The sequence below is a fragment of the Metallosphaera yellowstonensis MK1 genome (assembly GCF_000243315.1).
In the GTDB taxonomy this organism is placed as follows: domain Archaea; phylum Thermoproteota; class Thermoprotei_A; order Sulfolobales; family Sulfolobaceae; genus Metallosphaera; species Metallosphaera yellowstonensis.
The window spans coordinates 258,971-315,232 of the sequence record NZ_JH597768.1 but is presented as its reverse complement, the minus strand read 5'-3'; the positions used below and the strand labels follow the sequence as shown (position 1 = coordinate 315,232).

Sequence of the window (56,262 nt, the reverse complement as noted above, 5' to 3'; positions counted from 1 at the left end):
CGAGAGTAAGCATTGGAAACTCGAAGTCGTGGGTTGAAGTTTCCCCGAATCTTCACACCCTAAACTTGGGTAATGTGACCCCTCTCTGTCCCTGGTATTTGCCTTGATAGGGCTTCTCAACTGGGCTTAAGGTCTTGGCAAAGATAAGGTGGAGGAACCTCGTGCCCCTCTTTATCTTGACCGGAAAAGCCGAACCCATGACCTCTATGGTCAATTGCCCCTCGAACCCAGCGTCCACTATTGTAGGTGGCACGAACAGGCCCAACCTCGCGAAAGACGACCTCAGGTTGACGAACGCCATTATGTCACTAGGAAGTCGTAGATATTCCTCAGTGACCAGGAGCACATGTTCATTGGGCTTTATCACGAACTCTTCCCCTATCTCCTTCTGGAAGAACTCTGAGAGATCCTTTCCCTCCTCGAATAGCTCTTCTGTTCTCTTGAACCTGGCTATCTCTCCTCCCACCCTCATGTCAACCCCGTTCTCCCTTATGCTGTCCTCCGTGAGTGGGTCTATGACTATCCAACCCTTCTCCAGGTAATACTTAAGATCCCTATCACCTAGGATCATTGTATCTCGTTGGACTCTTATACTGGAGCGTTCAAAAGTCATAGGGCACATGGGAGGTAAAGTAGTAGGGGTTAAGTCGGTCAGATAACTTCTCAGCGTAACTCTGATACGTCACTGCTCGGAATCAACTCTCTCATCATCAAGCCTATTTAGCTCTGAAGTGTAACTAATGTTATGGAGTTTAAACTTATTGCGGAATATTTTGATAGGCTGGAGAAGATATCGTCAAGGCTTCAGCTAACTTCTCTCCTTTCAGACCTCTTTCATAAGACCGACCCCTCCCTCATGGATAAGGTAGTGTACTTAATCCAAGGTAGGCTATGGCCCGACTTCACTGGAATGCCTGAGCTCGGTTTAGGTGAGAAGTTCCTGATCAAGGCCATAAGCATGGCCTCAGGAGTGAAGGAGGAGGAGGTAGAGAAAACCTACAAGAGCGTGGGTGACTTGGGAGAGGTAGCCATGAGACTTAAGTCGAGCAGTAAAACCTCAAGTATACTTACATTTTTAGGCGGCTCACAGACTTTCGGCTCACTGGACGTTCTGGAGGTATATAATGAATTGGTAAAGATAGCTGAGAGCTCTGGGGAGGGAAGTAGAGACATAAAGATTAGGATCTTCGCTGGACTCCTCAAGAAGGCCTCTCCCCTTGAAGCTAAATACTTGGTAAGGTTTGTGGAGGGCAGGTTAAGACTAGGGATTGGAGACGCGACAGTTCTAGACGCCTTGGCGTTAACCTTTGGAGGTTCATCCGATTATAGGCCAATAGTGGAAAGGGCCTACAACCTCAGGGCTGACTTGGGCGAGATAGCCAGGGTAATAGCCAAGGAAGGTATAGAGAAACTCAAGAGTGTGATTCCCACGCCAGGCATCCCCATCAGACCCATGCTGGCCGAGAGATTATCCGATCCAGCAGAGATTCTAGATAAGGTTGGAGGTAAGGCTCTAGTCGACTACAAGTATGATGGGGAGAGGGCCCAGATTCACAGGAACAAAGATAAGGTATTCATTTTCTCAAGGAGGATGGAAAACATAACCGATCAGTACGTGGACGTGGTAGAGTACGTAACTCGTTACCTGAAAGGAGACGATTTCATCGTGGAGGGGGAAATAGTTCCTGTAGATCCAGAGAGCGGTGAGATGAGACCCTTCCAGGAGCTCATGCATAGGAGGAGGAAGAACGACATCCACGAGGCTATAAGGGAATACCCGGTCAATTTGTATCTCTTTGATCTAATATACTACGGCGGTAAGGACTACACTGTGGAACCTCTGCCAGCTAGGAGGCAGAAGCTCGAGGAGATAATTGCTGAGAACGATAAGGTGAAAATAGCGGAACATATGCTCACCGATAGTGTAGACAAATTAACTGAATATTTCCACCAGGCAATCTCCGAGGGAGCCGAGGGAGTCATGGTAAAGTCGGTGGGACCTAATTCTGTATATCAAGCTGGCTCCAGAGGATGGCTATGGATCAAGCTAAAGAAGGACTATCAGAGTGAGATGGCGGATACAGTGGACTTAGTCATAGTTGGTGCATTCTACGGTAAGGGCAAGAGAGGAGGAAAGTTCAGTTCCCTCCTCATGGCAGCTTACAATCCAGACAAGGACGTATTTGAAACCGTATGCAAGGTTGCGTCAGGTTTCAGTGACCAAGAACTGGACGAGATGCAGAGTAAAATAAGTGAGCTAAAGAGGTCGGAGAGGCATCCCAGGGTAGTGTCTGAGATGGTGCCTGATGTGTGGGTTACTCCAGCTTTAGTTGCAGAAATAATAGGTGCGGAGATAACTATATCTCCTCTCCACACGTGTTGCAGGGAGACAGGTAAGGGCGGGCTCTCTATAAGGTTCCCAAGGTTCATAAGATGGAGACCGGATAAGAGCCCGGAGGACGCAACTACCACTAAGGAGATAATGGAAATGTACTCCAAGCAGTACAAGAAGGTTGAGGAAAAACAGATAGATGAAAATATCTAGTGTAGCGACAAACCCTAAATCTAATGGAGGTTCACATCGATAGCAGGGGTGCTATCCTAGTAGGAGAGAACTTCACCATAGACGGTCATTGGAAGAAGAACTTTAGAGTGGTGACCCATTTCCACTCGGATCACACATTACAGCTGGAGAGGAGCGTTGAAGTCTGCTATGGGATAATATCTACGCCGGCCACTCACGATGTTCTGAAGGTTTTAGGTTATAAGGTTCCACTGAGGAAGGAATTTCGATTGAACTATGGAATGAGAGCAGATATAGATAACGAGTTCATTACACTACATCCTTCCGATCACGTGTTTGGCTCGGCGCAGGTTGAGATCCTAACCTCAAAGGGAACTAAGGTTGTGTATACTGGGGACTTCAAGAGCCCAGGGACGGGAACCCCCATACTTGATGCAGATGTATTGATAATTGAGTCAACTTACGGGAGGCCGGACTTTGTGAGACCGTTCAAGGACGATGTTCCTCAACTGTTCGCTGATTACGTAAATGACGCTGTCACGAAAGGGCCCGTCAGGGTCTTTGCCTATCATGGAAAGGTTCAAGAGGCAATGAGGGTTTTAAGGTCATCTGGCGTGATAGCTCCATTCGTAGCTGACGGAAAAGTGAGGCAGATTACCGAGGTGGCGATGAAGCACGGGATGAAGCTCAAAGACGTATTTAGCATTCAGGAGGCCAAGGATCAAGGAATAATCAGGACTGGCTGGTACGTCGAGTTCAAGCATTTCAATGAGTTCTGGAAGAGGGACGGATCGCACTTCAACTTCCTATTATCTGGTTGGGAATTCGTAGAACCTATAAAGAAGGTCGACAAGAATTCCTTCTCTGTGGCCTTCAGTGATCACGCTGATTTTGAGGATCTCATTTACTATATCGATAACTCCAGGGCAGGCTTAATAGTTGCCGAGGGAGGTAGGAGAGGATACTCAAAGGAATTGGCCTCCTACGTCTCTGAAGTATTGAAAAGAAGATCCATAAGCTTACCTTCTAAATGACCATCCTCTCATCTATGAGTTTATTCTCCTCGAACCTTTGCGGACTGAAAATCTTGGTAAATTTGTTCTTGACTCCGTCAGCTATTAGATCAGCCATTATCTTTCCAGAATAGGGAGAGAACATCATTCCGTGTCCACTATATCCGGCATCTACGTAAAGTCCATCAGGCCAAGAGTCGCTAAAGCCCATAATATGTGAGTGATCTGGAGTCATCTCGTAATAACCACTCCACCCTCTCAGGATCCTTATCCCCTCAGCCCCCTTAACCAGGGATCTCAATGTTCTGGTAAATGAGAGAGATCTTTCCACTGAAATGTCTAGTTCACCGAATCCACGAGGAACTTCATCTTCCACTCCACCTATTATTTCACCCTTCAAGGTATGAGAGAAATAGATTCTCTTACTAATGGTGAGGGGCTTGACCCTAAATTTTAAGTCTTCTGTTACAAATATTTCCTTTTTCTCAGGTTCTACTGGAACTTCTATTCCATTTCTCTTCATGAAATGGCCAGTCCAAGCCCCTAAAGTCACGGCTACGACGTCAGCTGGTATTATACTCCCGTTAACCTCAACACCCACGATCTTGCCTCCAGAAACCTTCAGTCTCATGGCCTCGCCAATTATTACCTTTACGTGATCTTTAATCGCCTCATACATCCCAAGGGAGAGGTAGTCGTGATGAAAAGACCCATCTTGAGGGGCCAAATAGCATTCTTCCTCTATTTTCAGGAAGTCGAAGTCATTACAAGGGAGAAACTTTCCGCCTACTCCCTCAGAACTCCACAGGGAGTGGGCTCTCGAGATCACGTCCTTGGATTTCTCGTCATCTAAAATCCACAAGTAGCCAGTCTTCATGCATAATGGGTTGAGGGGAAGGTCCTTACATAACTTCAAGAGGTACGGGATCCCCTCTTTAGCAAACTCTACGTTCTCTTTTGTGTAGAAATGATACCTGTATCTCCCGGCGTTTCTTCCGCTGGACCCATAGTTTATTCTCTTAGCCTCTACCATGCTTATATCATTGATTCCTTTTTTAACTAAGTGATAGGCTAAGCTTAGCCCGTGACCTCCCGCACCTAATATAACCACTCTCAACTTGATCACTTACATTGTGAGTAGAGGAGACCTGAAGGTGATTAGGCTATTGCTTCGAGTCACACTTCCTGCTATGTAAGAGCAGGCTTTTCCTTGACACATTCCTGTAGCCAATCCAGTTGTTCTCTTTATGGCCTCAACGTCTACATAACCTTTCCTCACCACTTCCATTATGTCCTCATAAGTCACGTCTTCACAGAGGCACATGTAACCCCCCTCTCCGTATAGATATGGACTCTTCACCGTAATGAAGTCATTCGTATAGTACTGCCTGAGCGTCGTCTCCTTAAGGCCTTCCTTTAATTGCTGTACGGCTTCAGGATCGAACGGAGTCGTTCCGCTCAAGGCCGAGAGTTCCTCCCACCATATTCCTCTACCGCCTCCCGTAACATAGTGGTTGCACTCCTTCATGTACCCGTCCATGTCGTGTTCTGGCAGATAGATCCCCATATTCGGATAGAACTTGTAGGCACAACCTGAATTGGCAATTGGTTCAACCCTCGGTTGCTTCACAGGACTGAAGACTATGGCATCGAACTTCCCTTGTCCTTTATCCCATGTAGCCTCAAGAGACTCACTCTTAGCCTTCACCCTAAGCCACTTAACTTCCTCTACCTCCACTCCATGTTCCTCTATCAGCTCTAGTCCACGTCTTGAGAATAGCTTAACTCCCTCAGGTGTCAGGACTTTGCCTTTAGCCACAATAGCGGTCCTCACAGCGTCGTCGGATGAACCTAGGACGAGAACCTTGTTGTATCTTTTCCTCCTCCTCAGATAGAGTCTTCTTGAAATGACGTGAGGGAGATCGTTACCTTCGAATATGGGTGGGAGATATCTGCCACCGGTAGCGAAAATGATCTTAGACGGATTTACTAGTATCAGTCTCCTTTCTACCCTTAGTAAGTAGCCCTCAGAGAACTTTCCAAGGAAGTCACCTTTCAGAATCCTTGAGCTTTCAGACTTGAGAGTTTGTTTTACGGTGTTGGCCAGATCTGAAGTCTCAGTCATCGGGTCCAATAGGACATCCGTCTCAAGGTCATTGGCTATGAGCAAACCCTTTGTTCTCCTTAACGCAAAGATGCCTGAGGTTCCCCCACCCACAATGAGGGTGTCTACATTCATCTTGTCTAGAGTGTAGTCCTCCGCAGTGTATGAGGAGGGGATGTTCAACCTCGTGGAAATTTCCTGCAGAAGCCAAGGTGTGTATCTGACTAATTTTAACTTATGAAGAAGGAGACCGCTTATCTTAAGCCCTGTATCCTTTGGTCTGGGCCAATCCTCACCACACATATCGACCCTTATGCCTTTTACGATGGCTTCCGTGTGAGGCATTCCCTTCTCACAGTCAAAGGGAACCCTCACCCTCCCGTGCCTTTTACTCCTTACCTCCAAGGTTGAGGACCTCTGTTAAGATCCTTCCCTCCATTTTCCACCCAGATATTCCTAGAATCTTAAGTACTGTTGGGGCAACGTCTATGATCCTCGCCTTTACCTTCTTTCCCTTAGCTATGGTGGGACCATCCATTAATATTACGCCGTACATATCCTCCTTTCTATAGTAGCCGTGATCTGCAGTGGCAGTCACGTAAGGTTTAACGTCCTCTATTTCAGCGATATGATCCGTACTACTGCTCATGGAGTAGTACTCTCTCACACTGAGCTCAATGTCCCCCTGTCTGTCACCAGCTGGCTCATCCCTCATATGAATCCCCGTGAACACCACCTCTCCCCTCTCGTCCGTTAATCCTTCCAAATGTTTTACTATGTATCTCACTAATTTAGGGTATTCCCTCTTGCTAACTATCCCCGCCTCCTCCCTATCCCTCAAGTTCACCCTGATGATACCTCCACCTCCATAATATGCCTTGGTTCTCCTCCAATCTACCCTATTTTTATCGTCCATCTTTAGCACGTTAATCCTCTCAAGGATTTTGTTGATGTAAACTCTCTTCTTGATCTTAGTTATTCCATGATCAGAACAGACTATCAGAGTTTCGGCTAACCCCTCATGGAGGCTGACGAATTTGTCGGCCAATCTGTAAGCGTAATGGATGTAGTCATAGGACTTTTCGTCATCTATTCCGTAGAGTAGGTGTTGAAAGTTATCCACCAAGGGAAGATAGGTTATTCCTACATCCCAGTCCCCTTTTTTGAGGAGATAAAGGGAGTACTCTGAGAAGAAGTTAAATGAGAGTTCGGCCGTCTTCACGTACTCGTCAAAGGAGATAATGCCCTTATTTAAGGACTTGTAATCGCCATCTAGCATCATTCCAGTCTTCTTGACTACGTTCTCCCATACATCCTTTATTAAACCCTCCCGATTCCCCCACTTATAGTTTAAGAAGCTGGGAGGACTTATGTACACTCCGTCTTCCCTGGCGTGGAGGAAAAATACTGCCTCTGATTTATCCTCTCCACATTCGAGCTCCGAAATCACTGGTCCTGACCACCTTCCCACATCTAGCCATAGACTCTGGCCTTCCAGATCTATCTCGTAACCGCTCTCCCCTTTCTTCACAATCCACTTTTTCCCCCACCCCTCATTTTCTCCTTCCTTTATTACAGTTCCCTCAGAGCACTTCTTGGGCTTCGCTTTGTAGGGATCGAAGAGAATAGTATTATCTAGTTTCCAGATATCTGGGAGGGATTGAGGGGCTGAGGTCACCAAAGTCTTAAACCCCCTCTTTCCCAAGATTGCCCAAAGGGGGTCAGCTAACAATGAGGAACTTGAGAACGCCGAGAGGCTGGACTGTATTTTTCTTCCTTTAACGAACACTTTGGGAGCAACGACTCCGTGAACCTTCGGACTAACTCCGGTGAAGAGAGAGGCCAGCGCTATGGGGGTTATTGACGGGTATGAGCTCTCCAGCGATCCATAAGCGCCTTTTTCAGCTATTTTTTGTAACGTAGGGAGGGTGTAGAGGAATCTTTCAGTCAGATGGTAAGCTAACCCGTCAATAACTATTAACAATAATTTCAATTAATCACCTTTATCGTATAGTTTCTTCTCTAATTCTTCCCTTATTTTATGCGGAGCTATCATATTAACGTGGTCCCTCTTTATGTTACCCTTCTCATCAAAACTAACGGCAAATTCGTACAAACCTATCCCGTTTGCGAATTGTCCAAATACATCGTATCTGTCTTTGAAGTTCTGGACGTACTTTATGGTTACGCTATCTTCTCGGATCGTGGGATCCAGCTTCTTCAAAACCTTGATGAGTGTTTCCCTTATGTCATCCATCTTACTCGCCTCTCCTTAACTTCACGATAACCTTAACCGTTCCCTCGATGTCTGACTCTTCGCTCTCGACGAATTCAAGGTCTGGCCTTAGTGAGGATAGAGAAGCCGAAGTCATCGGGCCTATGGTAATTATTGTGTGACAATCCCTTAAGAAATTAGCTATGGCTCTGGCTATGGACGAGCTCGTGAGAACCACTGCGTCGACCTTACACTCTTTAAGGATCGACCGAGCCTCAATCAGGGACGATTCGTTGAGCTCTAGCGTATAATTATAGATTTCAATATAATTGAAATTTTGTAGTATTTCCCTCATTTTCTCACTTGCTTCAGTACTTCTGAATGAGGCCAGCTTGTGAAGACCGGTCTCTGCCATCAGGTATGCCAGATTGACGGTAGTGTACTTCTTGGGATAGATCGCGCGGATTCCTTGCTTCTCCAGCTCCCTAGCGGTGGTGGGACCTACGGCGAAGACTTTCTTGTCCCTAAGCTCAGGGAAGTGTCTGAAGCAACGTACAGCGTTAATGCTAGTGAACGCTATTCCTTCAGCATCTCTCCAGGAGTCGTCGTATTGTAGACACCGAGGGGAGAAGAGGCTTATGTTGATTACCTCAACTCCTTCCAGTTTAGGTACGTTACTACCCTCAGGTCTAAGGTATAATACCTTCATTTTTCATCTCCTTCAATAACTTTCTGGCAAGTGCCTCGCCCACAACCTCCGGAACCCCAGAGTCCGAGTGTGTCACAGTGACTTTCTTAGAGCCATCTGAGTACGTGGCTATCCCTTCCAACTTCGATCCTTCCTTCTTGAAAAGGACTCCTAGAGGTGAATGACACCCACCCCCCACAAGTTTTACTACAGCTCTTTCAGCCCTAGCTTCTTCCATCGTCTCCTTATGGTTTAACTCCTTCAATATTTCTCTTAATCGAGTATTATCCTTGTGACCAACTATTGCGATTATACCTTGATTGGGTTCTGGAGTGAAGTCCAACGGGCTCAAGGTGAACCTACTCGCGGTTATGCCCAACCTCCTGAGCCCAGCTTCAGCCAGGATCAGTGCGTCATATTGTCCGGAGTTCAGTTTGCTCAGCCTAGTGTCTACGTTTCCTCTTATGTCCACGACGTTGAGGTCTGGCCTCAGGAACTTAAGTAGGTTCTTTCTCCTTATGCTACCAGTACCGACCTTAGAACCTGGTTCCAACCTTTCAAGTTCATACTTGCCCACGAGGGAGTCTAAGGGTACCTCTCTCTTAGGCATCGCGAGGATCTCCAACTCGTTCGCCATCTCTGAGGAGAGGTCCTTCATACTATGCACCGCCAAGTCAGCCCCTCCCCTCAACACTACTTCATTGACCTCCTTTTCAAATACCCCCTTCCCTAGCTTATGTAAGGGGGCGGTGCTGAAGAGGTCAGCCCTGGTCTTCACCTCAACTAACTGAGTCTCTATACCTTGTGAATTGAGGTAATCAGTTACAACCTTAACTTGGGCGAGGCTCAGTTTGCTTCCTCTCGCCGCAACTCTGATCTTCAATTTATATCCACCAGAACTCTCTTGAAGGCTTCAATGGACCGACTGACAACTTCCGAGTCATGTGCCTCAGACGTAAAGAGAGTCTCGAATTGACTTGGAGGTATGAAGACCTTTTCCTTGAGTAATCTCTCGTGAATCTTGACGTATAGCTCTCTCCTTGATTCCCTGGCCTCCTTCGCAGTGCTCACTGATGTAACTCCTAAGAAAAATTGGAAGAAATTATATACCCTGTTTACTACGTGGGGTATCCTAATTGATTCGTCGATCTCCTCCGATAACTCCTTAGCAGCTCTCTCGGATGTGGTATATGCCTTACCCTTCTCTAGTTCTTCAATGGTAGCCAATCCTCCTACCATGGATATTGGGTTTGCGTTGAATGTGCCTGCGTTGAATACCTTGCCAGACGGTGTCAGTTGGTCCATGATCTCCCTCTTTCCGCAGACAGCACCTATGGGGAAACCACCACCTATTATTTTCCCGAGAGTCGTGAGGTCTGGAACCACTCGGTAATGACCTTGAGCTCCGCTCAACCCTAACCTGAATCCAGTTATCACTTCATCGAATATCAGAACGGACCCATAAGTTCTGGTCAGTTCTCTCAGTCCGCTAAGGAATCCATCCTCAGGAGGTATCACCCCCATGTTCCCCATAACAGGTTCAAGGATTACTGCAGCTACGTCTTCCTTAGAGAGGACCTTCTCTGGACATGTGAGATCGTTATAGGAACACACCGAGACTAAATTGGACACTTCCTCAGGTATACCCTTTGAAGTGGCTACCCCAAACTCACTGGCGGCACTCCCTGCGTCCACCAAGAGCCAGTCATGGGCTCCGTGGTAGTTCCCATCAAATTTCAATATCCTTTTCCTCCCAGTAAAGCCTCTGGCCAACCTTATTGCGGTCATCGTAGCTTCAGTCCCGCTATTAACGAATCTCACTTTCTGTGCAGAGGGCACATGCCTTACTATCTTCCTGGCCAGCTCCACTTCTGCCCTACTGGGTGTACCGTATAACCACCCTCTTTCCAACTGCTCTTTAACCCGTCTCACCACGTTCTGGTGGGCATGACCTAGGATCAGGGGACCATATCCTAGGACGTAATCTATGAGTTCCTCAGAGTCTTCGGTTATTAGGTAGGCACCACGTCCTCCCTTGACGTAAAACGGATATGGTCTCACCGCTGCCCTAACTGGGCTGTTCACTCCTCCCGCGAAGTAATTCTGTGCCTCCCTCCACAAATCCTGGCTCAAAACGGATCCTCCTCCCTAAGCCATTCAGCTATTTTTGGTGCAAAATAAGTTAGAATTAAGTTGGCTCCTGCTCTTCTAATAGCATAGGTTATTTCCATTACCGCCATCCTCTCGTTCAGCCATCCTCTTTGTACTGCCGCCTTTATCATTGAGTACTCCCCGCTGACGTGATAGGCAGCTAATGGGTATTCTGGGAAAGTTGTCTTGATTAGCCTTATGACGTCAAGGTAAGTGTGGGCTGGCTTGACCATGAGGATGTCTGCTCCTTCCTGGATGTCCATTCTCGCCTCCTTTATCGCCTCGGACGAGTTTCTGGGATCCATCTGATAGCCTCTCCTATCCCCGAAGGCAGGCGCTGACGACGCCGCTTCCCTAAATGGAGAATAAAAGACCGAAGCGTACTTTACACTATAAGACATGATCAGAGTGTCCTTATATCCATTCTTGTCCAACTCTTCCCTTATGGCTCCAACAACTCCATCCATCATGCTCGAGGGAGCAACGACGTCTGCCCCGGCCTCTGCTTGTGAGAGGGCTATCCTAGCGTGAACCTTTAGGCTCTCGTCGTTATCGACGTAATAACTGCTTCCTGACGTCTTGACGATACCACAATGCCCGTGGCTGGCATACTCATCAGTGCACTCATCAGCCATGACTACTAGTTTTTCTCCGAAGACTTCTTTCAGTAACCTTATTGCCCTCTGGGCGACTCCGTCAGACTGATAGGCGGAACTGGCTATATTGTCCTTAAAACTAGGTATCCCAAACAGTATGACGTTCCTTATTCCCAATTCTACGTTACTTTCGACGAATTTGATTAGTTTGTCACCTATAGGGTATCGGAAGACCTCAGGCATTGAGGATATCTCTTCTGGTTCGGAGATACCTTCCTTCACGAATATAGGCAGGACGAGATTAGTGACCCTCAGCTGAGTCTCCGCCACTGTATCCCTTATGATCTTGTTTCGCCTTAGCCTCCTCGGCCTCGTTCTCGGGAATTCCTCCATGGTTAAATAGTCTGATAGTGAAGTTAATGTAATTTGTCTCGTTCCTCTCGAGGGCCCCCTTCAGGTTTTCAAAGACCGGAGAGAGCATCTTCTTGAGCATAGACCTAGTCATGGCGTCAAGGACTTCCTTCACTTTAGGATCATTCTCCTTCTTGAGGACCTTTAACGCTCTCTCTACCTCTGCTTTTCTGATCTCCTCAAATCTGGACGAGAAGGAGGAAACTAGCTCGTCGTATATAAGGTTAGAGAGGTCTCTCTCGAATTCCGTGATGCCCTCTTCCACAATGCTCCTAGCCTTCGTGATTTCCCTCTGCCTCTCCTCGAGTTGCTGAAGTGATATGGACTCCAGGTCTCTCAGCGAATACACGTTATCTCCCTCAAATACTTGAGGCGATCCTAGATCTATTACGAGGCTTTTCTGCGGGGCTCTAATCTTCTCAGGGTAAAAGATGGCGGAGAATATCACGTCGTAGTGTTCCAACCTCTTAAAGTCCAAGGGAAAGTAGCTGAATCCATATTTTATTGCCAATTTCCTTCCCCTCTCGAAGGTTCTGTTGAATATTGTTACATTACGTATACCTTCGTTGTAGAGGATCAATGCGAGTTTCTCAGCTACCTCTCCTGCCCCAACTATGGCTATCATCTTGTCCTTGAGGTCAGGAACTTTCCCTTTAGCGAACTCTACACCGAGGGAGTAAACACCTACTTTCCCCCTTGAGATGGATGTCTCGATCCTAACTCTCCTTCCGACCTTGAGTGCTCTCTCAAGTAATATCCTCATGTGCCTGGATCCTATCCCTAGCTTTATTGAACTCATCATTGCCTCCTTTATCTGACTCAAAATCTCGTACTCGCCAACGGAGAGGGAGTCTATCCCAGCTGCAACTTCGAATATGTGACGAACTACATCTACCCCCCTCAAGATCGTGGCATCTGTGGAAATGTCCCTTCCGTGCACACTATTGAGGTAATCCAGAAAGGTGTCTAGTTTTGGCCTATCGTCGGAGTAGAGGTAGATTTCAATCCTATTGCATGTCTGGAGAACTGCCATCTCCCCTGAAAAATATTTAGCCAGTTCCAGGATTTCATGTTCGCCCAAGTAGTGGGATGCCAACTTGTCTGTACCAATAGTCTTGTACGTATACACCACTGCTGCGTAGTTGTCCATTAGGTCGCTAACTGACCTCATTCATTATCTCCTCCGCCCTCCTTATTGCACTATCAATCTCGCCGTTATTAATATGCCGTTCAAACTCTTCATCCTCAAAGATCTTATGATAGAGGGTATATCTCAAAGAAGGATCAGAAACCCTAGCCTTGAGTATCTCCTTCACTTTTGCCATGGCCTTGAGTGACAACATTATGCTTTCATTACTCCTCAACATATTCAACGCCTGATCGAGGATCAGTTTTGACACTATGCTAGACTTCCCCATGGTACTCACTGCGATGGCTATGTCCCCATCTTCATAGAAGATGGGCACAATGAAGTTGGAGTCCTTCGGGTTGGTCGGATTATTGCATAATTTCCGCATCTCAATAGCTCTCCTACAAATCATCGAGTTCAGTTCCCTATCGTTAGTGGCAGTTACAATGATGTCGTACTTAGAGATATCATCAACGAGGCTCCTGGCGTCATTTATGATTAGCTCTATCCCAGACCTTTGAAGTTCCTCGGAAACCTGTAGGGTTACTACTGTCACCTTCGCCCCGTAATCCTTGAATCTTAGAGCCCTCTTAGTACCTACCTTACCTCCTCCAATCACTAGAACCCTGAAGTTGCTCAGATCAAGAAAGATGGGGAAGTACCTAGAGGAAAGCGTCACAGTAAAAGTCACGTGACAGTGAATTTAAACACTCCTTATGAATCGTTCAAAACCACTGATCCAACCCTGTTTGCCTACCGAGAGACTTAACCTCCCTGATAGCTTTCTCCAATCTCGCTAGGGCGTTCTTAACTCTCTCCTCATTGAAATCATACTCCCCAACCAACATGTCCGTTACCTTCTCTTTGTCAGGATCTCTGAGCTCCAAACTCTCGCTAGGCTCCACGACCTCAGGCTTAAGGAAGATTTCCCTTATTTTTTTGTAGTCGAAGTAGATTAGTTCTGGATTGAGCTCTCTCCTGTCTATCGCCTCTATCGACTTGTAAGTCCTTATTAGTTTATAGGCAGTCTTAGGTCCTATTCCCTTTATTCCATCTGGGTTGTAGTCAGTCCCTATTAGTATTGCCACGTCAATTAACTGTTCCCTTGTCAGGCCTAGTTTCCGGAGCAATTCGTCTAATTCTATCATTTCAGGCTTGATCTCTACATAAACGTCTTTATTAGGCAGTTTCCTTTTCCCCGTGATAGTCAGGTTCCTGATTAGTCTCTTGGCTCCAAAGAGGAGCGAATCGTAATCTTGGCTCGCTGCTGCGAAGGTAATATTCTTGTAATTAAGGTAAGCTGCCTCAGCTTCGCCCTCCGATGGGGCGTTAACTATGGGAACCCCCATCCTACTCAGGAGCTCTTTGCTCTCCTCAGCCATCCCCTTTGTTAATCTGGACGACATCTGGGAGTACTTTCTCATCTCCTCGAGCTTACCCAGCTCCTTGGCCTTGACTAACTTCCTTTCAGCCTCCTCCTTTAATCTCCTCCTGTTCTCTAATTCCTCCATTTTGAGCTCTGGGGGTTTTCCGTCAAAAACATATACAGGGATCACACCCTCCTCAATCAGGTTCACAGTCCTATAGAAAACTCCATTGAGGTGACTGGTAACTCTTCCCTTTCTGTCCATGAGAGGAGTTCCATCAGGTTGTCTTATGGCAGCAAGGAACTGGTAGAGGGCATTGTATGCGTCAATACTTATCTTCTTTCCTCTTAGTTCAGAGGGATTAACCTCCCTCTTAACCTCCGACGTTAAGTCAGAGAGGTCTACTCCTATTCCTTTTCACCCAGGTACGTTATCATTCTTGTGTTTTCCCTTATTAAAGATACGCTGATGTATCCCCGTATCTCCAGCGACATCAAAGCCCTGAGGAAATCACCATACGGTATTTCGTACTTGGTGCTCTTTCCTATTTCCTTATAGAGATCCTCGTCCCTGATGCTTCCGTTAACTTTACGTAGTTTCTCAAGTATTAAGAAAGAGAGCGGTACATCTCTCCACATCAGCTCTCACGTGAAAGTACTGGGTTTTACGGTCTGTCTTGGTAGTTGTTGTCTTGCCTTGTCAACCCAACTCTGATAGAATTGTATCATGTCCTGAGTAACTGAAGGTTTTACCTTCCTAAGAGCTTCCTCAAAGTGCTTGTTCTCTATCTTAATGGACGCCCCTTTCATACAGTCCCTCATCTTAGAATCTCTACAGTCCTTATCCCCTGGGGGACACATTTCACTGACCTTATTCACACAATCTCTCATGCCCTCCCTGATGGCCCTCATGGCTGCTTCCCTGACCAGTGCTGCCAAGTCGGCCCCTGTATACCCTTCAGTTCTTTCAGCTAGCTCTTCTAGATTCACCTCGTCCGATAGGGCGACCTTCTTGGTGTGTACCCTAAGTATCTCATACCTGGCAATCTTGTCTGGAGGAGGAACATACATTAACTTCTCAAACCTACCTGGTCTCAGTAGTGCCGGATCCAATATGTCAGGCCTGTTAGTGGCGGCCACGATAACCACGTTATCAAGGTTCTCTATTCCGTCCATTTCCGCTAGTAGCTGGTTTACAAGTCTCTCTGTCACACCGGAGTCTGGCGAGAGACCTCTTATTGGGGCTATGGCATCTATCTCATCGAAGAATATCACTGATGGGGCATACATTCTGGCCTTCCTGAATATCTCCCTTATGGCCTTCTCACTCTCCCCGACCCACTTGGAGAGAACCTCAGGTCCTCTAACTGCTATGAAGTTTGCCCCGCTCTCCGTCGCCACCGCCTTAGCCAGCATGGTCTTTCCTGTCCCAGGAGGGCCGAACAAGAGAATTCCTCTAGGAGGTTCTACTCCTGCCATTTCGTAATAGTCTGGGAACTTGAGAGGATATTCGGCCACCTCCCTCAGCTCTTCTTTTATTTCGTTGAGTCCTCCTATGTCATCCCATTTAACCTCAGGTACCTCTATGTATATTTCTCTCATACCGCTGGGAACAATCTCCTTGAATGCGTTCATGAAGTCCTCCATCTTGACCTCCATACGCTCTAGGATCTCTGGTGGTATCTTGTCCTGGCTTATGTCGATCATGGGGAGATATCTCCTCAACGCATTCATTGCGGCTTCTCTAACTAAGGCGGAGAGGTCTGCCCCAGTATACCCGTGGCTTATTTCGGCCAACTTCTCCAGCTCCACGTCCTTAGCCAAGGGCATGTTCCTGGTGTGAATTTGTAAGATTTCCAATCTGCCTTGTTTATCAGGTAGGGGTATTTCTATTTCACGATCAAATCTTCCAGGCCTCCTTAGGGCAGGGTCTACAGCGTTAGGTCTGTTAGTGGCCGCGATGACTATCACGTTTCCCCTGCTCTCAAGTCCATCCATCAAAGTGAGAAGTTGTGCCACAACCCTCCTCTCGACTTCTCCTATAACTTCATCTCTCTTTGGAGCAATTGCGTCAACCTCATCGATGAAGATTATCGCTGGTGCGTGTTTCTTGGCATCTTCAAATATTTCCCTTAACCGCTGTTCGCTTTCGCCGTAGAACTTACTCATTATCTCCGGTCCATTTATGGAAGTGAAGTAAGATTCAGTCTCGTTAGCTACAGCCTTAGCCAAGAGCGTCTTACCGACGCCCGGTGGACCATAAAGTAGGATTCCTTTCGGGGGCTCTATTCCCAATCTCTTGAACAGTTCTGGGTGTCTTAAAGGCAGTTCGACCAATTCCCTTATTTTCTGAATAACGTTTTTCATTCCACCTATGTCTTCATATGTGACCCTAGGGTATCTGGTCTGTTCGATAGGCTTATCTGATATGGATATACTGGTCTCGTCTACAACCATGACTATTCCTGCTGGTCTCACTTGTATTACTGTAAAAGGAATAGCCTGGCCTAGAACAGGTATGAGGACAGTATCTCCCTCTACCAGAGGGAACTCCTTAAGCTTCTTCTTAACGTAAGCTACGAAGCCTGGATCAACGGTAATGGAAAAGTTGGATGGGGCCAGCTTTATTGAGGCTGCTTGTCTTACCGCGGCCTTTCTGACGGCCACCTTGTCCCCTATGGAAACACCGGCGTTTTTCCTTGTTATTCCATCCATTCTTATTATGTCCCTCTCTCCAGTGGTATCGTCTGGCGACAGAGGCCATGCAATGGCAGCGGTCTTCCTAGTTCCTTCTATCTCTACAACATCACCAGGGCTAACATCGATCTGGGCTAACATTTCCACATCTATCCTTACCTTTCCCCTGCCCACGTCCTTTTGTCTCGCCTCCATCACCTTCAATACAAGCTCCTTCCTAGGAGTCCTTTGCTCTGGGCTAGAACCAGCACTCAAACCTTCTCCACATGTAACTTAGGAACCTCTAGATAAAAGAGATTAACTTATACACTCATTTAAAACCCGAGCCTCGTTATGCCTACAACCTCGGCGTGGCTCACTCCCTCTATTGAGGATGCTAACTCTTCTAAAGTGTCAGTACCACCTTCAGTCCTTTCAGGCATTGAGATGTAAAGCACCAACGCATTAAGACCGAAGGCTATGGGCTCCGTTTCCTTTCTCACTAACTTATACCCCTCGGGCAACTTATCTAGGAGCTTCTTTGATACGACGTCTAGATCTGTCTCGTCTCCCTCGGGAAACACTTTAAGTACAACCATCACGTCTGCCATTTTCCCACCTAAGGACCTACGAAACCACACTTGGGGCACACGTACTCAACGCCCTGCAATCTGCAGTACATGTCTCTGTATATGGTAACCTCACCACAGTTGGGACAGTTGAAGATTGCCCCCTTCTCTCTGGGATGCATAATTTTCCCGCAACTAGAGCATAGAGGGGGCTCTACTTCCTCCCTTAAGCTCAGCCTCATGGACATTAATATTCTACCCGATGTAAACGGCGAATTGGGCAATATTAAATCTGATTAGTTACCTCAATGAGTGATTTTCCCTGGAGGAGGCAGGTGTTATCTCAGATGTTCTACACCTTCATGTGGACTCAGTATGATTACATCATGGGATTAAGTCATCAGCCTATGCTCCTAACATGGCAAGGTCTCTTCTGTAAGAGAGTATCGTTCACTTCCCACGGAGGAGATCTAAAGCCCTCCTTGAACCCCAATTAAAATAAATTTAAGACGTGTGAGATGTCTCCGAGACCACTGTGAAGATGGTCATTATTGTGAGGAACGATCTAGAGATGGGGAAGGGTAAGATAGCAGCACAGGTCGCTCACGCTGCCGTATCTCTGGTCCTCGATTCCTTAAATGACGGGAGGACTTGGAGGGAATGGCTAGAACGATGGTTAGAAGTTGGTCAACCTAAAGTTGTGGTCAAGACCAATTCCCTAGATGACCTCCTGGCTAGGATAGAGAAGGCCAGGATTGAGGGACTCCCTACACACGTGATACAGGACGCTGGAAAAACACAGATCGAACCAGGGACGATAACTTGTGGGGGCATAGGTCCCGCTCCTTCCGAACTCATAGATAGGATAACTGGGGATCTGAAGTTACTGTAGGCTGAACAAGTTGTACCGAGCCCAGAACCTTTTGGACGTCGCGTTAGGTATAGAAGTTAGATTTCATAATTGGAGTCCGCTAGATGTGAACGTCCCAAGGCCTCACGGCTTCAGGGTCATTGAGGAAGTTGACGGAAAACCCTGCACAGAGTGGAGAGGAGATACATCAGGAAAGTTAGCTGTTTACTTGCTCCGTAAGATTGGATTAGACTTTTTTTCCATGATCCGCAAACTGACCTCAATACTTGGGGAAAGGCCTTCTCATTTAGGCATAAAGGACGCAAATGCGGTCACTTCACAGTTGATCTACACTAGAAAGAAATCCCTGGATGAGTACCAGGAGGACAACTTCTCCCTGAGGTTCCTGGGCTATACACAGGGTAAACTTAACCATACAGGGAATATGTTCGAGATAGATCTCATTGGAGCTAACCAGGAAGAACTCAGGAAGAGGGTTGAGACAATCGTGAGGGAAGGTGTACTACCAGCGTACATAGGTTACCAACGATTTGGAACTAGGAGACCAACTACTCACGTGGTGGGGAAGATGCTTGTCAAGGGAGAGTGGTGCAATGCGGTATACTTCATTCTGGGCTTTCCCTATATATGGGAAAACGAGAACATAAGACGATTCAGAGCTCACTTCATGGATGAGGGGAACGGACCGTGTCACATTCCCATGCAGGAGAGGCGAGTGCTACTGGAGCTACGGAAGAGCGGTAGTTGTGTACGAGCTCTCAAGGCATCACTTGTACCTCTGAAGTTCTTCGTTGAGTCTTACCAAAGTTACCTCTTCAATAGGTTACTGTCCAAGAAGTTACTGGAAGGTTCCGTAAACTACGGAGACAAATTGACCGTCACCGTAAGGAGGGAGAGGTGCGACAAGGATTGTAGGGAACTCTTCGACGAGGAAGGTGTTGAGACGCTCTCTGTTCCTCAACTTGGCCTAAACCTCAAAGACCTCACTAGAGAGGCATATATGAGAGTTAGAGGACTGAGCTTGAGGGAAAACACCTTAGTCTTTTCGCTAGATAGGGGGATGTATGCCACTATCCTGCTGTCAGAGATCTTGGGGGGAGACGCAAGAAATTATACGTGAGGCGAACTCCAAGTGAGTGATTAGTTCAGAACTAAAAGCAACATGAATAATTTGCTAAAAACGATTTCCTTTAGGGCACGAGTCTCTTCTTATCTCTTGGGAACAGGGACACTTCTTTGACGCTTTGTTGACCTGTTAGCATTAACATGAACCTCTGAAGTCCCATTCCGAACCCAGCGTGAGGAGGCATACCGTAGTCAAACCACTTGAGGAAGAACTCAAAGCTCTTGGGATTAAGACCTCTTGAGGATAGCTCCCGCTCTAGCACATCCCTTGTATTGTTCCTACTACTTCCAGACACCAACTCCAACCACCTGTACACTAAGTCGAAGCTCTCGCTAAGCTCTGGGTTGTCTTCTCTCCTCTTGGTATAGAAGGGCCTAGCTGCGGCGGGCCAGTCGGTTATGAAATACAGATCCTGCTCTAAGACCTTGTTAAGTACCCTGGACTCAGGAGTACCTATATCGTCACCGAATTTGATTTGTATCCCTTGAGATTTAAGTATTTCTATTGCCTCAGAGTAAGTGACTCTCTTAATGGGCCTAATGACCGAGGGTAGCCTGTGGTTCAGGATTTCTAATTCAACTTGGTGATTCTTTGCCACGTAGTCCAGTACGTTGACAACAATTTCCTCCACTATTTTCATGACGTCATTATAGTCAGCAAACGCCATTTCGACATCCATGCTCACGAACTCAGCCAAGTGATATGGCGTGTCTGACTCCTCCGCTCTCCAAGCTGGAGCTACCTCAAATACCCTCTCTACTGCACCTGCCAGGAGTTCCTTGTAAAGCTGTGGGCTCTGGGCTAAGAAAGCCTCTTTTCCAAAATAAAGAACTGGAAAGAGCTGTGCGCCCCCTTCCGTACCTGTAGCTATTATCTTAGGGGTGAATACCTCGAGAAAGTCGTTCTTATAGAGGGTTTCCCTGAACACCTTTACAGCGGAGGACTGGATCTTGATCACTGCTTGCATCTCCTGTCTTCTCAAGTCCAGGAGCCTCTCCTTCAGCCTGACCTCAATGTCTGCCTTCACTTTGTCAGCTACGTCCAGAGGCAGAGGTGCCTTTGCATAACTTAATACCTTTATCTCCTCTGAGGCTACCTCTACCCCTCTAGGGGCCCTCTTGTCTGCCCTCACTCTGCCCTTTACTTGGATTACCGACTCTAGGCTCAGGCTCTTTGTTATTTCGAAGGAGGGCGAGTTCTTGTCCACTACGATTTGGCCTATTCCGCTCTTATCCCTCAAGAGAATGAACTTCTTTCCCCCCAGATCCCTCAGGTTGTGAACCCATCCTGCCAAAGTCACTTCCTTGCCTTCCAATTCTGGGGAGAGTTGTACCACGAAGTGTGTCCTCAGCATCATTCAACCCTTATCTTAACTTTAGTGTCATGAATCTTTGATAGAGCGTTCTCTAACTCATCCGCTCCGGCTGGCAGGAGCCTTTTCTCGTTCTTAGCTACCCTTATCACATATTGAACGGAGCCATCTGGAAGCCACACCGTGTTCACACCAAGGACTCTCGCTGGGGACAGAAGCTGAACTGCACTGTTCTTTATACTACTGCTCTTCTCTACTATCCTCACCTTAACCCTGAGCTTATCCTGCAGGGCCTTAGCTATCTTAATCCACTTGGAAGAATCGATGGACGGAGGACTTTCCACTAGTAAAATTAACAAGTTACCAGACCTAATGGCCTTGTAATAAGTTGCGTCCTTCAGTTCCTTGAACTGACCTTCCTCCAGATCCAAGAGAGCCTCCATGACCTTAATTTCGTATTGCTCCACTTGTCCAGAGTCGACTAGGCCCTGACAACGATCGCAAAGAAGACCGCTCCGAACACAAAGATAATCAAGGGGAATTTTCATATCAAGTCCACACTCCCTTTACCGCAATACTTTTGAATCTAGTCCAATATATAAGTACTGGGTAGATAGATGCCTCTAACAGATCCTGTAAAATTACAAATAGTTCAACAGAGAGTATTCATAAAGAAGGTATGTAGGAACTGTGGGGCTTTGAACCCCATCAGGGCCACAAAGTGCAGGAGATGTCACAGCACTAACCTGAGACCGAAGAAGAAGGAGCTACCGACTAAGAAAGCTTAAAACCTATGGAAGCCAACCTCTCCCTCACGCTCTTGGAGTTTTCTTCAAAGAGTTCTGCATTTCTGTTGAGGGTATCGAGGTCTATTTTCAATTTTCTTTCCCCTACTAGCTGAACTATTCTCTTCAGCTCCTCCTCGTCCTCCTCTCTGAAGGCGTTAGCCTTGAGCAATATGTAGTCCTCAAGCTTCACAACCTTAAACTCCCATTTACCTATCTTCCTTGTTTCTGCCTCTTCTAGTATCTTAGTAGGCACGAAGAAGTCCTGGATGTTCTCATAGAGGTCCACCTGTAGCTGTTCGTCATTCAATGGTATCACCAACCTTGGGGTGTCTATGGGAGTGGATCCCAAGTCCCAGCCCTGTCTCTCCACGAACTGGGTTAGTCTATCGTATTCAGCAATTACGCTGAAACCGAGCGGGAACAAGTCGACGTCACTATCGGTTGACTTTCGATTTAGAGACAGCTCCACTACTGTGTCCCCTATCACCACGAAGTCCGTTAGTTCCTGTATTTGTCTTAATATATCTCCTATCTTTTCAAAAGAGATCAACTAGCTCACAAGTGAACAACTGCAATTACTTTATAATTTTTTATGATGATGATCTTATGCCGGGGTGGCCGAGCGGTCTAAGGCGGCACTATCCCATCGATAGCGCTAGGGGCCGCAGTGGGGTTCCTGCTGGGAACCCGTTATTTCGCGGGTTCGAATCCCGCCCCCGGCTCGTAAGTTTATATAATTCCGAAAGGTTATGATCACGGATGTGTCTTGAGCCAGCCTAAGAGGAAGGAAGAGACTGTGGGCAGGGAGATGAGCGGGGATGAAGCAGTAGCATACGTTCTGAAAGAGTTAGGCGTCAAGAGGATATTCTCCACTCACTCTCTTCCAGATGTATTGCGAGAGAGATTAAAGCAATACGAAGTTCAGGTCGACCTCACGTTAAACGGAAGGGACGCCCTCATTCTAGCAGACTCTTACGCCAGGGACGTTGGGGACGCAGGTGTAGTACTTTTAGTCCCCGGAACTCTGGCTCTGGAGGGGATGAGCGTAGTCGCCCAATCCTACGCTGACTCAGTTCCCCTTCTCATAATCTCTACGGTTAGATCCCATAAGGACGTGGGGAGGGCTAGAGTTGGGGAACTGAGAACACCTGACGATGTATCCCAATCACTTCTTCCCGTCACTAAGTTCAGGGAGAGAGCCGTGAGCATTGAAGAGATTACGGTCACTGTGGAGAAGGGATATAAAGAGGCCCTTAGTAATAGAGCTAGACCCGCACTAGTAGAGATTGCGGAAGACCTCTTCAAGCTAAAGGCGTATCCTCTATCTACGGCTGAACAGAAACCAGAGAGGAAGACTCCAGATAAGAATACAGTTGCCAAAGTGGCTGAGGTTTTGGTTAGCTCCAAGCTTCCAGTGATAGTTGCGGGATATGGCGTGAAGGCAGCCAATGCTCACAAGGATCTATTAGAATTGGCTGAGCTGCTGGATGCGCCAGTGATAACCACGATAAGAGGAAAGGGCGTCTTCCCTGCCTCACATCCCCTCTTCGCTGGAGAGGGACTTGGAGCCTTCGCTACGGACGTCGCCTCGAAATTATTCCTGGAGGCCGACTCCATACTAGTATTAGGTTCAAGACTCCCTCAGTTATCTACGGCTGGCTGGTCCATGAAGTTCAAGGGTTTCGTGATGCAAAACAACGTAGATGGCGAGGATATAGGGAAGGTAGTCATGCCTCAGGTTCCCATAGTGGCAGACACTGGGCTGTTCCTGAAGGAACTCCTTAACGCGTTGAAACAGAAGATAAAAGAGAAACAGGACAGGGGAATAAGGTCTACCGTAAGTGCGTCCAGGAGAGTGTTCACCATGAAACCTCACACAGGTTTATGGCCTTACGATGTGACCAGGTTACTACAACAATTCCAGTTTTCTAAATACTTCGTTGACCTTTCCTCGGCAACCTTCGATATAATTAGGCTACCTATTGAAGCCCCAGTCTGGCACACGAGTGAGAGTATATTAGAGAAGGGATTGGGAGTGGCGGGAATAGCGGTGTCAGGAGACGAGAGGGCCTTGGGGATAACAGATCTGGCAGGGGTACAGAAGAACCTCAGCCTGTTTCTCTCCGGGAGATCATTAAGGGGAACCCTCCTAATCCTTAACGACGGTGGAGCGACCTATCTGGACACGAGCAAGGCTGACATACCTACGTTGGGTAAGTCAGGAAGGTATGTGGAAATAGATAAGCAACTTGAAGACTCCTTAGGGGCTATAACCGTTGAGACTTACGGTCAATTGAAAGACATCATGGCTGAGGAGAACAAGGGGGCAAAGATAGTTAATGTGAAGATAGATCCTGAGTTCGAATCTATCGTACTGATGAAGGCGTAATACTTTCTTAAGTTGACGTTGGTACTCCAGGGGAGTTTAAACTTTCACTCGAACTCTATAGTAGCTGGGGGTTTCGTTGTGACGTCATACACCACTTCCCCTACACCGTCTATGTTCATCAGTAGCTTCGCTACCTCTGTAAGGAGCTTGGGATCCATCTCAGTTATGTCTGCAGTCATGAAGTCCTCAGTCTGTACTGACCTCACTGCGATGGTATACTTTCCCTGACCCTCCGCAACTCTCATCAGGGCTCTCGTGAAGTCCCCGCTCGTGATCTTCTTGGCCATCTCCCTGGCTACTACATAATCCCTTGCAAAACTGAACGATGCCATTCTTCCGTAACTCCTGACGTCACCTTTAACTCCGGTAGCCCTATTCGTGTAGACAAATATTCTATCCCCCAGTGATCTCGAGAGTCCTTCCTCCACGTCCCCTTGTTTCTCGAATACCGCCGCGAAGTATTGGGATGGTCTCAGCGGTCTTAGCATTCTCTCCACGATCTCGTTAGCTCTCCTACACACCAACAGCTTCTCCCTAGATACCCTTCCCACAACCCTGACCAGGAGTCCTGGACCTGGAAATGGTTGCCTCTCTGAGATCTCCTCAGGGAGTCCTAGGTATCGGGCCAACTCCCTCACTTCATTCTTATAGAGGTCAGCTAAGGGTTCCACAACAGTGAATCCCCATAAGCTCTCCGTGTTTATGCCCAGCTGGACTAGGACATTGTGCTGTGTCTTTATTCCGCCCTGCGTCTCCACCCAGTCGGCAGCTATGGTTCCTTGAACTAAGAATTTGGCTCCCTCCCTCTTGAGTATGGAGGAGATGGTAGTGTAGAAGAGATCTCTGAACTTCTTCCTCTTCTCCTCGGCGTCAGAGAGGCCCTCTAAGGAACCTATGAACTCTTCGCTTCTATCCTCTACCCTCAGGGGCATTAAGTCCCTGAGCATTTCTTGAACCCTCGCGGACTCTCTTTCCCTCAGGAACCCAGTATCTATCATTACTGGTACTACTCTGTCTCCCAGCACCTTGTACATCAACGCAGCTGCAGTGGTGCTGTCGACCCCTCCGCTGACAGCTGCTACAACTTTTTCTTGACCCACTATTTGCCTTATTTGGGGTTCCATCTCCCTAATGAAGGCTTCTGGAGAGAACATTATTGTTCTACTCCCTTATCCTGCTTTCTGTATAAATATTCCATATGGTCTCCGTATCAATCTTAGATCTAACTATCTCCGCGATTAGGTTCACTTGTTCCCTCACCTCTTCTTCCAGTGATTTGCCATAAAATTTCAAACCGATTTCCTCCAAAAGTTTCCGGCCTCCCTGGGAGTACAGGGAACCGTGTAGGCTGAGACCAAAGAAGTCTCCGTCCTCGGCTCCATCAGGCACACTGACAAGATTTCCATTCCTTTCTGTGATCGTCAAGAGTGGCCTTCCCTCTGAGTAGATTATCTCCCCTCTCCTGATTTCATAACCCTCAAATGTTCCAAGGTCGGACACCGCCTTGCTGTTCGCTACCACCTTTGTCTTCCTGAATTTGACTTCTATGGGCAGGATCCCTAGACCTTGGTAGTCACTGGGAACTCCCGCCTCTAGTCCGTAAGGATCAATGAGTCTTCTACCCATGATCTGGAAACCACCGCAGATGCCGAGGACCCTCTTATTCTTAAGGATGCCCACAAAACCGGACTCAACTAGCCAGGACAGGGCAGCCTTAGTGTTCCTAGTTCCAGGGAGTATAACTAAGTCTGCCTTACTAAGTTGGGAGGGTCTCCTGACGAACCTAACGTGAGCGTTAGACTTCTGGAAGGCTTGGAACTCATTGAAGTTACTCATGTAAGGTACCGCTATTACGTCCACTTCCATCTCTCCTTCCCCTAGGTCTCTCACGTTCATGGAGTCTTCCGCTATGTTGGAAATCCTATCGTCGTAAGGGATAGTTCCCAAGAATTTCATACCTGTCCTCTGCTCTAACCACCTTACTGCTGGCTCCAAGAACTTCTCATCACCTCTGAACTTGTTTATAATGAAACCCCTGAGCAGAGGTCTTAGGGAGGTTGGAAACATGTTATATATTCCAAACGCGGAGGCGAAAGCTCCTCCCCTATCTATATCAAGGACCATTATGGAGGGGACCCCTAGCTCCATGAGTTTGTACCCTGAAATGTCTCGCTCTAAGAAATTGGGCTCCCCGAGACCCCCTGCAGCCTCTATGACCATGTCCTCGGTTATACGTTCCTTTACCTTAGGCCAGAGACGCTCAACTGTGGAATAGTATTCTCTCGAGTCCATATTGCCCAGGGACTCTCCCATGAAGATAACCTCTATCCCATTACCTGAAGGTTTGAGCAGGACTGGATTCATCCACCTCTCGGGTCTAATCTCGCTCCCCATGGCTTGGAATGCCTGAATGAACGCCATCTCACCTCCATCATGGGAAGGAAAGCTGTTGAGGGACATGTTCTGGGCCTTGAAGGGAACCCCTCCCAACAACTTAACTAGAGCAGCTGTGACGATCGATTTCCCAGAGTCGCTCATGCTAGAAGATATTATTATTGCCATGTCTCTGAAAGTTCATTGTGAGGGCATTAAAAGGGATTCTAGCACAACTCTCATTTTTCACTATAATCCCCACGGTTCAGGCGGACTTGGAGTTGATAGCCGAGTTCTCCTTCTTGGCTCCGGTGGTAGTGGGGATCACTTCCGGTGTTCTCGACTTCGGGTTCTTATTCCTGATCAAGGAGGCACTGGGACGAATTTACCCAATCCTACTCCTCCCCTTCATAGAGGTGTTAAGGGGTTTCAATCACTTAGACGGATTGCTGGATTTGGGGGACGCCCTCATGATCAGGGGGACTCATGAGGACAGACTTAGGGCTCTCAGGGACGTGGCCGTGGGGACTGGTGGTATTGGACTCCTGGTGTGCTACTTAGCGCTCATGTTTGTTGCCCTGAATGGTGTAGGTGGTCTTAACCTTATGACACTGTTCTCCCTGATGAGTGCAGAGGTTCTCTCTAGATCTTTAGGTCTACTGGTGTTAGGACTAATGAGTCCCATGAAGGAAAGCAGGTTGGGCAACATGTTTCATAAGAAGCTTAGGAGAAATTGGCCCTTTCTACTCCTCCAGTCAGTTCCATTCTTTGGCATTCAATCCGTCTTAATCTTTCCCGTGATCCTCGCTCTATTCCTTTACGTGGGCAAGAGATTCCTCGGTGGGTCCTCTGGGGATCTAACGGGAGCTGCGATCACTTTAAGCTTCCCCATACTCTTGATGACTGAGGCCCCATGTTTCTTGTGTTCCTTGCATCTCTAGCGCTTGACTTAGCTATAGGTGAACCTCCAACTTTCATCCACCCAGTAGTCGCTGTAGGGAGACTCTCCTCCATCTTTGTGAGACCCTATGCGGGGAAACTCCATGGGGTTATATTGTGGTTCGTGTCTGTGATCCCCGTTTTCACCCTTTGTCTTCTCCCCCTCCTCGTACCTAACGTCATAGTCAAGTTCCTTCTCCTAACACTGGTTCTCAAGACCACCTTCTCCATTAAAATGCTCTATAAAATAGTGAGGGAATCATTGCCCTTGGACGAGAGATCAAGGAGTTTAGTGCAACAGATAGTGAGGAGAGATCTCAGTAAGAGTGACCAAGGTCATATAGCTTCAGCAGCTATAGAGTCCCTCTTTGAGAGTTTAGTGGACGGAATAACCTCACCCATTTTCTGGTTTTTGTTACTGGGTCTGCCTGGTGCCCTGATCCAGAGGTTCGCCAACACGATGGACAGTATGGTGGGCTACAAGGTTCCTGAACTCAAGGAGGAGGGTTATTTCAGCGCCAAGGTCGACACTTTGCTTAATTATGTTCCAGCGAGGCTCACGGTTCTCTTAATGGGAATTGCAGGGTTCCTACTCTGGGGGAACTTCACAGGTGCTTTCAGGTACGTGAAAGAATCCCCCGTGGAGAGCGTAAACGCTAGATATCCGATAGGGGCAGCAGCGGGAATATTGGGAGTGAGGCTTGAGAAACAAGGTAGCTACTCTGTGGGAGAAGGAAATCTTCCTACTTCCATGGACGTGGAGAGAGCCCTCGTTCTCTTCAAAATGACTTTGGTTCTATACATCGTCTTCATCCTAGTCTGTTATTACTATCTTTATGGCCTTTCCCTCTTTGGCTACCCTTACGGCCTCCTGGAACTGTTCTAAGCCATACACGTGCGATACTAATTCCTTCACCCTTATCCTACCCTCGGAGATTAACCTCAGGGCCTCAGTTGTGTCCTCCTCAACGGCAGCGTTGCTACTTATTAAGGAGATCTCGTTGTTGAGCAACTCGCTAACATCGTATTGGAGAATAGTTCCCTTAAACGGCACGCCGAAAAGCAAAACCTTCCCTCCCCTCCTGACGGAGTAGAGACCGGAAAGTATTGCCTGGGGCGAACCCGAGGCTATGATGGATACGTCCACTCCCCTTCCGTCAGTTAGCCTCTTAACCTCCTCTGTTACGTTGTGTCTAGTTGGGTTTAACGCTGCAGTCACACCTAGCTTTTCCGCAAAGGAGAGCCTATACTCGGAGACGTCAGATATCATCACTTGCCCTACCCCTAAGGACTTAGCGTTAAGTACATGGAGTAAGCCCATGGGCCCTGCACCCACAACGAGAACGGACTCGGCAGCCTTGAGCTGTACTCTCCTCTGAGCCCTCACCACAGTGGCCAGGGGTTCAATGAAGGATCCCTCCTCAAAGGTAACGTGATCCGGTAACTTCAGTATTCCTTCTCTCTTGACGTTCCAGGCTGGGACCCTAAAGTACTCAGCGAAACCTCCTGGATCAAGGTTGGTCTTCCTGTAGTAGGGACACATGGTCGGACTACCGTTCTTACAATAATAACACTCATAGCAGGGGACGTGATGGTGGGCAAAGACCCTATCCCCAGGCCTTATTCCCTCAAACAGTGATTCCTCCACTACACCTGCAGGCTCGTGACCCAAAATGGGTTGCGATGCGGTGTATTGTCCACATATCTTCTCGATATCGGTTCCGCATAGACCACAGGCCTTCATTTTGACTAAGACGTCCCCTTCCGCTAGTCTAGGTATAGGAACCTCTTTCAGCGTAGGTTTACCGTTCTCAAGAACTATCGCCTTCATTTCACCAACATGTTGTCTCAGCACGATTTAAAGTGAAGTGGTAATTTCAAGAAGTTAATATAGTACTACCCGCATAATACAGTTTGTGCAAACCATTATTTTCGCTCTACTGTCCCTGGTTATTATAGCCGTTATGTACTGGGTAATAGTACCCAGATGGGTTAAAAGATATAGAACAGTTCACGTCGAGGGACTCGATTCCATTCTAGAGGGGACAGCCCGAAGGGTTGAAATAAAGATGAAGGAGAGCTCTTCGGTCAACGCGTTCTCCCTGCCTGGCGGGACTATTTTAGTTACCTCAGCTCTCTTAGCCCAGAGCAACGATGAGATTTTAGCTGCCGTGGCTCACGAGTTGGGTCACATATCTAGAAAACATCATCTCAAGGGTTTCATCGTAACTGGAATGCTAATCTCCTCAGCTATATTGGCGTTGGGGTATTTGGGATATTTAGCTGGAGCCTTTCTCATCCTTTTCTCCTTCCTGTTTCAGAGATTTCTTTCGAGGAGATTTGAGTTCGAGGCAGACTCCTATGCCACTACTCTAGTAGGAAGGGAATCCTATTCTAATCTCCTCATGAAGTACGAGAGTTCTGGCGAGGGGAGGTCGATCCTCTCAACCCATCCAACCGTTTGGGAGAGGCTTAAGAAAATTTAAATCTCATTAGGATCGTATAGATAGGTTCATGAAATACATAGGTCAACCCGTGAGGAGAATAGAGGATCCCCGCCTCATAACAGGCAGGGGAACTTACGTCGATGACGTTCAGCTTCCTGGGATGTTGTTCGTGGCTTTCTTGAGGTCTAAGTATCCTCACGCAAGGATAAAGGTCAAGGGGGGTCCTCAAGTTTATACAGGAAAGGACTTTAACCCTGGGAAGGACTTTCCAATACCCTCCACTGAAGTCACGTATGCAGGTCAACCGATAGCGGCTGTAGTAGCCAAGGACAGATACGAGGCCTATGATCTCCTAGAGAGTGTCGAGGTCGAATACGAACCCTTATCTCCAGTGTTTGACCCAGAGGAGGCCCTGAAGGACGAAGTCAAAGTTTACTCTGGATTACAGAGCAACGTTTATTCCAAGAAAGAGTTTCTCTCCGGAGAACCTCATAAGGTTTTAGAGGAGTCCCAGGTTCAATTGGAGGGAACTCTTTACAACCAGAGGGTTGTGGCAGTCCCCATGGAGACTAGGGGGGTAGTCAGCTTCTTTGACGGACAGAAACTCACTGTTTGGTCCTCGACCCAGTCTGCCCATTATCTAAGGAGAAATTTAGTCAAATATCTCGGCCTAACTAACATAAGGGTCATCCAACCAGACGTCGGTGGTGCCTTTGGTAGTAAGATTATTCTCCAACCTGAGGAGTACGCTGTGAGCTTTCTTTCAGTTAAGCTGGGAGTACCTCTAAAGTGGATCCCCACTAGGAGCGAAGAGATGATGAGTGCTGGTCACGGTAGAGACAAGGCACTCAGGTATAAAGTCGGGGTCAAGAGGGACGGGACAATAATGTCGCTCGTTGGCACTATAGTTGGGAATATCGGTGCCCCCTATTCTGAGGCCAACGAAGATGACGGCGGCAACGTAATAAGCGCTGCCAGGATGCTCCCTGGACCATATAGGATTAAGCATGCCCAGGTTGTAGCTTATGCTGTCAACACCAATCTAACTCCCACTACCTCGTACAGGGGAGCTGGGAGACCAGAGGCTACCTTCTTCATAGAGAGGATAATGGATCAGATTTCGCAAGAGTTGGGAATAGACCCACTCGAAGTTAGGTCTAGAAACCTCATAAGACCCGAGGAGATGCCCTATCAGAACGCCTTTGGTATAACCTACGATTCTGGTAATTATATAGGGCTCATTAAGTCGGCAGAGCCCTACTATCAACAGCTGAAAGCTGAGGCTCAGAAGGAAAATCTCTGTTTAGGGCTTTCTATGTACGTGGAGATAACAGGTTTCGGACCTTGGGAAACCGCGAGAGTCTACGTGAAGTATGACGGGAGAGTGGTAATAGTTACGGGAACAGGTCCTCACGGCCAAGGGGATGCTACGGCCTTCGCGCAGATAGCATCGGAGGCATTGGAGGTACCCATGGAGAAGGTTGAAGTGAAGTGGGGTGATACGGACGTAATAGAGGACGGGATAGGTACGTGGGGGAGTAGAACCCTAACTGTAGGCGGATCAGCAGTACTTTTGGCCTCACAAGAGTTGAGGAAGAGGCTAACCGAGGCTGGGGCTAAGGCCCTTGAGGCAGATGTAGAGGAGGTGGAATACCTCGAGGGTAAGGTAGTCCATAAGAAGACGGGTAAGTCTCTATCGTTTGACGAGGTCGTCAAGAATGCGTATAAGTTCGGAATCTCCTTGGACGTGACTTCAGTGTATCCAGTGAGGAAACCTACTACGCCCTACGGTATACACTTCGCCGTGGTTGAGATTGACAGGGAGACCGGAATGATAAAGGTCAGGAAATATTTGGCCGTAGATGACGTGGGCAAAGTGATCAATCCCCTCTTAGCGGAAGGTCAGATACACGGAGGTGTAGTTCAGGCTCTAGGGCAGGCCCTGTATGAGCAGGTGGTGATAGCTGACGGCATAATGCAAAACTCGTCCCTGGGAGACTATGTAGTTCCCACAGCAGTGGAGTCACCCAAGATGGAGTGGAAGAATTTCCAGCTGGGCTTATCACCCCACCCTCTGGGATCCAAAGGTATAGGCGAAGCTGGAGCCGTAGTGGGATCCCCTACAATTCTCAGCGCACTTCAACAATGCACTAAGAAGTTCATAAACAGGATGCCAGTAAGCCCAGAGGATTTGGTGAAGTAAAAGTGCAAAAGCACCTCCTCTCCCAGAAGGAGAGGAAAGAGTTCCTTTCAAGGATTAAGGCCCTATACGGCGTAGATCTGTCCTCAGAGAACGTCGAAATAGGAAAAGAAAAGAAGTTAATTTATTACTATTTAGACGGAAAACTTTCTTTCTTCACTGAAGACTTGATACCCACACTATGTTTCCTACAGGAGCACAGGGTGACCCTTCCCACGGTGAAGGTAGACGAGGGGGCAGTGAAGGCCCTGGCTAGAGGGGCAGATCTCTTCGCCCCTGGAGTAGTAGAGACTTCTGGTGAGATAACTCCAGGTACGCTATTGTTGGTCCTAACCAAAACTGAGATTCCTGTGGCTATTATGAGGGCCTCCCAGGAAGTTCAAGAAGCTTTATCCAATAAAAAAGGGAAGGTATCAACTAGCATACACTGGATAGGGGACGAAATCTGGAAAATGTGTAGTAAGCGGTGAAGATTAGACTTCAACTCTGCATGAGTTTTAAGGGATTGAAAGGTGCCCTGCCCTAAATAGCCCGTGAGAAGGTGTTTTCATCTTCGAGACATCATTTCCGTCGTTAGGTTAAGACGGAGGATGCGAGCATCATGATGGAACGTGATCACTTCAGGATAACTTCTAGCCGTTGTCAACAGTTTCAGATAAACTGTGAAGTTTATATACTTTGTATGTGAGTTTAATTATGATGCTGAAACCTAAGGAAGTGTGCCAAAAACTGGGAATATCCTACCGCACGTTGCAGAGCTACGTTAAGGAGGGTTACATTAAACCAGTGGTGCAGAGCGGGAAGTGGAGGTTCAGGGAGGACGTAGAGAGATTGATGGGTATTGTCAAGAGGAGGAAAGTGGCATTATACGCTAGGGTATCGAACAAGCGAAAGGACGACTTAGTGAACCAAGTTACAGCAGTTATGGGACGTTAACGTAACTTAAAGATTTTCATCAGCCCCGGCGGTCCGCCTAAATGACGTTCAACGAACCTGAGGAACGCCTCCACGCTCCTAAGGTTCAGCTCCCCCACCAGCTCCCTGACGACGTTGCTGATGGTGAAGATCGTGAGGTACCCCTGAAGCCTCTCCCTCCTCCAGAACGAGGAGTCCCAGGGCCTTGACGTCCCTTGGAGGTCCTCGATCTCCCACCTCATCCTCCAGGCCTCCTCGACTTCCTCGCTGAGCGAGAGGTCGGTGGTGTAGAGGCACCTGGCCTGTGTCCCAGAGTCACGTTTATATTCCCGGACTAGCAACTTTACCGTAATGGGTCGGCCTCCCAGGGTCAGGTCGGCGTAGTAGACTCCGAGGGTCTCCCACTCGGAGGTGTCCCTCCACCTCCTCGAGGGTCCCCTGGACCGACTCGACCCTGAGCTCGGTTGGACTTGGCTCAGACACCACGTTGTCCCTCACGAGCTTCTCGGACAGTACTGGGGTCGAAGACGACCCTGGCTACCGGAAGCGCTCCTTGAGCACGTCCAACATCTCGCCACCTCGATCTTGGTCTTGAACTCGGCGACCATCCCCAAATCCAACATCTTCCTCACGGCGTAGGGGAAAGCCCCACCATGAACGTCCTGCCCTAGGTCCACTACGGCGACCGTGAGGAGCTGCACGCCCCTCTCGAACCTCCCGTGGGTGTGGCAGTAGGTCCAGTAGTTCTCAGGGGCTCACGTCCTTCCCCCTGGAGCGTTGTGGTCCACGGTGTCGTCTATGATGACGGCCACCCGACCCTTCACCAGTCTGACAGGACCTCCAGGTAGTCCCTCCACGCGTCGTCGAGTTCTCCCAACGTCTCCAGCAGGTTTGCGTAGTCCAACCCGAACGTCTCGGCCGCGTTCCTCACGCTGGCCCTCCCACCCACCAGGACCATGAGGACTAGCGCCAACCCGACCTTCCTGCTCCTCCCCTTCCTCCTCACCACGCCCAGCCTGTTGACCGCCTTGACCAGCCTCTCCCTAGCCAACTCGATCGGTCCCTTTCCGCACCTTTTCAGCAGGACGACGTCGAAAAATAAAAACTTCTCGCTAATACCGACTTCTTCGTATTACCTCCCTAAGATTCCCATAACTGCTGCCGAAAGGTAGGACTTTCAGGTATGAGAGGTGTGGGTTCACCCTGGACAGGCAACTGAACGCATCCTTGAATATCTTCCTCAAGATGTGCGGGTTTCCCCACCTCTTTCTCACTCCCACTGGGAGTAGGTGGGTTGGGGTTACCCCGTTAAGGGGGCGGAGGGGTAACGGGTTTCCCCGTGACCCCGGTGAAGCTCAAGGGCTGAGAATTGGATACAAATTCATGAAAATTCAATGAAGCCCGAACCCCTCTAACCATCCCTACGGCAAAGATAACGGAGTTTCCTGGAACGAACACTCTCCACCTTACCCTTAAGGACGACAAGTTACGTGAAATTTGTCCTCCAAAGCCTCGGGTTCCCCAGTCCAGAGGAGTAAGCTCCATGTAGTTTCACTCCCATGAAGGAAGACATTGGAACTCAAAACATAGCGAGTTGAAATCTTCGAATCATCTCTCTTTCTGTTTTCTCTTAAGTTTCATCAGTTCCTCCCTGACCTCCTCGAGACTTTTCTTAAGCATGGCGATCTCGCTCTCATGAATCTCCATAAGTTTGGTCAATTTCTGGACAGGATCTTCACTCTTCACCACTAGTCTCACGATTCCGTTTTCGTCCATTTCCATGTACCCCAGCCGTACCAATTCCCTCACGTATCCCTTGGCTGTCTTCGGAGAAACCTTCAGGAACAGGGCGATCTCCCTTAAGTCCATCTCCCCCTTGTTTTTCACCATGTTCAAAATGTCTTGTAACCTGGGAGTAAGCTCCATAAGAGAACTCTTGTGAACATGTGGATTTTTAAGACGTGGGGCTAAATCAAATGAGGGCTCTATTGACTCTCTTTCTGACTGAAGAGAACGTAAATGAGTTGTTGAGCTTCAGAGACGCATATGAAGCTCTAAGGGAAGGCTTCATTCTTGAAGATAACAAGAAGGCTGTGAATACCAAGAGGGTGAGAACTGCCTTCTCGGGAGTTACCCTCACTTATCAGGCTGGAGCCTATGAAGGCTTTATAGGCTTCAAGACTTACGTCAGGGGAAACTTCATCTCGTTGCTCTTCTCTTCCGAGGGGGAGCTCCTCATGCTAACTGAGGCTGACAGGATGTCCTTGCTTAGGACAGGAGCACTCTCAGTTCTGGCTGCAGACCTAATGAAGAGGAACTACTCAGAGGTAGGCATCATAGGTTTAGGGAAACAAGGCATAGCTCAGGCCGAGGCCTTTTGGGCAATGAAGGGAGTGAAACTGTGGGGTTACACGAGAACTAAGGAGAGGGAGACTAAGGCATCAGAAATCCTGAGATCCATGGGGGTTCAGATCAAGATGGCCACATCGGTTAAAGAGCTCGCTTCCATGGCGGACGTCGTAGTTACCATTACCACTTCCACAACTCCTTTCCTTAAGTTGGAGTACTTGAAGCCAGACTCTCACGTCAACGCTATGGGTTCCAATTTGTCTGAGAGGATTGAACTCTTCCCTGATGTCCTGAGGGCATCACAGACCATCTCCGTGGAGGACATACAGCAGGCCAAGGAGGAGGCTGGGGACCTGATCTTGGCTAACAAGATGAACATGCTGGATTGGGATAAGGTCGTGAAGTTCTCCGAGGTGGTTACCGGAAAGAGAAATCCAAGGCCCAGGTCAGGGATCACCGTCTTCAAGTCAGTAGGCATAGGCCTGGAAGACGTTGTTGTCATGGGCAAACTCTATGAATTGGCCCGGAAGAGAGGCCTTGGGAAGGAGATAAAGGTGAGCGGTCGATGGTATCGAGGATAGGAAGGGAGATAGACCTTTCCCCCGTGGAGTTGGGCTCTCGCGTCGGGGGCAAAGTGAGGATAAATATGGCCAGCGGAACTCCAGATCCTAGAGTAATACCAATTGAGGAGATAAAGAACGCGTATGAGGAGGTACTTCAGGAGAAAGGACCCAGGTCCCTGTTCTATCCAGGTGCAGGAGGTCAACCGGAGCTAATAGAAGAGATAAGGAGGTTCGTTCCATCGCTGAACCTCAGTCTCGATAAGGAAGATAAGATAGTTGTAACCAGCGGGGCCCAGCATGCCATAGAGCTCATTTCTAAGTACTTTCTGGACAACGATGTCGTTGCCGTGGAAAACCCTACCTTTGTGGAGACGTTCATGGCAATGAAATTGAGGTCGAACGTAACTCTACCCATAGATCTAGACTCTGAGGGAATGGACGTTAGTTCCCTGGAGAGGATAACGAAGATAGTGAGGCCCAAGCTGGTATATGTGATTCCCAACTGTCACAATCCGGCTGGTGTAAATATGTCATACGAAAGAAGAAAAGCACTCGTGGAGCTGGCCAGTGCGAGGGACTTCTACGTAGTTGAGGACGATCCTTACAGACCGATAGCAGGTTGCGTTCCACCTCCCATAAAATCGTTTGACAGAGAGGGGAGGGTCATATATGTTAGTAGCTTCAGTAAAATAATTGCCCCGGGGCTGAGGGTGGGTTTCATAGTAGCTAAAGGTGAAATCGCAGAGAAGCTCAGCTTATTGGAGCAATTGGACTTCTCCACCTCTACTATAAATCAGTACGTAGTAGCTAACCTCCTCAGGAGAGGTCTAGTTTCAAAAAGGATGACTACTCTCGCGATGCATTATTCAGAGAAGATGAAGATTCTCACCGAGTCCCTGGATGACGCTGGTATCTTCAAGTTCAATCCACCTAAATGCGGCTTCTTTGCACTGGTGGACTTAAGAACCGATGCTGAGAGAGTTTTCGAGGTAGCCACAAAGGACGGGCTGAGCTTTGTGAAAGCTAAGGCCTTCTTCCTACGTGGGGGAGATACCATGGCTCGGCTGAGCGTTACTATCCCTACTGCGGAGGAGATCAAGGAGGGTGTGACAATCTTGAAGAGATCGGTTCTTGACGTCAAACTGTGAAGATCTCCCTGCTCAACTGGGTGAGAATCTCTACCTTGTCCCTCATGACTGCCATTTCCTCGACCCTGATTCCAAACTTTCCAGGAAGGTATATTCCAGGCTCTATGGTGAACGTGCTACCTCTCTTCACCTCAACCAAGTTATCAGGAGCTATGTAGGGATCCTCATGTACGTCTATTCCTATACCGTGACCGGTTCTATGAATGAAATTTTCCCCGAATCCCTTGGAAGATATCACCTTTCGGGCCCTCCAGTCTATGTCCTTGCCCGTTGATCCTAACGTCGAGCTCTCAGCTTCTGCTATGGCCTCAACCACTATGGACCAGATGCGTTTGACATCCTCAGAAGGAGGACCTAAAGTCAACACACGCGTCGTATCTGTGGAATAACCTTTAAATTTTATTCCAAAATCTGCTATTATAACATCCCCCCTCTTTACTTTTCTGGAGGTGCATCTCAGGTGAGGCATTGAGGTGTTGGGTCCGGAAGTCAGGATGGGACTGAACGAAGTCCCCTCAGCACCATTCTCAATGAACAACCATTCCAATTCTCTGGCTAATCTGCACTCGTTCTCTCCCTCCTTGACCTTATCCGTGAACTCCAAGAAGGACTTCTCGGCTATTGACAACCCGCTCCTCAAGGCCCTTATCTCCTCTTCGTCCTTCACCTCTCTCAACTCCTTCATTATTACGGAGGCAGGACTGATGTTGGAGGGTAGAAATCTATTGAGGATCTCGACGAGAAATAGTGACCACAGTTGATCATCTATGGCTATGGACGATCCCTTTTTAAGTCTCATGAGTGAGTAAGGATCTTCCCCATCCCTGTAGGATCGAATCTCCAACCCCACGGTTGAGAGCTGTTCCTCATATATCTTGGGAGCTAAGACAAAGTCCTCTTCACCCACAACCAGTAGGAGTGGTCTCTCCATCTGTTCCTCCCTGAACCCAGTGAGATAGAACATGTTACTAGTGGGCCCCAGGATCACTGCGTCAATACGCCTCTGCGACATCATCTCCTTGAGACGTTTCATCCTCACTTCATAATTCATAGTAAAACTGTTCCCAGACTTCTCATAAAAAACTAAGCTAGCAGGTGTAATAGCATTTCATGGCGAGGTTGTATGCAGCGTTGAAGTCCCTGTCCACCTTATAACCACACGCAGGGCAAACGAAGATTGAGCCTAAAATTTCACCCTTCTTGTAACCGCATCTGGAACATATCCTGGAAGTGTTATGTGGGTCGAGCCTCTTGAACCTTATTCCCCTCTCTATGAACTCCTTTTCCAAGAGGTCTTCAACCAATCTCAATCCTTTCCCTATTCTAGCTTCATAATACCTCAGATCCTCCAGCGCCACCACCTTGGGACTCACCTCCTCCATGAAGTCAGCTAATTCCTTTACAGCTCCTCTCACCTTACTCCTGATCTCGGCGATATAGGATAATCCCTGCCCCTCCCCCATGTATTTCGTGAACGTTTCAATCAGTGATCCATTCCCTATGTATTTGGTCCTGAAGACCTTTCCACCGTCCAGTATGGCAACTACTGTGAAGAGGTGTCTTATTCCCAGGTCAACTCCTACTATTGGATCCTCAGTCACGTAAGCCAAATAGACCTTAATTCCATCGGAGAAGTCCACTATGGCATAGGCCGGTTGTCCTCCTTGATCTGAGGAGACTTTGGCGTCAACTTTCTCCAGTTTAAAGAGGTTCCCCGTGTTCACCACCTTCAACGGTCCTATCCTAAGCTTACTATATAGTAAACTGAGTCCCCTAAGTGAGGGGGGAGGATTGGGCTTCTCCTTGGCTCCAGTTCTCTCTAATGCTTTAGTGTATTGGATGTAATAGACTATGTCACTGTAAATTTCCTTGAGTTTTCCGAAGTCTACTATCTTAGCCTCTATTAGTCGCTCTTTCATATAATATGATTCTCCACTGACCTTATAAAAGAGGAGGTTGAGGTGACTTCCAGGCCATTCAGGGCTCCATTGCGAATTCTAATATCTCTCTTAAATTAGGCTAATTCTATGTAGGATTAGTTGAATGTAACCTGCCACGTCAATGAGGCAGAGAAGAAGTCGCCCCGACCACGTATGATCAATTATTACGCTTAAGCTACTGAAACAAAATGAAATTGCAATGGAGACCTGAATGCCCCTGACTTTCCTTACCAGGAGATTAGCTCAAAGGGAAAAATGAAATTCTATTACAATTCGGTCAGTTCATCGTAAGGTAACTCCCTCCCAATACCTCTTAAGTAATAATTAACTGAGGATGAGAAAATATATCCCCCACTCCTGTAGAGTCTGTAGTACTCCTCCTTCTCCCTCATCTTTTCCTTGTTATAGTAATAGTAAACATATAGGCTGGGGCCCACTCCCTCCCCGTAAAATAGGAGCGAAGAGTTGAGGCTGGTACTCCATTGTCTTAACTCCTTGGTTACCCTGGAGTATGACTCGACTGGATCCATTCCTTCTTGAACTCTCTTGGCCACCTCCATAAGCATGACGAAACTGTCGGTATATGGGAGATTGGGTTCGGTGAATCCAACTCTACTAATGGATCCGTTGTGGGCTAGGAAGAGTTCATAGGGCCCCGCCCTGAGGAAATAGGGGTGGGCGTGGGACGGACCCAACAGGAACTTTTTAGAGCTTCTCCGGGCGTGAATAATTCCTACTAGCTCGTCCCCCCTTATGGAACTCAGGAATTTTACGTTGGGGTCCTTGAAAATAGGTTTCCGAGAAGTATAATAAATTTTAGACCATCCATCGTCCCTAAAATAGATCACGAATCCCCAACCGTCAGGATGGGATCCGAAACTGGAATAGGGATCCTTATCAGAGGCCTTAATCAGGGATTCGAGGACGTTTGGATCCACCTCTCCCTCAGCTCTGAAAGCTACGAACCTACACATCTATGACCAACCCGTCCTTCGCTAGTATACCCCTGTCTCCAGTCAACTCTTCAAATTTCTTAGAAAGCTGTGCAGGTATGTGAGTGATCACGGGTTTATTGAACATTTCCAATACTTCCTTCAAAGACGTGTGACCCCATTGCTTGCAGTTCTCCAGACAGCTAGCTTCGTGTATTACCAAGTCTACCTTTCTAGACTCCCTCAACACATCCTCACACGGTTCTGACGTGTCCCCAGAGTATAGGATCCTCTTTCTCCCATCGGTGATGATGTATGAGACAGCGTAGATTTTGTGACAAGCTCCCACGGAGTAGACCTCCAACTCTCCCTCACCTCCCTGGGGAAGTCCGTCCTCTCTAACCTCTGCCGATATCTGATTTCCAGCTCTCTTGTAGCTTGAGAGTACCTCCAGAAAACCCGGGGGAGAATAAACCCTTATATCTGGAAGACCTTGAATCGCCCTCTGTACTAAATGATCGAAAATCCCAGAGAAGTGATCTACGTGCAGATGAGTGATGAAAACTGCGCGTGGAATCTTGTTCATGTCCTCCAATCGCATACTTACCCCAGAGCCGAAATCCAACAGTACTTTGTCCTCTCCGCTCTCAACCAACACTCCCGATTTGAACCTGCTGCTCCCAACCGTGCTCCCAGCTCCCGTTCCCAGTAGAATGACTCTCAAATGTCTCCCCTTTCCTCAACGTCCTGAAGGTCACAGAGCCCTGGACAGCCCTTCATTTCCTTAGTCCTCCTTGAGGAGGTCCTCAACCTCTTCCCACCTTGGACCGAGGGCTCCATAAGTTTTCACAGATGCAGCAGCTATAATGTTTGCCTTTTCCACCGCCTCTTCTATGTCGTAACCCTTCTCCAGAAAAACGGCCAAGGCGGCGTTAAACACGTCGCCCGCTCCCGTGGTGTCGATCGCATCAACTTTGGGGGCTGGTATCCTTACACTCCTGTGTTTAGTGAAGATCACGGCTCCGTGTTCCCCGAGAGTTACTATGATTGCCTTTTTTACCCTTTTCAGGAGGACTTCAGCTCCGTGGCTCAAATCATCTGAGTTACTTATCTCCTTGAACTCCACTTCGTTGGGGGTAAGGATATCCACGTAGCTGAGAAGGTTTTGGTCGGTTATCACGGCCGGAGCTGGGTTGAGTATTCTAAGCCCAGGGAAGGTAGAGAGGGCCGTCTTCACCACTTCTTCTCTGATCTCCATCTGAGTTAGCAGAATATCTCCGTCCATGCATCCTTCGATGTCGTTAGGGGCCAAGAGATAATTGGCCCCTCTGTTGACCATTATGATGGTCTCCCCATTTCCATCAAGGATTATATATGCTGTCCCCGTTGGGGCATCCTTTCTTTTCACGCATCTAGTATCAACTCCCTCCTCTTTCAGGAATTCCATGGCCCTGTCGCCATGATGGTCTCTCCCCACGGCCCCCACAAACTTGACTTTACTTCTTAATCGCGCAGCTGAGACTGCCTGGTTGGATCCTTTACCTCCATGTCCAGTCATGAACTCGTCCACGAAAACGGTCTCACCAGGAATTGGGAACTTACTCACCTTAAGGGTGAGGTCTACGTTATAACTCCCAACAACGTTAATCAATTTCTATACCCTCCAGCAAGTTAGTAAGTTCCTCAAGGGAATCAGCCACTATTATTCCCCTTCCCTCCATTAGTAACAAGTTACCATAGATCCCACTCTCGGATATCTTCAGCTTTCCCTTCTCGGATGCCCTCAAGAGAGCATCGGTGAGAGAAGCGGATATTCCTATCCTCTTACCTGTGACCCTGAGGCCTCTTATCACTAAGTTCTCATGCATGTTAACCACGATGGGTCCATCCACTTTTATCCAGTCCAGATATCTCATTATCCCACCTGCTAAAGTTGCGGAATCACCGTACTCTGTGACGAAGCCGATGTTCATCTTTTCGTCCTGGTTGAGGAGGGCTTTCACCAAAGATATTCTCTTCTCCAAGAACATTACTAGTTTCTCGAGCTCCTCCCTAGCCTGCTCCATTCTTATTACCTTTTCAGGGAACGCAAAGGGATCTACTGGTCCCTTTCCCTTTCCGAGGGGAAGGGAGAACTTTATTGCCTGAGTAACGAAGTGTTTGGCTTCTATTACTGCTTTCCTCAGACTGAGACCCTTAGATAGGTAGGCAGTTATGGCTGCAGAGAAGACATCTCCGCTACCGTGAAGGTTGTCCGTATTGACACTCTCACCCTCCAGCTCTAAGAGTTGATTGTCGATCACTGCGACGTCGAAGCCACCCAAGGCCCTTCCTCCCTTAACTATTACGTTAGTGGAGGTCAACTTGTTCAGATGCAAAGCGCATCTCTTGAGGTCATCCTTTGAGTTAATTTTCATCCCAGATAACCTCTCGGCTTCCATCCTGTTAGGCGTTATTATGAGGGCCCTCCCTAACAGTCTCGATAGGCCTTTCATAGCATCTTCTCCGATCAGTGGATAACCAGACTTGGAAAACATAACAGGGTCAAGGACAAGCCCTATGTTATACTGCCCAAGCTTCCGTTCCACTACCTCTATAACTTTAGGCGATGGGAGAACCCCCGTTTTGGCAAACTTTACATCGAAGTCCTCCATGACGGCGTCGAACTGAGCCTCTATGATGTCTTGAGGGAGCTCCATCACCTTGGATACCTTAAATGTGTTTTGAGCTGTAATAGCTGTAATCACTGTTGTACCGAAAACTCCCAGACTGGTGAAAGTCTTTAGGTCTGCCTGTAATCCTGCCCCTCCACCGGAGTCGCTTCCAGCTATGGTCATCACAACAGGCCTGATTCTCACGAGGCTTATATACTCAAAAGGAGAATAATACGATTTTCTTGGGAAATCAGCCTCCCTTGCCCAACTCAATAGTGACCTTTCCGCTCCTTTCCGTCTTCACCCAAGTCTTCGGCATTCCTACTAACTCCATAAATATGGACAGGACGTTGAGAAAAATGGTCAAGTTGATGTATCCGGCAGTGAGGATCACGTAAACGGTCTCTATCATGTGTCTCTTAGATATCAGGAGGCTGAGAAAGAACGACAAAATTGATGCCAATGATACCAAGGCCGCGACCACGAGGTGGAGCTGAGAAGGATAGAGGAATACGAGAGAGTAGTTTGCAACACTTAAAGCCATGAATATTGGTGTGGCGATCAGGAGACCAGCATCTATGAGTCTCCAGGAGATCTTCATTCTACCTACGGGGAAGGCCAGCTCTATGTGGCCCCTGTACCATCTCAATCGTTGTTTCACTAAGCCCCAGAAGCTCACAGGTACTTCTCTCCAGCTAATCACTGAGGGTGAGTAGGCAATTAAGTAATCCATAGACGCTATCTTCAGACTCAGGTCCAGATCCTCGGTGAGGCTACGTTCATTCCAACCCCCTAGGGAAAGGATCACGTCTCTCCTGACGAAGCTGCACGTCCCCTCTAGGGGAACGAAGAATCCCAACTTGGCTCTCCCAGAGATCAGGTATTCATTGAATAGTTCTTCCAGCGAGGCAAGCCTAGCTATGATACTCTCACGGACGTTGATGGGAACTAGCCTCCCCTGGACCGCTCCAATCCTTGGGTTAGCGTCAAATTTTCCAGCCACATAGGCCAAAGTGTCCAGACGAGGTACACTGTCGGCATCGAAGACACCTATTATGTCACCCTTGGCCTCAGAAAGGGCGTAATTCAACGCCCTGCTCTTTCCGTTTGGAACAGATGCAGGCTCTAGATGAATGCACTTCACCGTTGTATACATCTTTGAAAAGTTTTGGCACACTTGAAGCGTATCATCGGTAGAGCCGTCCTCAACTACAATGACCTCATACTTAGATCTGTCGTATTCTTGGTTCACTAATCTCTCCAAAAGTCTTCCCAAGACTTTTCCCTCGTTTCGAGCTGGAATTAAGAGACTAAAAGACGGACCTGTGTGGGACTTCCTCTCGGAAGGTCTCCATGACAGACCTATCAATGCGAGAGAGGAATTGTAAACGCTCCATAAGGACACTAGAACGCTTATTACAATGAGGAGCTCATTCAGGTTCATTGTAGAAAGTTCTCCAAATTATTAATATGTTTTGTTCATTCGTTAGTATACCTTCACGTGAAACCCCTCTCTATCATCACCGCTTGGACGCCTCTCCAGAAACTTTTAGAGATCAAAAAGGGGACGCCCATGAAGAGGTCCGCGACCAACAGATACGGTATGACTTGAACTTGGTTTACTCCCAAGAGAGTGGGGGAATAGGCTCCCATTATCATAACTAACATCACAGGGAAAGAGGCTATAGCGGTGAAGTACTGTCTGGAGCTGAAGGGGGCAGGGACGCTCAATTCATCCCTTATTTGAACGGGGTTTATCCTGGCTGTGATTGAGGCCAGATATATGAGGGCGAAGGGTGATACGATGAGGGTTACCAATGAAACCCCCCAAGTCTCTGGATTCAACAGGTTAACCACTGCGAAAGGGAGTAGGATGAGCTCTACCGACGTAGCCTTACCTAGCAGATAGTATCTGGCGAATCTCCACGGTTCCATCACCCCAAAACTCAGCCAGATAGGCTCATGCATGAACATTGCCTGAGACATGAGGACGAGAAGCGAATACTCTGCGGCAATCGAGTAAATTATGATTAGCGAATGGAAGGAAGTCAGATGTAGGGTTTTCACCAATAGGAAGTACACTACAGAGATGGCGGTGGAGAATCCCAAGGCCTGGATTACGTTGACCCTAAGGACTCTGAATCCAACACTCCCAGCAACATTCATCCTCCCTCCTATATCTATGAATGATAATGCTCTCAACATAACCGCTAGGAACGCATCTTTTCCGTTGAAGTTGACGGGTCTCTTAACTACAAGATTCCCGCTCTTACCGTAGAGTAGGTGTACATTAGATAGCGTCCTGTATGCTAGGAAGAGAAACACGAGGGTCAGGAAGGAGAGCGAGACTGTACCTGGCACTAAGAGTCCATGAAATGCACCAAGGGGAGACAAGGGAAACCCCATCAATGAAGAGAGGTTTAGTAAGGCTAAACTGGACGAGAAGGCCCATCTCTTCCAACCAGATAACGACGATGCTATGGCTGCGGTCGAGGCTGCGAGGACCGAGAGGAGACTCAGGTTCAAGACGAAGAATGTGAGGGGGATCAGATTTAATTCCAGAATACCTAGATATAGTAGAAGAAGACCATAAGCCACGAACATAGACAGAAACAACGAAAAGACCATGTAGGATCTCCTTATGGGAAGTACGAAGAGGAAGTCAACATCTGACTTGAGTACTACGAATCCTCCGGTGAGCGTGATGACAAGAAACACTATGGACGCATACCAGATGAAAAGTTGAGGAAGTACCTTGGCTCCTCCGCCTAGGGAATAGACTAAGAGAAGGGAGACCAGGTTTATCAACAGGAGCCTCTTGGTGAACCTGGTGAGGAGGACAAACTTGATTAATTTACCCAGCACCCCTCATCATCCTCGCTACTACGCTCTCTATGGGCTCATTCTCCTTGCCTAACAGCTTCAATTCGGATATGGAACCTCTCCATATGATCCTCCCGTGACTCATTAGAATAACGTTATCCGTGAGTCTGAGGGCAATGGACATGATGTGCGTGGAGATCAAAAACGTAGAGTTCATCTCTTTCAAGAGGGAAATAACTTCCTCCTGGGTGGGGATGTCTAGATAGTTTAGGGGCTCATCCAGGAGGAGAACTTTAGGAGAATGAATTATGGCTAGTGCTATGGCTAACTTTTGGAGATTCCCCCTAGAGAGTTTGCCCGCCTGAACTCTCTCGTACTGTCTCAAGCCTAATCGATCCAGTAAAGTTTCGACCATGTACTCGCCGTCGCTTAGTTCTCTCAGTGACGCTATATATTCTAGGTTCTCCCTGACGCTGAGATTCCTATAGGGAAGAGCGTCCTCAGGGAGGTAACCCAACACCCTCTTGGCTTCTAAGGACTCAGGGTCCCACCCCATGATTTTCACCTCACCTGAGTCAGGTTTGGCTAGACCTGCCAGGATTTTCATGGTCGTAGACTTCCCAGCTCCGTTAGGGCCCAGTAGGGAATATCTCTCTTGACACGGTATATCAAAACTCAGGTTATCTAGTACTACTACTTCTCCATACCTCTTACTCACATGAGCTACCCTAATACACTCCATCTGAGCAGTTTAACGGATTCCGTCATCTAAAAATATTAATTAATCGTCCCAAAGGTTGTTTATAAAGAATAAAGGGCTTGGGGGTATCAGTTTAGGAGTTTTTGAATGTGCAGAGACGTGTGCTCTCCGTCGTAAGACATCTTACTCCTTGCACTTAACCTACCTCACGGTTAGAGCGGAGTTCAATAGGTTCTAGGATATGTTTACTCTTATCCCTAAATACGATGTACACCGGGATTTTCTAAACTAACGGTATTACACGAGTAGCTATCTGTCTTTTTCCTATGCGAGGCCCTCTCCTCAATTCCGATTTGTGTGTCAGATGTAAGTTCTCTATAACTTACACCATGAGTTAAGTTATAGAACAACGGAGTAAGACCTGTGGGGCTCAGGACACTTTAAGCGACGTCAGTTCCCGAACCACATTCCTTAGCTCCATCATGGAAAGAGCTATATCTACCTTAGCTCTCCTCAGACCGTACACGCTTCTGCTCTCCATCAACTTCCCTACGCCATATAAGGTGAGCCCAGTCACGGTGGTGATGTGAAAGGGGTCATCCAGCCCAAAGGCTATGAACTTCCCTACCCCCTGGATAGTCCTCCCTCTAGGTTCATAGTCTCCTAGAATTTCCCTCATGTTAATAGTATAACGTCAGTCACCTTATATTCTAAATGGCCTCAGGATAGCTTTACTCCAACTCCTCTTCCTACCTTGGTCATACTCTCTCCACTTCCTTGCCACCTTTAATGCGAGCTTCCTTCTAACCTTGAAGTTAAGACCTCGCCTATAGAGACCAACGTGGTACAACTTACTTCTGTTGCCCAACTTGTTCACTGACTAAGGACTGGGTTAAAGGTTTTGTGCCAAAGGTTCTCATCTAGTTCGGCCTGGGACGCCCAGAACCCCACGTAGAAATCACGTAGGACTGCTCTTGTTGAGAGAGCTGACCTGGCGTTGTGGTGGTAATCGAGAAACCGTATTTACTCCCAGGACGCTAATCACGCTAAGGTTGGCTCAAGTATGAAGAGATATAGCATGGAGATACAAAGGGGTTCCCTGACTAACTCTCCCCTATCTGAAACTCCTAATAAGGGTAAAGCTTTAGCTAAGTCGTTACTTAAATAATGCTATGAACAGAAGAGAGGTAATTTATGCGGCCGTATTCTCTGTGGCCTCTTTTGGAGTAGCAGCAGCCATGAGTCTATCACTTTCCCTTTATGCCCTGAGTGTTTTCTTGGACCCGATACTCACGTTAACTATCCCGCTGATAATAATATCCGTGGGAATTCAGGCAATAAATCAGAAAAACGGACCTCTCCTAGTTGGGATTATAAGCGCAGTGTTGTATGCAATCTTTTCTCTATTCTTCCTCACCGTATCCTTCCTAATTGCAGGGATTATAGTGGAGATGGTATCTAGGATTCTAGGATATAGAGGCCTGAAGGCCGTGATGGTCAACACTACTCTGGCTGGAGGGCTGGTAGGTGTTCTGAGCGTGGTATTCGGCTTCTTGTTCCTCGGCCTACCCAAGGGAATTACGGACCTGGCTATTCTGACAGCCTTATTTAGTTTAGTTTATTTCACCGAGAGTGCCGTAATGGGAGTAATCTCTCATTATCTAGGCAAGTTCCTCCTAAGATCTGGTGTCATGAAGTGAAGTGGAAGGTTCCCTACATCCTAGTGTACTCAGTCATGGTGATTTACTCCTCATTCATTTCATTTCCACTATGGAGCCTCTTAGTCTCCCTAATTCCTATTATGCAAAGGAGAGGTATAGTGGGGGGAGAGGTCTTAGCTGTGTTTCTGTCCTTCTTTATGCTGAGTAGGACAGAACACCTTTACATCTACCCTTACGTGGTTAGGGCCTTCACATTTCTGAACCTCTTTTTCGCCTCCTCTGAACACTTAGACATAATATCTCTCCTGGATATAGGAGGAGAGAAGGCACTCCCCCTAGTCGTCACCATGGTTTACTTCCCTCTATTCTATCAGATTGCGGCACAGGTCTTCTTTTATAGGAGGGCCAGGAGGAAGCCTTTCAGTCCCTTAAAGTTATCTAGACCGATATTGGTTGAAGTAGTCAAGGTTGCTGAGAACCTTTATAGGGCCTATACTGTGAAATTATACGGAAATCTCAAGAAGGATGCGAAACTCACTCCTTCTCGAGACGATCTAGTGCCCTTGGCTTTGGGGGTAGTCGCGCTTTGCTTGTCATATCTTCTTCCAATCTCCGTGGCAGGATTGAGCTGAACCCAGGGGAGAGGGTTGCACTTTTGGGAAGAAACGGATCTGGAAAGAGCACTCTCATAAACTCCGTGACCTGTGAGGGCCCGTTCGATTTCCATGTGGACGGAAGAGAGTTCTGTGACACGAGGGACTACTCACTGATCTCAGCCGTCTTTCAGGAACCCTCGTCCCAAATTTTGGCAAGGACTTTAGAGGACGAGCTCAAAATAATGGCAAGGTTTCACGAAGTAGACTTCGAGCTAGCTAGAAAGCTGATGGGACCCTACCTTAAGACAGATTTCTTTAGGCTCTCCGACGGCTACAGGAAGAGATATGTTATCACCTCGGTTCTAGCTTCCAAACCGAGGTATGTCCTCTTGGATGAGCCCTTCTCCAACCTTGACGAGAACGCAATAAGGTTAGTTAAGGAGGTCATACCACAAGGTTCTCTCATAGCCGAACACAGGACTAGGGAGGTTAGGGATATGGTGGACAGGGCTTATCTACTCTCCAGAGACGGAATACTGGAGCTGAGCAAGGAAACTCTGTGGGACGAGAGTTTCTTAAGGAATCACGGTCTGAGGGGGTTTAAACTTAAAGTGGAAAGAGTCGAACACGGTAACACACTTCTGGACGTGGGTGTAGGGAGCCTCAGAGTTAAGGTCAGGGAAGGAGAGGTGCTCTGTCTCACGGGGCCTAACGGGTCTGGGAAGACATCATTGTTGAAGAAGCTTTCGGGAAAAGTTTACGTAATCTTCCAAAATCCAGACCTTCAACTATTTGAGGATACTGTCTGGGGTGAAGTCAAAAGAGATGATGTTATGGAACTCTTCAATTTGAAGGAGTTAAGGGACAGAAGTCCCTTTGCTCTCAGCATGGGTGAGAAGATGAGGGTTCTCATAGCGTCGGCCTTCTCCTCAGGCTTTAGGGTAATAGGCCTTGATGAGCCAACAGCGGCCATGGACGGTTACGGCATACAGTCTCTTGCCGAAATGATCTCTATACTTAAGGAAGAGAAGAGAGGAATAATAATGGCAACTCATGACGACGACGTTTTGACACTATGTGACTCTAGGATAGACCTTTAAGAGCGACCCTGACTTCACGGATGGAGCTTCCTGCCGTTTGTCCCTACACTTTCATTTCATTTTGTCTTCAATCACGATCAAGTGTAGGGACTTAACCCTCAACCACCTACTTACGGTAGGTGGGTCATGGGACTCCTTCGACATGAAGGGCACGGGGCTCACATCTCCAACCCTTTTCCTCAAATTATAGAGGGCAACTACGTCCCTATGCCACCTCTCCCCCCTCTCACAAACACCAACCCTTGGGGCATCGCCCCCATCGGGTTGGTAAATGATCTTCGTCCCGTGGACTGGACAGACAGTAGAAGTGTGAGAAGGATCAACCAAGATCACGGGGACACCGAACTCCCTAGCCTTCTCAACGATAGCTCTCCTCATTGAGGAAAATGCAGATCTATAAATCCTCGACCTGAGCTGTTCATCCTTCACGTCCTCAACCACGTGTTCCGGAGCCCTCTTTGACAAGTCCTCCAAAATTATAGCACTCCTACTTTCGTAAGCCTCCAAAACGATCAGCTTAGCCATCTTCCTCCTAACATCAAGCTTCTTGTCCTTTTCCCTCAACTTCCTCCCAACTTCCCTATCCTTAGTAGACCTACCCTCCTCAATCCTCCTGTACTCATAGCCTAGAGTAATCCTCTTGGTGTTTGTTTCAAGCAATACGGGTTTATTCTTGATAAGTGAGGAGACAGAATTCTCGTTGAGATCTACTGGGATAAACGCTTTAGGCTCGTAAGGTTTAGGATCATCCTCCTTAAACACCATGTAGGACTCGACGATTTTACATCTCAACAACTTAAACCTAGCCTCACTCGCAATCCTCCAACCATTGTTATAATACCTCCAGAAGATCTTGGGAAAGGTCGGGGAAACGAAAACCCTAGCCCACAGGCACTACGGGCCTTCCCAGCCCCCAATAAGATAAAATCTAGCTAACTAAGCCTCAAGTTAATGTTCCTGCAGGAAATACTAACGGGACTTAATTACTTGGGCATATTGGCCTTTTCGATCTCTGGGTCACTTAAGGCATTTGAGAAGAAATTAGACCTCCTAGGAGTGTTAGTGCTGGGTTTCTCTACAGCTTTAGCCGGAGGGATAGTGAGGGATGTACTTCTCGGAGTATTCCCACCGACCTCTCTAAGGGAGGTTCAGCCACCTTTGATAGCCATTCTGGGATCTATAATAACCGTTCTCCTTTACAGACAGTTGAGAAAGATCCATATGGCCATATTGATAGCTGATGCCGTGGGCTTAGGTGCTTTCACCGCCACTGGTGCGGAAATAGGTTTAGAGCACGGTCTAAATCTCTTAGGGACAGCCATGATCGCATCTCTCACTGCTGTAGGCGGTGGGGTGTTGAGAGACCTACTCTCAAACGAAATACCCATTGTACTAAAGAGGGACTTCTACGCAACACCTACAATAATTGGTGGAATAGTTTTTTATTTCCTAGCTCAGTGGTTTGGTGGCCAAACCTCCCTTATTCTAACATCGGTTTTAGTTACAGGACTCAGGCTCTTGGCCATGATCAGGAAATGGGAACTGCCAAAGGTAGGTGGGTAAATTTGATCACGTAAATATTCGGGGTCAAATTCTTTATGTGAGCTAGCCCTTTTACTTCGGAGAACCATGGGAATAGATCCTAACTTCAGGACATCCAGAGGTGTCACAGGTGAACACTCTGGTCATAAGGTGTATGCACCTGCTGATCCTCCCCCAGTTCCAAAGGAGAAGGCCCTCGGAATCCACGGGACGATAGTTGGCGTAGACTTCGACCTTTGTATCGCTGACGGATCCTGTATAAATGCCTGTCCAGTAAACGTATTTCAGTGGTATGATACACCTGGGCATCCTGCCAGTGAAAAGAAGGCTGATCCCGTCAACGAGCAGGCTTGTATATTCTGTATGGCATGTGTTAACGTATGCCCAGTCGCGGCCATAGACGTGAAACCTCCCTGACATAGTAAATTTTTTACGATTTACGAGGCTGTTTTCGGTCTTCTCCACGCTGAGTATTACAGATCAATTTCCCACCGAAGCACTTCCTTGGGCAAAAGGATGATCTCTTTCTAAAGATTAGAAAACCCTATCACGAACTGATGTCCCTGTGTGGCGCGAGGGTTCACGTAGTGGGTTGAATCTTTTTTCACATTAATAGAAATCTTTTTACATTGTTTTTTGTTGATAAAAGATGAACTGTCACTCGATGTGGGCTATGCCCAAAAGGGTGGGAGTGATCTGGGATGTGAGTCCCTTGCCGTTGGGCTCTAAGGAGCCCCATGACCCACCTACCGTTAAGGCTGGTGGGTGGTTGAGGGCTAAGTCCCTACACTCCATCATGAATGAAGATAAAATGATTGAAATGAAAGTGTAGGGACAAACGGTTAGAGATGCCTCTCGCCTGGAAGCTGTGCGTTGGGTTCATGTAGGTCCAGTCATTATAAGAAACGTTTAAAACTATCTGGATAGGTTATCCTACCCAGACATGCTTAAAGATCTTCTTTTCCCTCGAGGAGTGGCAGTGATAGCTGGGAGTAAGAAAGGTATCGAGCTAGCTAAGGTTGTGAACAGGTCTCTTAAGCATTCCTACTTTCTAGGGGAATATTCAGAGGAAGTTGTAAGGCAGGCGTTCAAGTGCTTTGATGGCGTAATTTTGATCATGTCATTTTCTGGAGCTGTGAGGGTAGTATGCAAGTACTCCACGAAAAAGGGAGAAGACCCAGCAGTCGTGGCCGTGGACTCGTCGGGAAAGTTCGCAATACCCGTTGTGAACTCCCATTGGGGAGGGAACGAATTGGCCAGCTTAGTCGCTAACTCCGTTGGTGGGAGTGCAATCCTGAACACCCAAGCAGAGGAGGTTGGAATAAGACCGTTAGAGCACTTGGCTAAATTACTATACGCTAAATTCGAGGACGTAGGGAAACTGGCTAAGGTCTACTCTCATGTATTAGATGGCGGAATCCTCTGTGCTGAGAACTTTGATCCTCCCAGTGGGTTTGACTACGTAGTGACTAGGGGAAACTGCAGCTTCACCGTGAAGTTAGGGAGGGGGTGTAAGGAAGACGAACTCTGTTTGATTCCTTATGAGCTCTTCGTGGGGGTTGGGCTCAAGGATGAGGCCCGGGACATAGAGGATAGGGTTCCCGGGATATTAGCCCAATACGGGGTACCGCTATCCAGAGTTAAGGGGATCGCGTCCATAAAGGAAAGAGCGAAGTCTGTGGCAGATAAGCTCAACCTACCCTTCAGGCTATTTTCTGTGGATGAGCTGAACTCTCTGGATCACGATTGTCTGTCACCGCCTTCGGATAAGCTCAGGGAAGAAGGGATAAGAGGCGTGGCGGAGGCCTCAGCGCTAATGATGGCTGGCAAAGGAGCTAGATTGCTGTTAAGGAAAGTTAAGGCACACGATCTCACAGTTGCGGTTGCAGGTGTTGTAGATGTGTAAAGTGTACGTTGTGGGAGTAGGTCCTGGAGATCCGGAGATGTTGACCATTAAGGGAGCTAGGATAATCTCCACCGCGGAAGTAGTGGTAGGGTGGTCAAGTGTAGTGGAGAGGTTCAGAGATATAGTGGGAAGAGAGGCGAAAATACGTATCTTGACGTACCGCAATCAGTTACAAGAACTCGATCGAGCTCTCCACGAAGGAAGTAAGATAGCCGTCCTAGATCACGGAGACCCTTCAGTCTCCGATTTCCAGTTCCTTGAAAGGATAAGGGAGGTGTCGACATCGCACGGCTGTGAAGTTGAGGTAGTTCCGGGGGTGTCCTCTATTAACTACGTCTTGGCCAGAGCTAACCTAGACCTCTCATCGGCCATCTTCGTCACTATGCACGTTAGGGCCGACGAGAGCGAGTTGTTTAAGGAATTAGTACACGTCCTGAGGTGTGGGAGGAGACTAGTAGTCCTTCCTCCACCAGACGAGAGGGGGGTATCCCGAGTGGCCTCGGTGTTGTTGGAACATGTAGGAGATAGAGAAGTAATCATCATGGAAAGGCTCAGCTACCCAGATGAAAAGGTAGTGAGGGGAAAGCTCTCCTCCTTCTTGAATTACGTCAATACGGATCTTGTGGCCATGGTGATATAGATGGACGCCATAATTGTAGTTACCCACGGCTCTAGAAGGCGCGAGTTCTTGGAGGACCTAGAAGCCATGGCTGAGTCACTTAGACGAGACATTAAGGGAGAGGTCATTCTAGCCCACAATGAGTTTTCGCCTCCGGATTGGAGGGACGTCGTCGGGAAGTTATCTGAGAGGGGCTTCACGAGAATAATTTTTGCCCTAGCCTTCTTGGGAAGGGGAAATCACGTCTTCAAGGACATTGCCGGTTCCCTGAACGTGGATGAGTTAGAGAAATGGACCAAAGTGAACATAGGCGGAAAGGAGATCGAGGTGTATTTCACGAGACCCTTGGCGGATTCGGTCCTGGTTCACATCTCCCTCAAATTAAGGGTGATGAGGGCATTGGGGCTGGGTGTTGAAGGTTACCTCAGCGATCCGGAGGAGATTGAGGAGAGGAGTATGGACATAGCGGAGGAACATGCAAGGAAAATTAGACCAGACCTGCACTATCCGCACTTGAGGATAGTGGCTAGAGCAGTCTATGCGACTGGGAATCCAGAGATAGCCATGCAGTACTATTCCAGTGACGAGGCGGTGAACGTAGCAGTCGAGGCATTGAGGGCTGGAATAACTGTGGTGACAGACGTCAGGATGGTAGCGTGTGGGCTTAGGTGGAAAAAAGTGGTCACTGCCGTTGAACAGTCTGGGATAGAAGAAGAGGTTAGACGGAACGGAGGTACGAAGACGGCGGCTGGGATCAGACTATCTTTAAAGGTGGGTGAACCTAGGGCCGTGATAGTGGGAAACGCCCCTACAGCCCTACTTGAAGTTCTGAAGTTGGTCTCACAAGGAAGAGAGATCCCCTTCGTCATTGCCTCCCCTCCAGGCTTCACCAATGCAATGGAGGCCAAAGAGTCGTTGGTGAAATCGGGACTGCCTTCCTTCGTAATAAGAGGTAGTTATGGGGGAAGTAACGTCGCCGCAGCCATCTTTAACGAACTGATCAGGTTGGCGGGTGATTGAATTGAAGGGCAAAATATACGTTCTAGGCCTAGGTCCTGGAGCTAAGGAAGCTAGGACTGAAGAGTTCGTGAGGGCCATCAGGGAGAGTCAGGTCGTAATAACCTACCGTACCTACGCTGAATTGATACGTGACCTCCTTCAGGGCAAAGAGGTCATAGTGGCCAACATGAAGGAGGAGTTACTGAGGGCGAAGCTGGCCATATTGGAGGCACTTGAGGGGAAGACCGTGTCCATAGTGAGCAGTGGGGATCCACAGGTCTTCGGTATGGCATCGCCGACCTTAGAGTTAGCCTGTTTGAGCGGTGCCGACGTGGAAGTGAGAGTAATTCCTGGTGTCACTGCAGCTTTGGCCGCTGCAGCGAGGATAGGGGCTCCTTTATCCCACGACTTCGCTGTGGTGAGTCTCAGCGATCTCTTGACTCCAAGGGAGGAGATAGTTGAGAAGGTGAGGAAGGCTGCGGAAGCAGACTTCGTCATAGCACTGTATAACCCCATAAATCCAATCCTCACGGCACAGGTCTTGGACGAGGTATCAAGGTATAGGAAGCCATCAACACCGCTCGGGATAGTCAGGGGAGTGTACAGGGATAGTGAGTGGAGTGTGGTGACTACCTTAGGTGAGTGGCGAAAGTATCAGGATCAGATCAACATGGTAACTACCCTGATAGTTGGTAATTCTAAATCTTACGTATGTAACGGTCTGATAATAACCCCCAGGGGGTATGATAATAAGTATGAGCTTGATAGACACGCTCAAGAGATTCGGGATCACCACGGGTCTAGCGGCAGCCGCTGCAGCCAAGGCATCGGCCCTAGTGTTGAGGGGTGAGAGAGTGAGTGCAGTAGTCGTACCGACGCCCATAGGCTTAAGGATAGAGATACCCGTGGAGAGGACGTGGCTATCTGAGGGATTCTCCTGCTCCTCCGTTAGGAAATTTTCAGGAGATAATCCTGATGTGCTTGACGGAGCCGAAATAGTGGCATGCGTGAAGGCCTCCCATGAGACTTCTGTAATAGGTGGAAAGGGGGTGGGAAAGGTGGAGGGTTCCTGGGTGAGAGGCACGAACGGTTACGCCATAAGCGAAGGCGCCCACAGGCTGATCTTGATGGCTTTGGAGGAGGTAGGAGGAAATTACACCGTGATAGTCGAGGTCCCAGGAGGAGAGGAGTTAGCTTCTAAGACCATGAATCCTAGCGTGGGAGTCACTGGTGGGATATCGATACTTGGCACCACAGGAGTCGAGTGGCCTGTGAGCGACGAGGAGTACACGGAGCACGTCAAGGCGGAGATATGTCAGGAAATCGCCACCTTCGGAAAAGTGGTGATTGCGCCGGGCAACGTCTCTTACGAATGGGCTAGGAGAACTTACGGTCACGCGGTTAAGGTAGGAGATAGGGTAGGCGATGCACTGGAGATCGCTAGGGAGAGAAACGCATCTTCACTGACCTTGGTCAGCCTACCGGGCAAACTCACCAAGTTGGCTGCAGGCATGCTCAACACCCATTCTAAGTATGGAGACTGTAGAGTTGACGTGTTGACCAGGATAAGCGTCCTCCTGAATATTCCTCTAGAGAAGGTGGCTAAGGTCGCCAGTTCCAGGAGCGTTGCAGAGTCGCTATATCACCTGGATAGAGATGAGGTCAGGTCTGTCATGCTAGAGGTATGCAGGAGGGTCCTCAAGGTCGTAAAGACCGTCTTTCCCGGTAAAGTCAAAGTAGTTGCTCTCAACGAAGCCGGCACCGAAGTGATAGCTGAGGTGGAAGATTGAGCTGGCCCTTCGTCACTTTCGGTATCCCAGACGAAGAGTTCCTAAGGGTAGAAGACGTTCCCATGACCAAGGAGGAAATAAGGGTGCTTGTCATCTCCAAGCTGAGGTTAAGGAGAGGAAACAGGGTAATGGACGTGG

At 48.0% G+C, this 56,262-nt stretch carries 59 protein-coding genes, 1 tRNA gene and 4 pseudogenes (1 of these 64 running past the window's edge); 28 read left to right on the top strand and 36 right to left on the bottom strand.

The features are described 5' to 3' along the window. Positions 1-52: 52 nt before the first annotated feature. Positions 53-571, bottom strand: a complete 519-nt coding sequence (dcd, locus tag METMK1DRAFT_RS09160; protein WP_009073265.1) for a dCTP deaminase — start codon at positions 569-571, stop codon at positions 53-55. 174 nt (positions 572-745) lie between these two features. Between dcd and METMK1DRAFT_RS09155 the strand changes: the two genes are divergently transcribed. After that, entirely contained in the window at positions 746-2,545 is a 1,800-nt protein-coding gene (locus METMK1DRAFT_RS09155) for an ATP-dependent DNA ligase (RefSeq protein WP_009073263.1), read from the top strand. Positions 2,546-2,568: 23 nt separating this feature from the next. Then, positions 2,569-3,558: an MBL fold metallo-hydrolase gene (locus tag METMK1DRAFT_RS09150; RefSeq protein WP_009073261.1), complete on the top strand. Its 990-nt coding sequence runs from the start codon at positions 2,569-2,571 to the stop codon at positions 3,556-3,558. On the opposite strand, the gene METMK1DRAFT_RS09145 is transcribed toward METMK1DRAFT_RS09150, so the two are convergent. The 15 genes from METMK1DRAFT_RS09145 to METMK1DRAFT_RS16570 are packed head-to-tail and all read right to left on the bottom strand — an operon-like array spanning position 3,551 to position 17,690. Continuing rightward, positions 3,551-4,654, bottom strand: a complete 1,104-nt coding sequence (locus METMK1DRAFT_RS09145; RefSeq protein ID WP_009073259.1) for an NAD(P)/FAD-dependent oxidoreductase — start codon at positions 4,652-4,654, stop codon at positions 3,551-3,553. The two genes, METMK1DRAFT_RS09150 and METMK1DRAFT_RS09145, sit on opposite strands and share 8 nt — an antisense overlap. A 9-nt stretch (positions 4,655-4,663) precedes the next feature. Next, positions 4,664-6,046 (bottom strand): (2Fe-2S)-binding protein, encoded by a 1,383-nt coding sequence (locus METMK1DRAFT_RS09140; RefSeq protein ID WP_009073256.1) that lies wholly within the window; start codon positions 6,044-6,046, stop codon positions 4,664-4,666. Beyond that, the gene (locus METMK1DRAFT_RS09135; protein ID WP_009073254.1) at positions 6,030-7,634 is read right to left on the bottom strand and encodes an alkaline phosphatase family protein; all 1,605 of its coding nucleotides are present in this window, start codon (positions 7,632-7,634) and stop codon (positions 6,030-6,032) included. The genes METMK1DRAFT_RS09140 and METMK1DRAFT_RS09135 overlap by 17 nt, the downstream gene beginning before the upstream one ends. Further along, a complete protein-coding gene (locus METMK1DRAFT_RS17730) occupies positions 7,635-7,898 on the bottom strand; it encodes a hypothetical protein (protein WP_009073252.1) in 264 nt (87 codons plus the stop codon). A gap of 1 nt (position 7,899) precedes the next feature. Next, the gene (locus METMK1DRAFT_RS09125; protein WP_009073250.1) at positions 7,900-8,565 is read right to left on the bottom strand and encodes a uroporphyrinogen-III synthase; all 666 of its coding nucleotides are present in this window, start codon (positions 8,563-8,565) and stop codon (positions 7,900-7,902) included. After that, the gene (hemC, locus tag METMK1DRAFT_RS09120) at positions 8,546-9,427 is read right to left on the bottom strand and encodes a hydroxymethylbilane synthase (protein WP_009073248.1); all 882 of its coding nucleotides are present in this window, start codon (positions 9,425-9,427) and stop codon (positions 8,546-8,548) included. The genes METMK1DRAFT_RS09125 and hemC overlap by 20 nt, the downstream gene beginning before the upstream one ends. After that, complete coding sequence (hemL, locus tag METMK1DRAFT_RS09115; protein WP_009073246.1) at positions 9,424-10,677, bottom strand: glutamate-1-semialdehyde 2,1-aminomutase; 1,254 nt, start codon at positions 10,675-10,677, stop codon at positions 9,424-9,426. Before hemL ends, hemC begins: the two co-directional genes overlap by 4 nt. Continuing rightward, positions 10,674-11,684, bottom strand: coding sequence for a porphobilinogen synthase (hemB, locus tag METMK1DRAFT_RS09110; protein ID WP_048087777.1), 1,011 nt, complete (start codon positions 11,682-11,684; stop codon positions 10,674-10,676). The genes hemL and hemB overlap by 4 nt, the downstream gene beginning before the upstream one ends. Then, a complete protein-coding gene (locus tag METMK1DRAFT_RS09105) occupies positions 11,593-12,873 on the bottom strand; it encodes a glutamyl-tRNA reductase (RefSeq protein WP_009073243.1) in 1,281 nt (426 codons plus the stop codon). Before METMK1DRAFT_RS09105 ends, hemB begins: the two co-directional genes overlap by 92 nt. Beyond that, on the bottom strand, positions 12,860-13,510 hold the full coding sequence (locus METMK1DRAFT_RS09100) for a precorrin-2 dehydrogenase/sirohydrochlorin ferrochelatase family protein (protein ID WP_009073241.1): 651 nt from the start codon (positions 13,508-13,510) through the stop codon (positions 12,860-12,862). The genes METMK1DRAFT_RS09105 and METMK1DRAFT_RS09100 overlap by 14 nt, the downstream gene beginning before the upstream one ends. Positions 13,511-13,556: 46 nt before the next feature. Beyond that, the gene (gene fen, locus METMK1DRAFT_RS09095; RefSeq protein ID WP_082230035.1) at positions 13,557-14,609 is read right to left on the bottom strand and encodes a flap endonuclease-1; all 1,053 of its coding nucleotides are present in this window, start codon (positions 14,607-14,609) and stop codon (positions 13,557-13,559) included. Then, positions 14,606-14,836, bottom strand: coding sequence for a hypothetical protein (locus METMK1DRAFT_RS09090; RefSeq protein WP_009073237.1), 231 nt, complete (start codon positions 14,834-14,836; stop codon positions 14,606-14,608). Before METMK1DRAFT_RS09090 ends, fen begins: the two co-directional genes overlap by 4 nt. Before the next feature lie 6 nt (positions 14,837-14,842). Beyond that, positions 14,843-17,149 carry a CDC48 family AAA ATPase gene (locus METMK1DRAFT_RS09085; RefSeq protein ID WP_009073234.1) on the bottom strand — a complete coding sequence of 769 codons (2,307 nt, stop codon included), beginning with the start codon at positions 17,147-17,149 and terminating at the stop codon, positions 14,843-14,845. Between the two features lie 59 nt (positions 17,150-17,208). Continuing rightward, positions 17,209-17,484 carry an elongation factor 1-beta gene (locus METMK1DRAFT_RS09080; protein ID WP_009073232.1) on the bottom strand — a complete coding sequence of 92 codons (276 nt, stop codon included), beginning with the start codon at positions 17,482-17,484 and terminating at the stop codon, positions 17,209-17,211. 8 nt (positions 17,485-17,492) lie between these two features. Continuing rightward, positions 17,493-17,690, bottom strand: coding sequence for a zinc finger domain-containing protein (locus METMK1DRAFT_RS16570; RefSeq protein ID WP_009073229.1), 198 nt, complete (start codon positions 17,688-17,690; stop codon positions 17,493-17,495). 293 nt (positions 17,691-17,983) lie between these two features. Between METMK1DRAFT_RS16570 and pth2 the strand changes: the two genes are divergently transcribed. Both pth2 and truD read left to right on the top strand, forming a co-directional pair. Beyond that, positions 17,984-18,334, top strand: a complete 351-nt coding sequence (gene pth2, locus METMK1DRAFT_RS09070; RefSeq protein WP_009073224.1) for a peptidyl-tRNA hydrolase Pth2 — start codon at positions 17,984-17,986, stop codon at positions 18,332-18,334. Positions 18,335-18,344: 10 nt separating this feature from the next. Continuing rightward, positions 18,345-19,433 carry a tRNA pseudouridine(13) synthase TruD gene (gene truD, locus METMK1DRAFT_RS09065; protein WP_009073221.1) on the top strand — a complete coding sequence of 363 codons (1,089 nt, stop codon included), beginning with the start codon at positions 18,345-18,347 and terminating at the stop codon, positions 19,431-19,433. A gap of 70 nt (positions 19,434-19,503) precedes the next feature. On the opposite strand, the gene aspS is transcribed toward truD, so the two are convergent. Both aspS and METMK1DRAFT_RS09055 read right to left on the bottom strand, forming a co-directional pair. After that, on the bottom strand, positions 19,504-20,793 hold the full coding sequence (gene aspS / locus METMK1DRAFT_RS09060; RefSeq protein WP_048087911.1) for an aspartate--tRNA(Asn) ligase: 1,290 nt from the start codon (positions 20,791-20,793) through the stop codon (positions 19,504-19,506). Further along, positions 20,793-21,299 (bottom strand): transcription elongation factor NusA, encoded by a 507-nt coding sequence (locus tag METMK1DRAFT_RS09055; RefSeq protein WP_009073216.1) that lies wholly within the window; start codon positions 21,297-21,299, stop codon positions 20,793-20,795. The genes aspS and METMK1DRAFT_RS09055 overlap by 1 nt, the downstream gene beginning before the upstream one ends. Before the next feature lie 69 nt (positions 21,300-21,368). Here METMK1DRAFT_RS09055 and METMK1DRAFT_RS09050 point away from each other — a divergent pair, with 69 nt between their 5' ends. After that, positions 21,369-21,539 (top strand): 50S ribosomal protein L40e, encoded by a 171-nt coding sequence (locus METMK1DRAFT_RS09050; protein ID WP_009073214.1) that lies wholly within the window; start codon positions 21,369-21,371, stop codon positions 21,537-21,539. Here METMK1DRAFT_RS09050 and METMK1DRAFT_RS09045 read toward each other — a convergent pair. Further along, positions 21,526-22,089, bottom strand: a complete 564-nt coding sequence (locus tag METMK1DRAFT_RS09045; RefSeq protein WP_009073211.1) for a nucleotidyltransferase — start codon at positions 22,087-22,089, stop codon at positions 21,526-21,528. The two genes, METMK1DRAFT_RS09050 and METMK1DRAFT_RS09045, sit on opposite strands and share 14 nt — an antisense overlap. A 58-nt stretch (positions 22,090-22,147) precedes the next feature. On the opposite strand from METMK1DRAFT_RS09045, the gene METMK1DRAFT_RS09040 reads away from it, so the two are divergent. Beyond that, a tRNA-Cys gene (locus METMK1DRAFT_RS09040) sits at positions 22,148-22,261 on the top strand. A gap of 44 nt (positions 22,262-22,305) precedes the next feature. Further along, on the top strand, positions 22,306-23,928 hold the full coding sequence (locus METMK1DRAFT_RS09035; protein WP_009073210.1) for a thiamine pyrophosphate-binding protein: 1,623 nt from the start codon (positions 22,306-22,308) through the stop codon (positions 23,926-23,928). A gap of 44 nt (positions 23,929-23,972) precedes the next feature. Here METMK1DRAFT_RS09035 and METMK1DRAFT_RS09030 read toward each other — a convergent pair whose 3' ends face one another. Next, the gene (locus METMK1DRAFT_RS09030) at positions 23,973-25,082 is read right to left on the bottom strand and encodes a GMP synthase (glutamine-hydrolyzing) (protein WP_009073208.1); all 1,110 of its coding nucleotides are present in this window, start codon (positions 25,080-25,082) and stop codon (positions 23,973-23,975) included. Positions 25,083-25,089: 7 nt separating this feature from the next. Continuing rightward, complete coding sequence (locus METMK1DRAFT_RS09025; RefSeq protein WP_009073205.1) at positions 25,090-26,490, bottom strand: cobyric acid synthase; 1,401 nt, start codon at positions 26,488-26,490, stop codon at positions 25,090-25,092. A gap of 17 nt (positions 26,491-26,507) precedes the next feature. On the opposite strand from METMK1DRAFT_RS09025, the gene METMK1DRAFT_RS09020 reads away from it, so the two are divergent. Both METMK1DRAFT_RS09020 and METMK1DRAFT_RS09015 read left to right on the top strand, forming a co-directional pair. After that, positions 26,508-27,242 carry an adenosylcobinamide-GDP ribazoletransferase gene (locus METMK1DRAFT_RS09020; RefSeq protein ID WP_009073202.1) on the top strand — a complete coding sequence of 245 codons (735 nt, stop codon included), beginning with the start codon at positions 26,508-26,510 and terminating at the stop codon, positions 27,240-27,242. Further along, positions 27,215-28,126, top strand: coding sequence for a cobalamin biosynthesis protein (locus METMK1DRAFT_RS09015; protein WP_009073200.1), 912 nt, complete (start codon positions 27,215-27,217; stop codon positions 28,124-28,126). Before METMK1DRAFT_RS09020 ends, METMK1DRAFT_RS09015 begins: the two co-directional genes overlap by 28 nt. Here the strand turns inward: METMK1DRAFT_RS09015 and METMK1DRAFT_RS09010 are convergent. Next, complete coding sequence (locus METMK1DRAFT_RS09010) at positions 28,055-29,071, bottom strand: zinc-dependent dehydrogenase (RefSeq protein ID WP_009073198.1); 1,017 nt, start codon at positions 29,069-29,071, stop codon at positions 28,055-28,057. The two genes, METMK1DRAFT_RS09015 and METMK1DRAFT_RS09010, sit on opposite strands and share 72 nt — an antisense overlap. Positions 29,072-29,156: 85 nt before the next feature. On the opposite strand from METMK1DRAFT_RS09010, the gene METMK1DRAFT_RS09005 reads away from it, so the two are divergent. From METMK1DRAFT_RS09005 to METMK1DRAFT_RS08990, 4 genes and pseudogenes are all read left to right on the top strand, one after another. Continuing rightward, positions 29,157-29,726, top strand: a complete 570-nt coding sequence (locus METMK1DRAFT_RS09005) for a M48 family metalloprotease (RefSeq protein ID WP_009073196.1) — start codon at positions 29,157-29,159, stop codon at positions 29,724-29,726. A 28-nt stretch (positions 29,727-29,754) separates the two neighbouring features. Further along, positions 29,755-31,890: a glyceraldehyde dehydrogenase subunit alpha gene (gene cutA / locus METMK1DRAFT_RS09000; protein WP_009073194.1), complete on the top strand. Its 2,136-nt coding sequence runs from the start codon at positions 29,755-29,757 to the stop codon at positions 31,888-31,890. A 2-nt stretch (positions 31,891-31,892) separates the two neighbouring features. Beyond that, complete coding sequence (locus METMK1DRAFT_RS08995; RefSeq protein ID WP_009073192.1) at positions 31,893-32,357, top strand: DUF1947 domain-containing protein; 465 nt, start codon at positions 31,893-31,895, stop codon at positions 32,355-32,357. 229 nt (positions 32,358-32,586) lie between these two features. After that, positions 32,587-32,802, top strand: a pseudogene (locus METMK1DRAFT_RS08990) (helix-turn-helix domain-containing protein); the annotation flags it as partial. A 17-nt stretch (positions 32,803-32,819) separates the two neighbouring features. On the opposite strand, the pseudogene METMK1DRAFT_RS17725 reads toward METMK1DRAFT_RS08990, so the two are convergent. Continuing rightward, positions 32,820-33,859 (bottom strand): annotated as a pseudogene (locus METMK1DRAFT_RS17725) (IS701 family transposase). A 110-nt stretch (positions 33,860-33,969) separates the two neighbouring features. Here METMK1DRAFT_RS17725 and METMK1DRAFT_RS19125 point away from each other — a divergent pair. Then, positions 33,970-34,200: pseudogene (locus tag METMK1DRAFT_RS19125) on the top strand (transposase family protein); the annotation flags it as partial. A 210-nt stretch (positions 34,201-34,410) separates the two neighbouring features. On the opposite strand, the gene sul12a reads toward METMK1DRAFT_RS19125, so the two are convergent. Further along, on the bottom strand, positions 34,411-34,728 hold the full coding sequence (gene sul12a, locus METMK1DRAFT_RS08975) for a Sul12a family chromatin-organizing protein (protein WP_009073184.1): 318 nt from the start codon (positions 34,726-34,728) through the stop codon (positions 34,411-34,413). Between the two features lie 50 nt (positions 34,729-34,778). On the opposite strand from sul12a, the gene METMK1DRAFT_RS08970 reads away from it, so the two are divergent. Together METMK1DRAFT_RS08970 and METMK1DRAFT_RS08965 are read left to right on the top strand one after the other, a co-directional pair. Further along, positions 34,779-35,732 carry an ornithine cyclodeaminase family protein gene (locus tag METMK1DRAFT_RS08970; protein WP_009073182.1) on the top strand — a complete coding sequence of 318 codons (954 nt, stop codon included), beginning with the start codon at positions 34,779-34,781 and terminating at the stop codon, positions 35,730-35,732. Further along, positions 35,717-36,862 carry an aminotransferase-like domain-containing protein gene (locus METMK1DRAFT_RS08965; protein ID WP_009073179.1) on the top strand — a complete coding sequence of 382 codons (1,146 nt, stop codon included), beginning with the start codon at positions 35,717-35,719 and terminating at the stop codon, positions 36,860-36,862. The genes METMK1DRAFT_RS08970 and METMK1DRAFT_RS08965 overlap by 16 nt, the downstream gene beginning before the upstream one ends. Here METMK1DRAFT_RS08965 and METMK1DRAFT_RS08960 read toward each other — a convergent pair. The 11 genes from METMK1DRAFT_RS08960 to METMK1DRAFT_RS17720 form a co-directional block, all read right to left on the bottom strand. Further along, positions 36,852-37,913, bottom strand: coding sequence for a M24 family metallopeptidase (locus METMK1DRAFT_RS08960; protein WP_009073177.1), 1,062 nt, complete (start codon positions 37,911-37,913; stop codon positions 36,852-36,854). The two genes, METMK1DRAFT_RS08965 and METMK1DRAFT_RS08960, sit on opposite strands and share 11 nt — an antisense overlap. Positions 37,914-37,950: 37 nt before the next feature. Continuing rightward, a complete protein-coding gene (locus tag METMK1DRAFT_RS08955) occupies positions 37,951-38,781 on the bottom strand; it encodes a zinc ribbon domain-containing protein (RefSeq protein WP_009073175.1) in 831 nt (276 codons plus the stop codon). Positions 38,782-39,068: 287 nt separating this feature from the next. Beyond that, positions 39,069-39,776: a class II glutamine amidotransferase gene (locus METMK1DRAFT_RS08950; protein WP_009073173.1), complete on the bottom strand. Its 708-nt coding sequence runs from the start codon at positions 39,774-39,776 to the stop codon at positions 39,069-39,071. Continuing rightward, entirely contained in the window at positions 39,769-40,458 is a 690-nt protein-coding gene (locus METMK1DRAFT_RS08945) for an MBL fold metallo-hydrolase (protein WP_009073170.1), read from the bottom strand. Before METMK1DRAFT_RS08945 ends, METMK1DRAFT_RS08950 begins: the two co-directional genes overlap by 8 nt. A gap of 60 nt (positions 40,459-40,518) precedes the next feature. Further along, positions 40,519-41,385, bottom strand: coding sequence for a ribokinase (locus METMK1DRAFT_RS08940; protein WP_009073166.1), 867 nt, complete (start codon positions 41,383-41,385; stop codon positions 40,519-40,521). Continuing rightward, positions 41,378-42,592 (bottom strand): bifunctional hydroxymethylpyrimidine kinase/phosphomethylpyrimidine kinase, encoded by a 1,215-nt coding sequence (gene thiD, locus METMK1DRAFT_RS08935; protein ID WP_009073163.1) that lies wholly within the window; start codon positions 42,590-42,592, stop codon positions 41,378-41,380. Before thiD ends, METMK1DRAFT_RS08940 begins: the two co-directional genes overlap by 8 nt. Before the next feature lie 46 nt (positions 42,593-42,638). Further along, a complete protein-coding gene (locus METMK1DRAFT_RS08930) occupies positions 42,639-43,832 on the bottom strand; it encodes a glycosyltransferase family 2 protein (RefSeq protein ID WP_009073161.1) in 1,194 nt (397 codons plus the stop codon). A 53-nt stretch (positions 43,833-43,885) separates the two neighbouring features. Beyond that, the gene (locus METMK1DRAFT_RS08925) at positions 43,886-45,253 is read right to left on the bottom strand and encodes a hypothetical protein (protein WP_009073158.1); all 1,368 of its coding nucleotides are present in this window, start codon (positions 45,251-45,253) and stop codon (positions 43,886-43,888) included. After that, the gene (locus tag METMK1DRAFT_RS08920; RefSeq protein WP_009073155.1) at positions 45,243-45,953 is read right to left on the bottom strand and encodes an ABC transporter ATP-binding protein; all 711 of its coding nucleotides are present in this window, start codon (positions 45,951-45,953) and stop codon (positions 45,243-45,245) included. Before METMK1DRAFT_RS08920 ends, METMK1DRAFT_RS08925 begins: the two co-directional genes overlap by 11 nt. 388 nt (positions 45,954-46,341) lie before the next feature. Beyond that, complete coding sequence (locus tag METMK1DRAFT_RS08915) at positions 46,342-46,590, bottom strand: hypothetical protein (RefSeq protein ID WP_009073153.1); 249 nt, start codon at positions 46,588-46,590, stop codon at positions 46,342-46,344. 24 nt (positions 46,591-46,614) lie between these two features. Beyond that, on the bottom strand, positions 46,615-46,779 hold the full coding sequence (locus METMK1DRAFT_RS17720; protein WP_155812387.1) for a hypothetical protein: 165 nt from the start codon (positions 46,777-46,779) through the stop codon (positions 46,615-46,617). Between the two features lie 304 nt (positions 46,780-47,083). Between METMK1DRAFT_RS17720 and METMK1DRAFT_RS08910 the strand changes: the two genes are divergently transcribed. The 3 genes from METMK1DRAFT_RS08910 to METMK1DRAFT_RS08900 are packed head-to-tail and all read left to right on the top strand — an operon-like array spanning position 47,084 to position 49,268. Next, a complete protein-coding gene (locus METMK1DRAFT_RS08910) occupies positions 47,084-47,611 on the top strand; it encodes a hypothetical protein (RefSeq protein WP_009073150.1) in 528 nt (175 codons plus the stop codon). Continuing rightward, on the top strand, positions 47,608-48,204 hold the full coding sequence (locus tag METMK1DRAFT_RS08905) for a hypothetical protein (RefSeq protein ID WP_009073146.1): 597 nt from the start codon (positions 47,608-47,610) through the stop codon (positions 48,202-48,204). Before METMK1DRAFT_RS08910 ends, METMK1DRAFT_RS08905 begins: the two co-directional genes overlap by 4 nt. Continuing rightward, positions 48,159-49,268 (top strand): ATP-binding cassette domain-containing protein, encoded by a 1,110-nt coding sequence (locus tag METMK1DRAFT_RS08900; protein ID WP_009073142.1) that lies wholly within the window; start codon positions 48,159-48,161, stop codon positions 49,266-49,268. The genes METMK1DRAFT_RS08905 and METMK1DRAFT_RS08900 overlap by 46 nt, the downstream gene beginning before the upstream one ends. 51 nt (positions 49,269-49,319) lie before the next feature. Here the strand turns inward: METMK1DRAFT_RS08900 and METMK1DRAFT_RS08895 are convergent. Next, positions 49,320-50,153: pseudogene (locus METMK1DRAFT_RS08895) on the bottom strand (IS200/IS605 family accessory protein TnpB-related protein); the annotation flags it as partial. 66 nt (positions 50,154-50,219) lie between these two features. On the opposite strand from METMK1DRAFT_RS08895, the gene METMK1DRAFT_RS08890 reads away from it, so the two are divergent. The 9 genes from METMK1DRAFT_RS08890 to cbiT all read left to right on the top strand — a co-directional run. Then, positions 50,220-50,831, top strand: a complete 612-nt coding sequence (locus tag METMK1DRAFT_RS08890; RefSeq protein ID WP_009073138.1) for a trimeric intracellular cation channel family protein — start codon at positions 50,220-50,222, stop codon at positions 50,829-50,831. A 66-nt stretch (positions 50,832-50,897) separates the two neighbouring features. Continuing rightward, positions 50,898-51,227: a 4Fe-4S dicluster domain-containing protein gene (locus METMK1DRAFT_RS08885; protein ID WP_009073136.1), complete on the top strand. Its 330-nt coding sequence runs from the start codon at positions 50,898-50,900 to the stop codon at positions 51,225-51,227. Positions 51,228-51,459: 232 nt separating this feature from the next. Then, on the top strand, positions 51,460-51,642 hold the full coding sequence (locus METMK1DRAFT_RS16555; protein ID WP_009073134.1) for a hypothetical protein: 183 nt from the start codon (positions 51,460-51,462) through the stop codon (positions 51,640-51,642). A gap of 111 nt (positions 51,643-51,753) precedes the next feature. Then, on the top strand, positions 51,754-52,716 hold the full coding sequence (locus tag METMK1DRAFT_RS15670; protein ID WP_009073132.1) for a cobalamin biosynthesis protein: 963 nt from the start codon (positions 51,754-51,756) through the stop codon (positions 52,714-52,716). Then, positions 52,709-53,356 (top strand): precorrin-6y C5,15-methyltransferase (decarboxylating) subunit CbiE, encoded by a 648-nt coding sequence (gene cbiE / locus METMK1DRAFT_RS18230; protein ID WP_009073130.1) that lies wholly within the window; start codon positions 52,709-52,711, stop codon positions 53,354-53,356. Before METMK1DRAFT_RS15670 ends, cbiE begins: the two co-directional genes overlap by 8 nt. Then, entirely contained in the window at positions 53,357-54,355 is a 999-nt protein-coding gene (locus METMK1DRAFT_RS18225) for a precorrin-8X methylmutase (protein WP_009073129.1), read from the top strand. Position 54,356: 1 nt separating this feature from the next. After that, positions 54,357-55,184, top strand: a complete 828-nt coding sequence (locus METMK1DRAFT_RS08865) for a precorrin-3B C(17)-methyltransferase (RefSeq protein WP_009073127.1) — start codon at positions 54,357-54,359, stop codon at positions 55,182-55,184. Beyond that, positions 55,090-56,124 carry a cobalt-precorrin-5B (C(1))-methyltransferase CbiD gene (gene cbiD, locus METMK1DRAFT_RS08860; protein ID WP_048087771.1) on the top strand — a complete coding sequence of 345 codons (1,035 nt, stop codon included), beginning with the start codon at positions 55,090-55,092 and terminating at the stop codon, positions 56,122-56,124. The genes METMK1DRAFT_RS08865 and cbiD overlap by 95 nt, the downstream gene beginning before the upstream one ends. Beyond that, on the top strand, positions 56,121-56,262 hold the 5' end (the start) of the coding sequence (gene cbiT, locus METMK1DRAFT_RS08855; RefSeq protein ID WP_009073123.1) for a precorrin-6Y C5,15-methyltransferase (decarboxylating) subunit CbiT. The gene runs 455 nt beyond the window's last position; the window shows 142 of its 597 coding nt (coding positions 1-142); the start codon lies at positions 56,121-56,123; the stop codon falls past the right edge of the window. Before cbiD ends, cbiT begins: the two co-directional genes overlap by 4 nt.

Excerpts from the sequence above, each read along its gene's own strand:
- METMK1DRAFT_RS08915 (WP_009073153.1), bottom strand. The coding sequence starts at position 46,590 with ATGAGGGAAATTCTAGGAGACTATGAACCTAGAGGGAGGACTATCCAG.
- METMK1DRAFT_RS08885 (WP_009073136.1), top strand. The coding sequence starts at position 50,898 with ATGGGAATAGATCCTAACTTCAGGACATCCAGAGGTGTCACAGGTGAA.
- METMK1DRAFT_RS15670 (WP_009073132.1), top strand. The coding sequence starts at position 51,754 with ATGCTTAAAGATCTTCTTTTCCCTCGAGGAGTGGCAGTGATAGCTGGG.
- METMK1DRAFT_RS08890 (WP_009073138.1), top strand. The coding sequence starts at position 50,220 with ATGTTCCTGCAGGAAATACTAACGGGACTTAATTACTTGGGCATATTG.
- METMK1DRAFT_RS08965 (WP_009073179.1), top strand. The coding sequence starts at position 35,717 with ATGGTATCGAGGATAGGAAGGGAGATAGACCTTTCCCCCGTGGAGTTG.
- METMK1DRAFT_RS16570 (WP_009073229.1), bottom strand. The coding sequence starts at position 17,690 with ATGTCCATGAGGCTGAGCTTAAGGGAGGAAGTAGAGCCCCCTCTATGC.
- METMK1DRAFT_RS09125 (WP_009073250.1), bottom strand. The coding sequence starts at position 8,565 with ATGAAGGTATTATACCTTAGACCTGAGGGTAGTAACGTACCTAAACTG.
- sul12a (WP_009073184.1), bottom strand. The coding sequence starts at position 34,728 with ATGGAGCTTACTCCCAGGTTACAAGACATTTTGAACATGGTGAAAAAC.
- cbiD (WP_048087771.1), top strand. The coding sequence starts at position 55,090 with ATGAGCTTGATAGACACGCTCAAGAGATTCGGGATCACCACGGGTCTA.
- METMK1DRAFT_RS08930 (WP_009073161.1), bottom strand. The coding sequence starts at position 43,832 with ATGAACCTGAATGAGCTCCTCATTGTAATAAGCGTTCTAGTGTCCTTA.
- METMK1DRAFT_RS08960 (WP_009073177.1), bottom strand. The coding sequence starts at position 37,913 with ATGAATTATGAAGTGAGGATGAAACGTCTCAAGGAGATGATGTCGCAG.
- METMK1DRAFT_RS09155 (WP_009073263.1), top strand. The coding sequence starts at position 746 with ATGGAGTTTAAACTTATTGCGGAATATTTTGATAGGCTGGAGAAGATA.
- METMK1DRAFT_RS09105 (WP_009073243.1), bottom strand. The coding sequence starts at position 12,873 with ATGAGGTCAGTTAGCGACCTAATGGACAACTACGCAGCAGTGGTGTAT.
- METMK1DRAFT_RS09150 (WP_009073261.1), top strand. The coding sequence starts at position 2,569 with ATGGAGGTTCACATCGATAGCAGGGGTGCTATCCTAGTAGGAGAGAAC.
- METMK1DRAFT_RS16555 (WP_009073134.1), top strand. The coding sequence starts at position 51,460 with ATGAACTGTCACTCGATGTGGGCTATGCCCAAAAGGGTGGGAGTGATC.
- METMK1DRAFT_RS09025 (WP_009073205.1), bottom strand. The coding sequence starts at position 26,490 with ATGGCAATAATAATATCTTCTAGCATGAGCGACTCTGGGAAATCGATC.
- hemB (WP_048087777.1), bottom strand. The coding sequence starts at position 11,684 with ATGGAGGAATTCCCGAGAACGAGGCCGAGGAGGCTAAGGCGAAACAAG.
- METMK1DRAFT_RS09050 (WP_009073214.1), top strand. The coding sequence starts at position 21,369 with ATGCCTCTAACAGATCCTGTAAAATTACAAATAGTTCAACAGAGAGTA.
- METMK1DRAFT_RS09010 (WP_009073198.1), bottom strand. The coding sequence starts at position 29,071 with ATGAAGGCGATAGTTCTTGAGAACGGTAAACCTACGCTGAAAGAGGTT.
- pth2 (WP_009073224.1), top strand. The coding sequence starts at position 17,984 with ATGGTCATTATTGTGAGGAACGATCTAGAGATGGGGAAGGGTAAGATA.
- METMK1DRAFT_RS08920 (WP_009073155.1), bottom strand. The coding sequence starts at position 45,953 with ATGGAGTGTATTAGGGTAGCTCATGTGAGTAAGAGGTATGGAGAAGTA.
- cbiE (WP_009073130.1), top strand. The coding sequence starts at position 52,709 with ATGTGTAAAGTGTACGTTGTGGGAGTAGGTCCTGGAGATCCGGAGATG.
- METMK1DRAFT_RS17730 (WP_009073252.1), bottom strand. The coding sequence starts at position 7,898 with ATGGATGACATAAGGGAAACACTCATCAAGGTTTTGAAGAAGCTGGAT.
- METMK1DRAFT_RS08910 (WP_009073150.1), top strand. The coding sequence starts at position 47,084 with ATGAACAGAAGAGAGGTAATTTATGCGGCCGTATTCTCTGTGGCCTCT.
- METMK1DRAFT_RS09015 (WP_009073200.1), top strand. The coding sequence starts at position 27,215 with ATGTTTCTTGTGTTCCTTGCATCTCTAGCGCTTGACTTAGCTATAGGT.
- METMK1DRAFT_RS09055 (WP_009073216.1), bottom strand. The coding sequence starts at position 21,299 with ATGAAAATTCCCCTTGATTATCTTTGTGTTCGGAGCGGTCTTCTTTGC.
- METMK1DRAFT_RS09030 (WP_009073208.1), bottom strand. The coding sequence starts at position 25,082 with ATGTTCTCTCCAGAAGCCTTCATTAGGGAGATGGAACCCCAAATAAGG.
- METMK1DRAFT_RS09080 (WP_009073232.1), bottom strand. The coding sequence starts at position 17,484 with ATGGCAGACGTGATGGTTGTACTTAAAGTGTTTCCCGAGGGAGACGAG.
- METMK1DRAFT_RS08955 (WP_009073175.1), bottom strand. The coding sequence starts at position 38,781 with ATGAAAGAGCGACTAATAGAGGCTAAGATAGTAGACTTCGGAAAACTC.
- METMK1DRAFT_RS08970 (WP_009073182.1), top strand. The coding sequence starts at position 34,779 with ATGAGGGCTCTATTGACTCTCTTTCTGACTGAAGAGAACGTAAATGAG.
- METMK1DRAFT_RS09090 (WP_009073237.1), bottom strand. The coding sequence starts at position 14,836 with ATGTGGAGAGATGTACCGCTCTCTTTCTTAATACTTGAGAAACTACGT.
- dcd (WP_009073265.1), bottom strand. The coding sequence starts at position 571 with ATGATCCTAGGTGATAGGGATCTTAAGTATTACCTGGAGAAGGGTTGG.
- METMK1DRAFT_RS08950 (WP_009073173.1), bottom strand. The coding sequence starts at position 39,776 with ATGTGTAGGTTCGTAGCTTTCAGAGCTGAGGGAGAGGTGGATCCAAAC.
- cutA (WP_009073194.1), top strand. The coding sequence starts at position 29,755 with ATGAAATACATAGGTCAACCCGTGAGGAGAATAGAGGATCCCCGCCTC.
- aspS (WP_048087911.1), bottom strand. The coding sequence starts at position 20,793 with ATGCTGAGGACACACTTCGTGGTACAACTCTCCCCAGAATTGGAAGGC.
- METMK1DRAFT_RS18225 (WP_009073129.1), top strand. The coding sequence starts at position 53,357 with ATGGACGCCATAATTGTAGTTACCCACGGCTCTAGAAGGCGCGAGTTC.